Annotated in this window: 67 protein-coding genes and 2 pseudogenes (2 of these 69 cut by a window edge); 57 read left to right on the top strand and 12 right to left on the bottom strand. The window is 65.1% G+C overall.

Annotated features, from left to right (window positions below):
• The 15 genes in view from nifB to X268_RS26645 are tightly spaced (at most 33 nt apart) and all read left to right on the top strand, a layout consistent with a single transcriptional unit that may run on beyond the window.
• Positions 1-674 carry the 3' end of a nitrogenase cofactor biosynthesis protein NifB gene (gene nifB / locus X268_RS26710; RefSeq protein ID WP_164937951.1) on the top strand. The gene continues 889 nt to the left of window position 1, outside the view, so the window shows 674 of its 1563 coding nt (coding positions 890-1563); the start codon falls outside the window, past its left edge; the stop codon is at positions 672-674.
• A 10-nt stretch (positions 675-684) separates the two neighbouring features.
• Complete coding sequence (locus X268_RS26705; protein WP_128927695.1) at positions 685-909, top strand: 4Fe-4S binding protein; 225 nt, start codon at positions 685-687, stop codon at positions 907-909.
• Between the two features lie 11 nt (positions 910-920).
• Positions 921-1229: a HesB/IscA family protein gene (locus X268_RS26700; RefSeq protein WP_025037806.1), complete on the top strand. Its 309-nt coding sequence runs from the start codon at positions 921-923 to the stop codon at positions 1227-1229.
• Positions 1230-1239: 10 nt separating this feature from the next.
• Positions 1240-1773 (top strand): tetratricopeptide repeat protein, encoded by a 534-nt coding sequence (locus tag X268_RS26695; RefSeq protein WP_430648239.1) that lies wholly within the window; start codon positions 1240-1242, stop codon positions 1771-1773.
• On the top strand, positions 1766-2539 hold the full coding sequence (locus tag X268_RS26690; protein ID WP_128927693.1) for a 4Fe4S-binding leucine-rich repeat protein: 774 nt from the start codon (positions 1766-1768) through the stop codon (positions 2537-2539). The genes X268_RS26695 and X268_RS26690 overlap by 8 nt, the downstream gene beginning before the upstream one ends.
• Positions 2536-2853 carry a nitrogen fixation protein NifZ gene (locus X268_RS26685; RefSeq protein ID WP_128927692.1) on the top strand — a complete coding sequence of 106 codons (318 nt, stop codon included), beginning with the start codon at positions 2536-2538 and terminating at the stop codon, positions 2851-2853. Before X268_RS26690 ends, X268_RS26685 begins: the two co-directional genes overlap by 4 nt.
• On the top strand, positions 2853-3092 hold the full coding sequence (locus X268_RS26680; protein ID WP_128929396.1) for a nitrogen fixation protein NifZ: 240 nt from the start codon (positions 2853-2855) through the stop codon (positions 3090-3092). The genes X268_RS26685 and X268_RS26680 overlap by 1 nt, the downstream gene beginning before the upstream one ends.
• 10 nt (positions 3093-3102) lie before the next feature.
• Positions 3103-3462 carry a DUF3024 domain-containing protein gene (locus tag X268_RS26675; RefSeq protein WP_128927691.1) on the top strand — a complete coding sequence of 120 codons (360 nt, stop codon included), beginning with the start codon at positions 3103-3105 and terminating at the stop codon, positions 3460-3462.
• A 14-nt stretch (positions 3463-3476) separates the two neighbouring features.
• A complete protein-coding gene (locus X268_RS26670; protein ID WP_128927690.1) occupies positions 3477-3737 on the top strand; it encodes a DUF6129 family protein in 261 nt (86 codons plus the stop codon).
• The gene (locus X268_RS26665) at positions 3734-4942 is read left to right on the top strand and encodes a DegT/DnrJ/EryC1/StrS family aminotransferase (RefSeq protein ID WP_128927689.1); all 1209 of its coding nucleotides are present in this window, start codon (positions 3734-3736) and stop codon (positions 4940-4942) included. The genes X268_RS26670 and X268_RS26665 overlap by 4 nt, the downstream gene beginning before the upstream one ends.
• A 33-nt stretch (positions 4943-4975) precedes the next feature.
• Positions 4976-5284, top strand: a complete 309-nt coding sequence (locus tag X268_RS26660) for a 2Fe-2S iron-sulfur cluster-binding protein (RefSeq protein WP_128927688.1) — start codon at positions 4976-4978, stop codon at positions 5282-5284.
• Between the two features lie 17 nt (positions 5285-5301).
• Positions 5302-5526 carry a hypothetical protein gene (locus X268_RS26655; protein WP_128927687.1) on the top strand — a complete coding sequence of 75 codons (225 nt, stop codon included), beginning with the start codon at positions 5302-5304 and terminating at the stop codon, positions 5524-5526.
• Between the two features lie 17 nt (positions 5527-5543).
• On the top strand, positions 5544-5993 hold the full coding sequence (locus X268_RS26650) for a Rieske (2Fe-2S) protein (RefSeq protein WP_128929395.1): 450 nt from the start codon (positions 5544-5546) through the stop codon (positions 5991-5993).
• 13 nt (positions 5994-6006) lie between these two features.
• The gene (locus tag X268_RS39660; RefSeq protein WP_164937950.1) at positions 6007-6174 is read left to right on the top strand and encodes a hypothetical protein; all 168 of its coding nucleotides are present in this window, start codon (positions 6007-6009) and stop codon (positions 6172-6174) included.
• Between the two features lie 24 nt (positions 6175-6198).
• On the top strand, positions 6199-6627 hold the full coding sequence (locus X268_RS26645; protein ID WP_128927686.1) for a group II truncated hemoglobin: 429 nt from the start codon (positions 6199-6201) through the stop codon (positions 6625-6627).
• Between the two features lie 11 nt (positions 6628-6638).
• Here the strand turns inward: X268_RS26645 and X268_RS26640 are convergent, their stop codons facing one another.
• Genes X268_RS26640 through X268_RS26625 form a run of 4 tightly spaced genes read right to left on the bottom strand, consistent with a single transcriptional unit; the run spans position 6639 to position 8516 of the window.
• Positions 6639-6884 (bottom strand): hypothetical protein, encoded by a 246-nt coding sequence (locus X268_RS26640; RefSeq protein WP_128927685.1) that lies wholly within the window; start codon positions 6882-6884, stop codon positions 6639-6641.
• 14 nt (positions 6885-6898) lie between these two features.
• Positions 6899-7666 (bottom strand): dienelactone hydrolase family protein, encoded by a 768-nt coding sequence (locus tag X268_RS26635; protein WP_128927684.1) that lies wholly within the window; start codon positions 7664-7666, stop codon positions 6899-6901.
• Between the two features lie 39 nt (positions 7667-7705).
• Positions 7706-8029 carry an iron-sulfur cluster assembly protein gene (locus X268_RS26630; protein WP_128927683.1) on the bottom strand — a complete coding sequence of 108 codons (324 nt, stop codon included), beginning with the start codon at positions 8027-8029 and terminating at the stop codon, positions 7706-7708.
• Positions 8030-8036: 7 nt separating this feature from the next.
• Positions 8037-8516 (bottom strand): hypothetical protein, encoded by a 480-nt coding sequence (locus tag X268_RS26625; protein WP_128927682.1) that lies wholly within the window; start codon positions 8514-8516, stop codon positions 8037-8039.
• Positions 8517-8861: 345 nt separating this feature from the next.
• Here X268_RS26625 and X268_RS26620 point away from each other — a divergent pair, with 345 nt between their 5' ends.
• Genes X268_RS26620 through X268_RS26610 form a run of 3 tightly spaced genes read left to right on the top strand, consistent with a single transcriptional unit; the run spans position 8862 to position 9798 of the window.
• Positions 8862-9095, top strand: coding sequence for a BolA family protein (locus tag X268_RS26620; protein ID WP_128927681.1), 234 nt, complete (start codon positions 8862-8864; stop codon positions 9093-9095).
• Positions 9096-9112: 17 nt separating this feature from the next.
• Positions 9113-9448, top strand: a complete 336-nt coding sequence (grxD, locus tag X268_RS26615; RefSeq protein ID WP_128927680.1) for a Grx4 family monothiol glutaredoxin — start codon at positions 9113-9115, stop codon at positions 9446-9448.
• Positions 9445-9798 (top strand): (2Fe-2S) ferredoxin domain-containing protein, encoded by a 354-nt coding sequence (locus X268_RS26610; RefSeq protein ID WP_164937949.1) that lies wholly within the window; start codon positions 9445-9447, stop codon positions 9796-9798. Before grxD ends, X268_RS26610 begins: the two co-directional genes overlap by 4 nt.
• Before the next feature lie 4 nt (positions 9799-9802).
• Here the strand turns inward: X268_RS26610 and X268_RS26605 are convergent, their stop codons facing one another.
• A complete protein-coding gene (locus X268_RS26605) occupies positions 9803-10213 on the bottom strand; it encodes an ArsC/Spx/MgsR family protein (RefSeq protein ID WP_128927679.1) in 411 nt (136 codons plus the stop codon).
• Positions 10214-10223: 10 nt separating this feature from the next.
• A complete protein-coding gene (locus X268_RS26600; RefSeq protein WP_128927678.1) occupies positions 10224-10658 on the bottom strand; it encodes a response regulator in 435 nt (144 codons plus the stop codon).
• Positions 10659-11050: 392 nt separating this feature from the next.
• Between X268_RS26600 and nifH the strand changes: the two genes are divergently transcribed.
• From nifH to X268_RS26545, 11 genes are all read left to right on the top strand, one after another.
• Positions 11051-11935 (top strand): nitrogenase iron protein, encoded by an 885-nt coding sequence (nifH, locus tag X268_RS26595; protein WP_128927677.1) that lies wholly within the window; start codon positions 11051-11053, stop codon positions 11933-11935.
• A gap of 76 nt (positions 11936-12011) precedes the next feature.
• On the top strand, positions 12012-12737 hold the full coding sequence (locus X268_RS26590) for a nitrogen fixation protein NifQ (protein ID WP_430648238.1): 726 nt from the start codon (positions 12012-12014) through the stop codon (positions 12735-12737).
• A 7-nt stretch (positions 12738-12744) separates the two neighbouring features.
• Positions 12745-13230 (top strand): Fur family transcriptional regulator Irr, encoded by a 486-nt coding sequence (gene irr / locus X268_RS26585; protein WP_128927676.1) that lies wholly within the window; start codon positions 12745-12747, stop codon positions 13228-13230.
• A 141-nt stretch (positions 13231-13371) separates the two neighbouring features.
• A complete protein-coding gene (gene nifV, locus X268_RS26580; protein ID WP_245477667.1) occupies positions 13372-14553 on the top strand; it encodes a homocitrate synthase in 1182 nt (393 codons plus the stop codon).
• Between the two features lie 7 nt (positions 14554-14560).
• Positions 14561-15352: a serine O-acetyltransferase gene (cysE, locus tag X268_RS26575; RefSeq protein ID WP_128927674.1), complete on the top strand. Its 792-nt coding sequence runs from the start codon at positions 14561-14563 to the stop codon at positions 15350-15352.
• Positions 15345-15674: a nitrogenase stabilizing/protective protein NifW gene (gene nifW, locus X268_RS26570; RefSeq protein ID WP_128927673.1), complete on the top strand. Its 330-nt coding sequence runs from the start codon at positions 15345-15347 to the stop codon at positions 15672-15674. Before cysE ends, nifW begins: the two co-directional genes overlap by 8 nt.
• A 193-nt stretch (positions 15675-15867) precedes the next feature.
• Positions 15868-16710 (top strand): electron transfer flavoprotein subunit beta/FixA family protein, encoded by an 843-nt coding sequence (locus tag X268_RS26565; RefSeq protein WP_128927672.1) that lies wholly within the window; start codon positions 15868-15870, stop codon positions 16708-16710.
• Between the two features lie 19 nt (positions 16711-16729).
• Positions 16730-17836 carry an electron transfer flavoprotein subunit alpha/FixB family protein gene (locus X268_RS26560; RefSeq protein ID WP_128927671.1) on the top strand — a complete coding sequence of 369 codons (1107 nt, stop codon included), beginning with the start codon at positions 16730-16732 and terminating at the stop codon, positions 17834-17836.
• Between the two features lie 16 nt (positions 17837-17852).
• Positions 17853-19160: an FAD-dependent oxidoreductase gene (locus X268_RS26555; RefSeq protein WP_128927670.1), complete on the top strand. Its 1308-nt coding sequence runs from the start codon at positions 17853-17855 to the stop codon at positions 19158-19160.
• Between the two features lie 39 nt (positions 19161-19199).
• Positions 19200-19496, top strand: coding sequence for a ferredoxin family protein (locus X268_RS26550; protein ID WP_025037776.1), 297 nt, complete (start codon positions 19200-19202; stop codon positions 19494-19496).
• A 124-nt stretch (positions 19497-19620) separates the two neighbouring features.
• Positions 19621-19827, top strand: coding sequence for a TOBE domain-containing protein (locus tag X268_RS26545; RefSeq protein WP_100178705.1), 207 nt, complete (start codon positions 19621-19623; stop codon positions 19825-19827).
• Here the strand turns inward: X268_RS26545 and X268_RS39810 are convergent.
• The 4 genes and pseudogenes from X268_RS39810 to modA form a co-directional block, all read right to left on the bottom strand.
• Entirely contained in the window at positions 19801-20409 is a 609-nt protein-coding gene (locus tag X268_RS39810; protein ID WP_167506419.1) for a DUF2478 domain-containing protein, read from the bottom strand. The genes X268_RS26545 and X268_RS39810 overlap by 27 nt on opposite strands.
• A 66-nt stretch (positions 20410-20475) precedes the next feature.
• A pseudogene (gene modC / locus X268_RS39805) lies at positions 20476-21168 on the bottom strand (molybdenum ABC transporter ATP-binding protein); the annotation flags it as partial.
• Positions 21165-21851: a molybdate ABC transporter permease subunit gene (gene modB, locus X268_RS26535; RefSeq protein WP_128927668.1), complete on the bottom strand. Its 687-nt coding sequence runs from the start codon at positions 21849-21851 to the stop codon at positions 21165-21167. The pseudogene modC and the gene modB, both read right to left, overlap by 4 nt.
• A gap of 5 nt (positions 21852-21856) precedes the next feature.
• Positions 21857-22609, bottom strand: coding sequence for a molybdate ABC transporter substrate-binding protein (modA, locus tag X268_RS26530; protein WP_128927667.1), 753 nt, complete (start codon positions 22607-22609; stop codon positions 21857-21859).
• A 237-nt stretch (positions 22610-22846) separates the two neighbouring features.
• Here modA and modD point away from each other — a divergent pair, with 237 nt between their 5' ends.
• From modD to X268_RS26485, 9 genes are all read left to right on the top strand, one after another.
• Positions 22847-23755: a ModD protein gene (gene modD / locus X268_RS26525; protein WP_164937948.1), complete on the top strand. Its 909-nt coding sequence runs from the start codon at positions 22847-22849 to the stop codon at positions 23753-23755.
• Positions 23756-23932: 177 nt separating this feature from the next.
• Positions 23933-25282 carry an ABC transporter substrate-binding protein gene (locus tag X268_RS26520; protein WP_128927665.1) on the top strand — a complete coding sequence of 450 codons (1350 nt, stop codon included), beginning with the start codon at positions 23933-23935 and terminating at the stop codon, positions 25280-25282.
• 78 nt (positions 25283-25360) lie between these two features.
• The gene (locus X268_RS26515; protein ID WP_128927664.1) at positions 25361-26251 is read left to right on the top strand and encodes an ABC transporter permease; all 891 of its coding nucleotides are present in this window, start codon (positions 25361-25363) and stop codon (positions 26249-26251) included.
• Positions 26248-27153 (top strand): ABC transporter permease, encoded by a 906-nt coding sequence (locus X268_RS26510; protein WP_128927663.1) that lies wholly within the window; start codon positions 26248-26250, stop codon positions 27151-27153. The genes X268_RS26515 and X268_RS26510 overlap by 4 nt, the downstream gene beginning before the upstream one ends.
• A 19-nt stretch (positions 27154-27172) precedes the next feature.
• On the top strand, positions 27173-28279 hold the full coding sequence (locus X268_RS26505) for an ABC transporter ATP-binding protein (RefSeq protein ID WP_128927662.1): 1107 nt from the start codon (positions 27173-27175) through the stop codon (positions 28277-28279).
• A gap of 20 nt (positions 28280-28299) precedes the next feature.
• Positions 28300-28791, top strand: coding sequence for a (2Fe-2S)-binding protein (locus tag X268_RS26500; protein ID WP_208764394.1), 492 nt, complete (start codon positions 28300-28302; stop codon positions 28789-28791).
• Positions 28792-28793: 2 nt separating this feature from the next.
• The gene (locus tag X268_RS26495) at positions 28794-31181 is read left to right on the top strand and encodes a xanthine dehydrogenase family protein molybdopterin-binding subunit (protein ID WP_128927660.1); all 2388 of its coding nucleotides are present in this window, start codon (positions 28794-28796) and stop codon (positions 31179-31181) included.
• Positions 31182-31192: 11 nt separating this feature from the next.
• Positions 31193-31990, top strand: coding sequence for an FAD binding domain-containing protein (locus X268_RS26490; protein WP_128927659.1), 798 nt, complete (start codon positions 31193-31195; stop codon positions 31988-31990).
• 15 nt (positions 31991-32005) lie between these two features.
• The gene (locus X268_RS26485; RefSeq protein WP_128927658.1) at positions 32006-33478 is read left to right on the top strand and encodes an amidase; all 1473 of its coding nucleotides are present in this window, start codon (positions 32006-32008) and stop codon (positions 33476-33478) included.
• 103 nt (positions 33479-33581) lie between these two features.
• On the opposite strand, the gene X268_RS26480 is transcribed toward X268_RS26485, so the two are convergent.
• On the bottom strand, positions 33582-34481 hold the full coding sequence (locus X268_RS26480) for a LysR substrate-binding domain-containing protein (protein ID WP_018641158.1): 900 nt from the start codon (positions 34479-34481) through the stop codon (positions 33582-33584).
• Between the two features lie 426 nt (positions 34482-34907).
• On the opposite strand from X268_RS26480, the pseudogene X268_RS26475 reads away from it, so the two are divergent.
• The 19 genes and pseudogenes from X268_RS26475 (at position 34908) to X268_RS39655 (ending at position 52898) form a co-directional block, all read left to right on the top strand.
• Positions 34908-36068 (top strand): annotated as a pseudogene (locus tag X268_RS26475) (transporter substrate-binding domain-containing protein).
• The gene (locus X268_RS26470) at positions 36065-36730 is read left to right on the top strand and encodes an ANTAR domain-containing response regulator (protein ID WP_128927657.1); all 666 of its coding nucleotides are present in this window, start codon (positions 36065-36067) and stop codon (positions 36728-36730) included. The pseudogene X268_RS26475 and the gene X268_RS26470 overlap by 4 nt, the downstream one beginning before the upstream one ends.
• 10 nt (positions 36731-36740) lie before the next feature.
• Positions 36741-37982: an urea ABC transporter substrate-binding protein gene (locus X268_RS26465; protein WP_128927656.1), complete on the top strand. Its 1242-nt coding sequence runs from the start codon at positions 36741-36743 to the stop codon at positions 37980-37982.
• Positions 37983-38097: 115 nt separating this feature from the next.
• A complete protein-coding gene (locus X268_RS26460; protein WP_128927655.1) occupies positions 38098-38970 on the top strand; it encodes an ABC transporter permease subunit in 873 nt (290 codons plus the stop codon).
• 15 nt (positions 38971-38985) lie between these two features.
• Positions 38986-40050 carry a branched-chain amino acid ABC transporter permease gene (locus tag X268_RS26455; RefSeq protein WP_128927654.1) on the top strand — a complete coding sequence of 355 codons (1065 nt, stop codon included), beginning with the start codon at positions 38986-38988 and terminating at the stop codon, positions 40048-40050.
• Complete coding sequence (locus X268_RS26450) at positions 40050-40766, top strand: ABC transporter ATP-binding protein (protein WP_128927653.1); 717 nt, start codon at positions 40050-40052, stop codon at positions 40764-40766. The genes X268_RS26455 and X268_RS26450 overlap by 1 nt, the downstream gene beginning before the upstream one ends.
• 1 nt (position 40767) lies before the next feature.
• Positions 40768-41487: an ABC transporter ATP-binding protein gene (locus X268_RS26445; protein ID WP_128929392.1), complete on the top strand. Its 720-nt coding sequence runs from the start codon at positions 40768-40770 to the stop codon at positions 41485-41487.
• Between the two features lie 31 nt (positions 41488-41518).
• Positions 41519-42508: an acetamidase/formamidase family protein gene (locus X268_RS26440; RefSeq protein WP_128927652.1), complete on the top strand. Its 990-nt coding sequence runs from the start codon at positions 41519-41521 to the stop codon at positions 42506-42508.
• 13 nt (positions 42509-42521) lie between these two features.
• Positions 42522-44261, top strand: coding sequence for a nitrilase-related carbon-nitrogen hydrolase (locus tag X268_RS26435; RefSeq protein WP_128927651.1), 1740 nt, complete (start codon positions 42522-42524; stop codon positions 44259-44261).
• A 22-nt stretch (positions 44262-44283) separates the two neighbouring features.
• Positions 44284-45045, top strand: coding sequence for an SDR family NAD(P)-dependent oxidoreductase (locus X268_RS26430; protein WP_128927650.1), 762 nt, complete (start codon positions 44284-44286; stop codon positions 45043-45045).
• 289 nt (positions 45046-45334) lie between these two features.
• A complete protein-coding gene (gene dusA / locus X268_RS26425) occupies positions 45335-46309 on the top strand; it encodes a tRNA dihydrouridine(20/20a) synthase DusA (protein ID WP_128927649.1) in 975 nt (324 codons plus the stop codon).
• A gap of 117 nt (positions 46310-46426) precedes the next feature.
• A complete protein-coding gene (locus tag X268_RS26420; protein WP_128927648.1) occupies positions 46427-47593 on the top strand; it encodes a cytochrome P450 in 1167 nt (388 codons plus the stop codon).
• Positions 47594-48091: 498 nt separating this feature from the next.
• Positions 48092-49042 carry a sulfonate ABC transporter substrate-binding protein gene (locus tag X268_RS26415; protein ID WP_128927647.1) on the top strand — a complete coding sequence of 317 codons (951 nt, stop codon included), beginning with the start codon at positions 48092-48094 and terminating at the stop codon, positions 49040-49042.
• A 2-nt stretch (positions 49043-49044) separates the two neighbouring features.
• Complete coding sequence (locus X268_RS40585; protein ID WP_283818277.1) at positions 49045-49167, top strand: hypothetical protein; 123 nt, start codon at positions 49045-49047, stop codon at positions 49165-49167.
• Between the two features lie 10 nt (positions 49168-49177).
• A complete protein-coding gene (gene ssuD, locus X268_RS26410) occupies positions 49178-50341 on the top strand; it encodes an FMNH2-dependent alkanesulfonate monooxygenase (RefSeq protein WP_128927646.1) in 1164 nt (387 codons plus the stop codon).
• A complete protein-coding gene (gene ssuC, locus X268_RS26405; protein WP_128927645.1) occupies positions 50338-51144 on the top strand; it encodes an aliphatic sulfonate ABC transporter permease SsuC in 807 nt (268 codons plus the stop codon). Before ssuD ends, ssuC begins: the two co-directional genes overlap by 4 nt.
• A 20-nt stretch (positions 51145-51164) precedes the next feature.
• Positions 51165-52028: an ATP-binding cassette domain-containing protein gene (locus tag X268_RS26400; protein ID WP_128927644.1), complete on the top strand. Its 864-nt coding sequence runs from the start codon at positions 51165-51167 to the stop codon at positions 52026-52028.
• Positions 52029-52061: 33 nt separating this feature from the next.
• Complete coding sequence (locus tag X268_RS26395; RefSeq protein ID WP_128927643.1) at positions 52062-52643, top strand: flavin reductase family protein; 582 nt, start codon at positions 52062-52064, stop codon at positions 52641-52643.
• A gap of 96 nt (positions 52644-52739) precedes the next feature.
• On the top strand, positions 52740-52898 hold the full coding sequence (locus X268_RS39655) for a hypothetical protein (protein ID WP_164718287.1): 159 nt from the start codon (positions 52740-52742) through the stop codon (positions 52896-52898).
• A gap of 113 nt (positions 52899-53011) precedes the next feature.
• Here the strand turns inward: X268_RS39655 and X268_RS26390 are convergent, their stop codons facing one another.
• A protein-coding gene (locus tag X268_RS26390) for a M20 family metallopeptidase (RefSeq protein ID WP_128927642.1) crosses the window boundary here: on the bottom strand, positions 53012-53448 show its 3' end. The gene runs 712 nt beyond the window's last position; only the last 437 of its 1149 coding nucleotides appear in the window; the start codon falls outside the window, past its right edge; its stop codon occupies positions 53012-53014.

The following is a 53448-nucleotide window of genomic DNA, read 5'->3' as shown; positions in this document are numbered from 1 at the left end:
AGCTGAAAGCGCTGCAGGATTCCTGCGAAGGCGAGATGAACATGATGCGGCATTGCCGCCAGTGCCGCGCCGACGCGGTCGGCCTGCTCGGCGAGGATCGCAGCGCCGAGTTCACCACCGAGAAGATCATGGCCATGGAGGTGAAGTACGACGCCGAGACCCGCAAGGCCTATCAGGAGAAAGTCGAGGAGGAGCGCGTCGCCAAGGTTGCGGCCAAGCAGGAAGAGCTTGCCGAACTCGCGGGTGCCTCCAGTGACATCAAGGTGCTGGCGGCGGTTGCGACCAAGGGCTCGGGCCTGATCAACGAGCACTTCGGTCATGCCAAGGAATTCCAGGTCTACGAGCTTTCCACCGCGGGTGCGAAATTCGTCGGCCATCGCCGTGTCGATCTCTACTGTCAGGGCGGCTATGGCGAGGAGGACAGTCTCGAGACCATCATCCGTGCCATCAACGACTGCCATGCGGTGTTCGTGGCCAAGATCGGCGGCTGCCCGAAGGGCGACCTGATCAAGGCCGGGATCGAGCCGGTCGATCAATACGCCCACGAGTTCATCGAGAAGTCGGCGATCGCCTGGTTCAAGGCCTATCTGGACAAGGTCAACCGCGGCGAGATCGAGCACGTGGAGCGCGGCGATGCCGTCATCCGCCAAGGCGCGCTGATTTCGGCGGCGTGAGGAGAAACCGATGCCGTTCAAGATCATCGCCTCGCAGTGCACGAGCTGTTCGGCTTGCGAGCCGGAATGTCCGAACGTCGCCATCTCCGAGAAGGGTGGCACGTTCGTGATCGATCCGAAGAAGTGCACCGAGTGCCTGGGCTATTTCGACGAGCCGCAATGCGTGGCGGTTTGCCCGGTCGACAACACCTGCGTCGTCGATACGTCACTGCCGCGCTACCAGGCGCCGGTCTGAGGGAGAAAGAGATGAACTTCACGATTACACCAGCGGCGCAGAAGTTCATGCGCATGATGCTCCGCGTCGACGGCGGCGCAGGCAGCGGCTTTCGTCTTGCGGTCAGTCCGGGTGGCTGCTCGGGCCTTGCCGCGGACATCAGCGTCCGCGCGGAGCCGCAGGCCGGCGATGCCGTGGTCGAGCGCGACGGCGTCAAGCTGTTTCTGCCCGCCGAAAGCCGGCTGCTGCTCGACGGCGTGACCATCGATTTCGCGGATACGGCGACCCAGACCGGGCTCGTGTTCCACGACCCCAAGCAGGTCTCCTGCGGACATCATTGAACAGGCGACAATGATGCCGGACACGTTCGTCAGCCCGCAGGTCGAGATCAACGAGGCGCTCGTCACCAGCGCCTTGCTCGGAGGCGGGCTGCCGACCGAGGCAGAAGATCATCTGTGGGAGGCGGGGCTCTCCTATCATCTGGATGAGATCGCGGAACGTCATCTGCGCGAAGCCGAGGCGCTCGCCCCCGGTCATGCTGCCGTGCTGATCGGCCTCTATCGCTTCTACTTCTACAAGGGTCGTGTCACGGAGGCGCTCGAGGTCGCCCGGCGCTGCCTCCTGAAGGCCGCGCAGGAGAACAATCTGCCCGCCGACTGGCGCTATGTGCGGGCCGGCGATGCCGAGTTCGGCCGCTACGAGAGCATCCTGCCGCGGTTCTTCCTGTTCTCGCTGAAGGGCTACGCCTATTTGCAGATGCGCCTTGGCGAGACCGAGGAGGGGCGGCTCGCGGTCCAGAAGCTGCTGGAGCTCGATCCCAGCGACAAGATCGGTGCCAGGGTGCTGCTGGGCGTGCTCGAGCGGATGGGGCAGGACGATGACTGACGACATCGACGAAGCCCTCGACTGGCAGGGACAAGAGGTCGATTGCGCGACCTGCGCTCATCTCGAGCTCAACGGCACGGGCGGCTGTCGGCTCCGGCACGCCTGCGTCAATGATCGCTATGCACGCCGCATCGACCGCTTCTTCAACTGGAACCCCGGCCTTGCCGACGGTTATCTCGCCCACCCGCATTTCGAGGTGCGCGCGATCGCCGCCAAATTCGCCAATCTGTTTCTGCTTCCGCTGCTGCTCGACGATGCCGACGAGACCGTACGCTGGAATGTCGTTCGCCGTCTGCCAAGGCGCTATGCGCTCCAGTTGCGCAAGGATCCGCATCGCGAGGTCAGGATGCGGGTTGCCACCCTCGTCGACGGCGACGAGTTGCTGCCGATGGCGTCCGACGAGGATTATTACGTCCGCCTCGTTGTCGCGCGCAGGTTGGCGCCGCTGTTGCTCGGCCGGATGATCAATGACGATGAAGCGGAGGTACGCCGCGTCGTGGCCCGGCGGATTCCCGATGAATGGCTGCTCGGCATGATCAACGACCGCGACGCTGCCGTGCGGCTCGAGGTCGCCCAACGCCTGTCGCCTCAGCTTCTGGCGCTGATGCGCTGCGATCCGGATTGGCGCATCCGCTACGAGGTCGCGAGCCGCGCGGCGGCCAGCGACCTCATGGGGCTCGCCGAGGACCAGGACGGCCTGGTGCGCGAGGTCGCGCGGTCGCGGGTTGCCGTGCGATTGGAACGGGAAACCGGAGCTTCCCTATGAGCAACATCGTCCGCGACAGCGACGTCGTCGAGCTGACCGCTGCGCCGTTCTTCACCTTCGGCGAGAAGGTGCGGGCCAAGCGCACTATCCGCAACGACGGCACCTATGCCGGCAAGGAGATCGGCGACATCCTCGCCAAGAAGGGCGAGATCGGCTACGTGGTCTCGATCGGCACCTTCCTCCAGCAATTCTACATCTACGGCGTCGAATTCCTCGAAAGCGGCAACCGCGTCGGGATGAAGCGCAAGGAGCTCGACCCCGTCACCCCGCGCGATGTGGTCGAGGACATTCCGCTGCCGGAGGCTGCATCATGATGATCGAACCGAAATTGCCGAAATATCAATGGGGCCAGCGCGTCAAAGCGGCGGTGGATCTGCTCAATGACGGCTCGTTTCCGGACGCGCCGGCCGACGGTCTGCTCGTCGGCGCCGGCCACACCGGCGAGATCGTCCAGGTTGGCCGGCATACCGACGCCAATCTGCCGATCTACCTCGTCGAGTTCGGCGAGCGGCTGGTGGTCGGGTGCCTCGAAGAAGAAATCAGTCCGATGTAGGCAACGCACGATGAATGCCGCGGTTCTCAGACAGCCAGACTTGCACTTGCCGGCGCATCCCAACGAGCTCGATCGCAGGCGGATCGAGCGCGCCCTGGAATCCCGCAAGCGCTATCGCTACGTCTCACCGGTCGTGAGGGGCGTGACCGGCGGCTATCTGGTCGAGAGCCCCTGCTGCTCGCGCAATATCGACGCGGAGGGGGGCGTCATCGACGTCGCCTTGCTGCATCACGATGCGGCGAGCGCGAGTTGGAAGCTGTTTCGCAAGGATCATGCGACGGGCGCCTGGGAGTTGCACGGCGTGCATCAGCGGCTGGCGTCCGCGACGGAGATCCTGAACGTCGATCCCGAGCGCGTGTTCTGGCAATAGCGGGAGTTGGGAAAATGGCATTGGCAGCAATCGAACTGGCTGAAATCGAGCAGGTGCTGGCGTCGTCGCCGCAAGCCTATCTCGAGCTGCGGCAGAAGTTCCCGCATCTTGCCTGGATCCGCTGCGACGCCTCCGACGTGACGGAGACGCCGTACCGCAGCTTTGGGGCGTTCGACCTGTATTTGCTCGACAGCGCTGATCATTGCGCCGCAATCACCGACGATCCGGCACGCGCGACCGGCATCGTGCTGGCCAAGCGGGCGACCGTGTCATGACGGAGCCAGCTCTCGCCTACGACGACATTGCGGAAACCGGCGATCTCACAGTCGAGAACCATCACGATTTCATCCCGCTCTCCGATCCCGACATCACGCTGGCTGAGATCGGCGCGGTGGATGCCGTGCTGCGCTCGCCGCGGATTTCCAGCGGGCTGCTCGCGGAGGAATTCGAGGCGGCGTTTGCCGCCTATGTCGGCCGGGCCTATGCGATTGCGGTGCCGAGCGGCACCATCGGTCTCCTGCTCGCCCTGAAGGCGTACGGCATCGGTGCGGGCGACGAGGTCATCGCCTCGTCCTATTCGTTCCGCGAGACCGCGCATGCAATCAGCCTCGCCGGTGCGAGGCCCGTCTTCGCCGACATCGACTATTGGTCAGGAACGTTGGCGCCGCAAAAAGTCGAGGAGCGCATCACGCACGCGACGCGGGCCATCCTTGCAGCCAACACCAACGGCCACCCGGCGCCCTGGTCGGAGCTGCGCGACATCGCGGACCGGCACGGTATCCTCCTGCTGGAGGATTCCACCGAGGCGATCGGCTCGCGCTACAAGGACAGGCTGGTTGGCAGCTTCGGCGACGTCGCCGTGTTCGATTTCGCGCAGCCGTCGCTGCTGACCTGTGGCGAGGGCGGCATGGTCGTCACGGACGACATCGACCTTGCGGTGACGCTGCGTCGTCACCGGTCGCACCGGCTGAACGAGCGTTCCTCGGTCGTGGTCGGCTCGGCGGCGTCCTATCAAGCCGGGCTCAGCGATCTCGCGGCGGCGCTCGGGCTGGCCCAGCTGAAGCGCATCGACGAGATCATCGAACGGCGCCGCCTGGTCGAGCAGCTCTATGCGACGCATGTGCAGTCCTTCGAGGGGATCAAGCCGCCGTATCTCGGGCCCGATGTGACCGAGGTGAACTGGTTCCTGTATCTCGTGCATCTCGGCACCCGCTTCACCCGCTCCAGCCGCGACGCCATCGCCGAGGATCTCCGGGTCGAGCAGGTCGAAGCCGCGGCCTACAGCCATCCGCTGCATTTGCAGCGGCACTATTTCGATCTCGGCTATCGCCGCGGCGACCTGCTGGTGACCGAGAAGATCGCCGATCGCGCCGTCGCTTTGCCGTTCCACACCCATCTGACGGACAGTCAGATCGAATTCATCGTCGAGACCATGAAGGACGCCTCGATCAATGTGGGCGCCGGCGCGGCGATCTACTGAACCACGACACGCATAACAGAGAGGACGACGATCATGACCACGCTGACAGTCCTGCCCGAAGGCAAGACCATCGATGTTGCCGAAGGCACCACGCTGCTCGCCGCGCTGCTTGGCGCCGAGATCGCCATCCCGCACAAGTGCGAGGGGCAGGCCAAGTGCGGTCCCTGCCATATCTTCGTGCACGAGGGACGAAAGGGCCTGTCGAAGATCGCGCGGCTCGAGAACGAGAAGCTCGACACCATCGTCGGCGTCGGCTCGAAGTCGCGGCTTTCCTGCCAAGCGACCGTGCTGGGCACCGAGGACGTCAAGATCGAGCTGCTCGGCTTCTCATCAGGCCTGTGAGTGCGAGGAGGACCGCAATGGACACGCAGAATGTCATCCTTCACGCCCGCTTTGCGCCGAATGGCACCGTGGTCGAGATCAGCGAACGACCGGAAGCTCTCACGCCGCAGGCCTGGTTCAACTTCCTCAGCGACAAGGCCGGCGATGTCTACCAGACGCTCGCCGGCGGACGAGGCGTGTTCCGCCTGACGCGCGACGAAGTGACCGCGCTGAAGCAGGCCGCCGTGCCGGCGGCGGCTTGACCCGCGGTAGCAGCGCCATGGGCTCGGATGAGATCGACGTCTTCGTCATCTGCGCGAGCGACGAAATCGAGCGCGGCAGCGCGAGAGCCTTCAGCCTGTCGCGCTTTGATGCGTCCGGCGAGAGCCGGCCGTTCCCGATCGTCGTGGTCCGGACCCACGACAACGCCTATGTCGGGTACGTCAATGCCTGCCCGCATGACGGGGTTTGGCTCAACATTGGCAGCGGTGACTTCTTCACGCAGGATCGCGCGTTCCTGAAATGCGGCCGTCACGGCGCCACTTTCGAAATTGACAGCGGCCTCTGCATCGACGGTCCCTGCAGCGGCAAGAGCCTGGAGCCGATCGCGCTGGCGGTGGTCGACGGTGAGGTCTGCCTGTGCGGCGAGCGGCTGGTCGAGGACGACCGTCCGTTCGGTGCCTTCGACGATCACGACGAGACCATGGAAATCATGATTCATCCGGAATAGCGGGGAACCGGTGGTGACCGTTGCGCAATTGCTCGATCGGCTGAAGGGACTTCCTGAGGATGCCGTGGTGCTGATGGACAGCGGCGAAGGACTTTCGCGCGTGTCCACGCTGGAATTTGTCGCCGATCAAGGCCCCGGCGCGCCCGCGGAGGTTATCCTGTCGCCCAGCATGGACGAATAGGTGGGCGCGGCAGAAGGGATCAGCATGAGCGATACGGCGGTCACGGTGTCAATGTTCGAGCGGATCGGCGGTCCTGTTGCCATCGACCGGCTGGTCGAAAGCTTCTATCGCCGGATGGACGAGCTGCCCGAAGCAGTCGGCATTCGGACCATGCATGCGGACGACCTGACATCGACCAAGCAGGTGTTGAAGCGCTACCTGACCGAATGGACCGGCGGTCCCAAGCTCTATTCGCCGGAGAAGGGCCATCCGCGGCTGCGTCAGCGTCACATGGGCTTCCCGATCGGCAGCGTCGAGCGCGATGCGTGGCTGCTCTGCATGCGTGGTGCGCTGGCGGAGACGGTCGCCGACGAAGCGGCACGGGGCGAGCTCGATGCGGCGCTCACCAAACTTGCGGACTGGATGCGCAACCAGGCCGGCAATCCGCACGATGCGCGCGGCGGCTACGCCTGAGGGGCACAGCGTCAATCCGACAGAGGAAGGCCGAAGAACTCTTCCTCGGCGCCGCCCCACGCCTTGTGCAGAGCAAGGCCGCTCTGCCACTTGCCCATCTCGATTTCGGTCGCCGCGCGGTGGGTGATCTTGCCCTCGGGCCGCTCGGCAAGCAGAAATCCCTTGCCGTTGCGGAGGAACCGGTTGAGGTCCTTGGTGTCGGTCGGCCGCACCACGCAGCGCGGTGCATCGTCGATGAGAATGGTGGTCGGGAGCATCTCGCGGGCCTCCCTCAATCCATCGGCGGTCCAAGATCGTCGCCGTCCTTTTTCTTTTTCTTCTTTTCGGTCTTGGCCTGGGCATAGGCGCCGGCATTCTTCAACAGGATCGGCTGCTGTCCTTCGACATATTGGGAGATCCAGAACAGCGTTCGTTCCAGTGCCTTCTCCGCCGCCTCCGCGCGGAAATTGCCGCGCTCGTCGCAGCCGAAGCCCCGGGCGGCGTCGGGATAGGTGAAGGCGCTGACGTCGGGACGCCAGGCGCGGAATTGCGTGATCGCTTCCAGCGGCAGCTCCGGATCGCTCTCGCCGAAATGCAGTAGCGTCGGCACCTTGCGCTTCTCGCGATAGTCGGTGACCGTCTCGCGGCCGTCATAGCCGATCACGCAGGCAATGCTGTCGACCTTGTTCGCCGCGGTGTAGGCGAGGTCGCCGCCCCAGCAATAGCCGACGACGGCGACCTTTCCGGCCCCCTTCACCGCGTCGACGCTGGTCTGGATGTCCGAGATCGCCTGCTCCTTGCCGATCTTCGCGCTGATGGACGTGCCCTCGGCCTTGCCGCTTTCGTCGTGGTCGAGACTGGCCCCCGGCTTCACCCGGTCGAACAGGGATGGCGCGATCGCGACATAGCCCCTGGCGGCGAAGGCATCGGCGACTTTCCGGATCTCGGCTGTGACGCCGAAGACATCCTGAAGGACCACGACGGCGCCCTTGGGCGTATCCGCGGGCTCGGCCCGATAGGCGGAGAAACTTGCTCCGTCGCTTGCGGTCAATTCGATCATCTGCGTGCTCTCCTCTCCGGTGGGTCGTTGCTTGTTTCGCTAGAGCAGGCCGAGCTCGAGCTTGACGTCGTCGGTCATTCGCGATGAGTCCCAGGGCGGATCGAACCCCAGCCGCACCGCGACGTTTTCGACGCCATCGACCTCGATCACCGCCTTCTCCACCCAGGACAGCATCTCGCCGGCGACCGGACAGCCCGGCGCGGTCAGCGTCATGTCGATCTCGACCAGACCGTCGTCCTTCGGCTCGATTCGGTAGATCAGGCCGAGGTCGTAGATGTTCACGGGGATTTCGGGATCGTGAACAGTCCGCAGCGCGGCGACGATGCCGGCGATCAGCGTCTCGTTGTCGGCAAGCGCCGTCATCGCTACCTCACTGCAGCCCCTCGGCGAGCGCCGCGACGACCGGCCAGCCGACCGCGCCGGTGGGATCGAGCCGGCGTAGTGCGGCGAGCAACTCGTGGGCCTGTTTCTGTTCGTTCTTGCGCAGATGGATGAAGGCGAGCGCCTTCAGCGTGTAGAGCGCGAAGCGGCCGGCGCCGTCAGGCAATTCGGCCCGCGTTGGCCAAGTCCGCCAATCGGAGCTCCAGCCGGCTTGGCGGGCAGCCTCGCGCAACCCGCGCTTGGCGATGCGCTGGGCCTCATTGAGGCGGCCGCGATAGGTGTGGGTCTTGTACAGGCAGAAATAGACCGCGAGCTCCGTGGGCGCCGCATCCAGGGCCTGGCGGAAGATGCGATCGGCTTCGAGCGGGTCGCGGCGATAGCTGACCACGCCCTGCTGCAACAGCGAGTCAATTTCGGGGGCGAGATCGCCGAAATTGATGCCGTCGGAATCGACGAGAACCGCCCTCATGGGCGGCTCCCCTTCGTCGCCGTTCGGCATCGATCGTAGTCTGTGTGGGACAAATTCGAGTTCCTCGTCTGGCGTATCGAAATACGGGTTCGATCCTCGCTAAGCAAAAGCCGGGCCGGACGAGAAATGGCGGGAAAGCATGGCGATTCGGGACGATGCGAGCCGTCGTCACCGTCCCCGGCGTGCGGTCATCCGCGTTCGTCATGTCATCGACACGCACATGCGCGGCGTTGTCGGAAGTCGGACATCAGGCCGGCGCCGGGGAGGGCAAGTGCCTCAGGATGCTCATGTTCCGAAACTGGTTTGGCGCTTGCATGGGGCGTGCGCAGAGCAGGAGCGCGTGACATGGCGATGGCAGGACCGGACATCGAGCAGTTGATCAGGGAAGCGTTTCCGGACGCCCATGTGATCGTGACTGACCTTGCCGGCGACGGCGATCACTACGGCGCGCGCGTCGTGTCGCAGGCATTTGCCGGCAAGAGCCGGATCCAGCAGCACCAGATGGTCTACGCCGCTCTGAAGGGACGAATGGGCGAGGCGCTGCATGCGCTCGCGCTCGAGACGGCGGTGCCGAAATGACCATGGAGGGAGAAAGCATGAGTGAACCGACCGAACAACGCATCAAGGAGATCATCGCGGGCAGCGACGTCGTGTTGTTCATGAAGGGCGTTCCGGCCGCGCCGCAATGCGGCTTTTCCGGCACGGTCGTGCAGATCCTGAACGGTCTCGGCGTGCCCTTCACCGGCATCAATGTCCTCGCCGACCCCGATATCCGCGAGGGCATCAAATCGTTCTCGAACTGGCCGACCATTCCCCAGCTCTACGTCAAGGGCGAGTTCCTCGGCGGCTGCGACATCGTGCGCGAGATGTTCAAGCTGGGCGAGCTGGCCGCAGTGCTGAACGACAAGGGCGTTGCGGTGGCGGCGTCATGAGCGATGGAATGACCGAGGAGTTCGAGCTGCCACAGCTCTATCGCCATCACGTCTTCGCCTGCCACACCCAGCGCCCGCCGGGCCATCCGCGCGGCAGCTGCGGTGCGGCCGGCGGCGGGCCGCTGTGGGAGCGGCTCGGCAAGGCGATCGAGGCAAACGGGCTCACCGACATTGGTTTCACCGCATCCGGCTGTCTCGGTTTCTGCGGAGCGGGCCCGTTGATGGTGGTCTACCCCGATGGAGTCTGGTACAGGCCGACCACCCCGGAGGACATCGACGAGATCGTCGAGGAGCACCTCAAGCAGGGCCGCCGCGTCGATCGCCTCGTCATGGTGCTGGCGCGGGGCTGAGCTTTCACGGCTCCGTGCAACGCGGCATCGCCCCCGGCCGCGTGCAGCCCTGGAGGTCGCTTTGTTCGCCGCCGAGGAGCGACGGCACCGGCTCGCGGTCGAAGCCGGCGCATTTTGCGCCATCGGCTTCGACCAACGGACGCCGGATCAGCAGGGGATCGTCGAGCATCAATGCGATCGCGCTCGCGGCGTCGATCTCTGCCGGCTTCACGTCGCCGGACTTGATCCGAGGTGCAGCCGGATTGAACCAGGACGCGATGGGCGTGGCACCAAAGAAGGCGAGCAGGCGCTCTGCGGTCCAGGGCTCCGCCATCAGGTTCTTCGCGATCACCTGATGGCCCGCGGTCTCCAGTGCGCGGATTTGCCGAGCGTTGGTTCCGCAGCCCGGCTTCTGGTAGAACAGCACAGTCGCCACGACCGTGCTCCTATCTCATCATGCTGAGCTGGACCAGCGGCGCGGCGCCGCCGCGGCCGAGGATGGTATCGACCTTCTTGCGGACGCCTTCCAGCGTCAACGGCTTCACCACCGCGCCGTGGGCGCCCGCCTTCATGGCTTCGACCGCGGTGGCCTCGTCGGACTTGTCGGTGACGACGAGAATGCGCACGCCGGGAAATCTTGCGCCGAGCTCGCCGATCAGGGCTGGGCCGCGGGCCTTCACGAAGGATGCGCCGAGCAGCACGACATCGGGTTTCAGCCAGTCAACGCCCTTGGCATAGGCCTCTTCAGGCGTTGCGAGCTCGTGCGTTTCGATCTCGTCGTGCAGCATGAACTGAAGGGCTGCGCGGGTGATCTCGTCCTCGTCGACCACGAACACGCGCCGCTGGTCGACGGCCTTGGCTGTCTCGACACCGATCTGCATCTGTCGTTCTCCTCACATCGCCGTTCGAGGAGGATTAGCAATTTCCGTTCCGCGCTCGCTCAGCTGATATCGCGGTGCATTTGCACCGGCATCGCTGCGATCCTTGTCCGGTTTCGGACAGAAGCCCTACCTCTGTAGGGTTCGACACAGCTTCTGTCGGCCGCTCGCGCCGAAATATTTCGCGAGTGCGATCAGCCTGTTAGCGCGCGCGGAGCGAATGGCACGCCAGTTGCTAATTGGATGCAGCAACAACGAGTGAGGGCTGAGATCACGCCGACGCCGATGGCGAGCGATGTTCTCCTTCCCGAACCCCGCGGGCCCACGCTTCTGAGAGAGAAGCAATCTCGCGCGAGCAGCGCGATGTCATTGGCAATCGGTTGATGGAGAGCAACATGTCTTCACTGAGACAAATCGCGTTTTACGGCAAGGGTGGTATCGGCAAATCGACGACGTCGCAGAACACGCTCGCGGCGCTTGCCGAGATGGGTCACAAGATCCTGATCGTCGGCTGCGACCCCAAGGCGGACTCGACCCGCCTGATCCTGCACGCCAAGGCGCAGGACACCATTCTGAGCCTCGCGGCCAACGCCGGCAGCGTCGAGGACCTCGAGATCGAGGACGTCATGAAGGTCGGCTACCAGAACATCCGCTGCGTCGAGTCCGGCGGTCCGGAGCCGGGCGTCGGCTGCGCCGGCCGCGGCGTCATCACCTCGATCAACTTCCTGGAAGAGAACGGCGCCTATGAGGACATCGACTACGTCTCCTACGATGTGCTCGGCGACGTCGTCTGCGGCGGTTTCGCCATGCCGATCCGCGAGAACAAGGCGCAGGAGATCTACATCGTGATGTCCGGTGAGATGATGGCGATGTACGCCGCCAACAACATCTCCAAGGGCATTCTGAAATACGCCAATTCCGGCGGCGTGCGTCTCGGGGGCCTGGTCTGCAACGAGCGTCAGACCGACAAGGAGCTGGAGCTGGCGGAAGCGCTGGCCAAGAAGCTCGGGACCCAGCTCATCTACTTCGTGCCGCGCGACAACATCGTGCAGCACGCCGAGCTGCGCCGCATGACCGTGCTGGAATATGCGCCGGAATCCAAGCAGGCGGATCACTATCGCAATCTCGCGACCAAGATCCACAACAACGGCGGCAAGGGCATTATCCCGACCCCGATCAGCATGGACGAGCTCGAGGACATGCTGATGGAGCACGGCATCATGAAGGCGGTCGACGAGAGCCAGATCGGCAAGACCGCCGCCCAGCTCGCACTGGCCTGACGACCCTGCCGGCCTTCCCATCCGGGAAGGCCGGCCTCTATCGGCGCCCCCTGCGGCAGAACCGGCGGAGCTTTCCGTGATTGCGGCGCAAGCGACTACCAGCGAAGCGATGGCGCATCGACCGGAGAGGCCCGCGCTCGATGGGCCGCATGCCGGAATAGAGTTCTACCGCCTGCTGACCGGCTGCGAGCCAGCGGAAGCCGACATCAGGGCCGACGCCGATTTCGACCGTCATGTGCTGGCCTCGATCCTGGCTGCAGCAGTGATGGACGGCGGTCCAGTCGCGGAGCGCGCCGGTCTTTCGGAACAGGAATTCAATGATCTGCTGGCCGGCTGTTTCCCATCGGCCACGCTCCGCGCCTTCGCGTGGATGCCGAAACCCGCCTCCGGGATCGACGACGAAGCGATCATGGTGCGCGATCTCCTGCTCGCGCAGCGCTCGACCGAAGGCGACGTCGGCTACTGGCTGGCGGCGATGGTGGCACGGCGCGCGATGGAGCCGAACCATCTCTGGGAAGATCTCGGCCTGCGCGAGCGGCCGGAGCTGTCGCGCCTGCTGATGCGCCATTTCGCGCCGCTGGCGACCCGCAACACAGGGAACATGCGCTGGAAACGTTTCTTCTACCGCATGCTGTGCGAGGACGACGGCTTCGTGATGTGCACGACACCGGTCTGCACGCAATGCAACGAGTTCGACCTCTGCTTCGGCGAGGAAAGCGGCGAGAGCCGCATGGCTGAACGCCGTCGGGAATTTTTGCGGGGCGGCGGTGATCATGCCGAGATTGATGGCCGGTCAGTGTGAGATGATCATGGACGCGTATCCGGAAATGCCCTTCGTCGATGCGTTGGACGCGGAGCCGTCCGCGTCACGCGAAGTCCGGGACGGGGAATGCTCGGCATTCCGCCGGCTGCGTGATGCCGGGCTGCGGCCGACGCGCCAGCGTGTGCTGCTGGCGGACCTGTTGTTTGGTCAGGGGCACCGCCACGTCACCGCGGAAATGCTCTTTGCCGAGTCGGTCGAGGCCAACATCCAGCTCTCGCTGGCGACCGTCTACAACACGCTGAACCAGTTCACCCAGGCCGGGTTGTTGCGCCGGATCGGGCCGGATGGCTCGCGATCGTTCTTCGACACCAACACGACGGTGCATCCGCACTTCTACCTGCATGGCGAGGACAGGCTGATCGATGTCCCCGAGGCGCTTGTCCTCGCCCAGATGCCGGAGCCTCTCCCGGGCCATGAGATCTCGCGGCTCGACATCATCATCCACGTCCGCCGCAAGGCCGCCGACATCTGACACGCCTGTCAGGCCCTGTCGCATTTGCGACAACGCGGGCGGCGTCCAGAAATCCATCAATTTCAGATGCTTGACGGTCGTCCTGACAATGGCACGGGGGTTGCTGAACTGCTGATCGGAATGAATGATTGGAGGACGCGGATGGCGTTTCCCGGCCCAACGACCCGATCGGACGGAGTTCAGCCCCGGCCCGTCGTTCTCAACGACACCACTTTGCGCGACGGCGAACAGGCGCCCGGCGTTGCCTTCACCACCGCGGAAAAACTCTCGATCGCCCGCGCGCTGGCCTCGGCCGGCGTTACCGAGATCGAAGCCGGCACGCCTGCAATGGGCGATGACGAGGTGAGCGCGATCCGCGCCATCGTCGACGCCGACCTGCCGGCGACCGCGATCGGCTGGTGCCGGATGCGGACGGCGGATGTCGATGCGGCCATCGAGTCCGGTGTCTCGATGGTGAATGTCTCGATCCCTGCCTCCGACGTGCAGATTGCCGCCAAGCTGGGTGGCGGCCGGCCGGCGGCGCTGGAGCAGGTGAGGCGGGTGGTCGGCTATGCCCGCGACAGGGGGCTCGACGTCGCGGTCGGCGGCGAGGACTCCTCCCGCGCCGATGTCGAATTCCTGATCGAGCTGATCGCAACGGCAAAGGCCGCGGGTGCGCGACGCTTCCGCGTCGCCGACACCTTGAGTGTGCTCGATCCCGACGCCTCCTTCGCATTGCTGGCAGCCCTTCGCGCCACCACGGACCTCGAGCTCGAGTTCCACGGTCACGACGATCTCGGCCTTGCGACCGCCAATACGCTGGCCGCAATCAAGGCCGGCGCGACCCATGCATCCGTCACCGTGATCGGTCTCGGCGAGCGGGCCGGCAATGCACCGCTGGAGGAGGTCGCGGTCGCGCTCAAGCAGCTCTATGGCTGCGATACTGGCGTGGTGCTGTCGGAGCTGGAGAAGGTGGCCTCCGTGGTAGCCGCCGCGGCCGCGCGCGCCATCCCGCTGAACAAGGCGATCGTGGGCGAGCATGTCTTCACCCATGAATCGGGCATTCACGTCGACGGCCTGTTGAAGGATCAGCGCACCTATCAGGCGCTGGATCCGCGGCTGCTCGGCCGCTCCAACCGCATCGTGATCGGCAAGCATTCCGGGCTCGCGGCGATTACCTCGCTGCTTGCCGAGCTGAAGCTGTCCGTCAGCGCGGAAGAAGCAAAGAACGTCCTCGCCCGCGTCCGCCAGCATGCCGTCGAGCACAAGGGCGCCGTCGCGCGCGAGACGGTGACGGCGATCTGGCGCGAGGTGCGCGAGCGCTCTCTCCTGAATTGCGCGTGAGGGTATCATGGCCTGTGTCGTCGACATTCCGCTCGCTGAACCGTCCCCTCCCGGACCGGTCAAGCCATCCTTGCTGAAGCTGATCCGCGAGGACGTCGGCTGCGTGCGCCAGCGCGATCCCGCCGCGCGCGGGCAACTCGAAACGCTCCTGACCTATCCTGGCATCCATGCCGTGATCTGGTACCGGATCGCCAACCGGCTGTGGACAGGCGGCTGGCGCTTTCCCGCGCGGCTTCTGTCCTGGTTCGGTCGCTTCGCGAGCAATGTCGACATCCACCCCGGCGCACGCATCGGCCGGCGTTTCTTCATCGATCACGGCGCTTGCGTCGTCATCGGCGAAACTGCCGAGATCGGCGACGACGTCACGCTGTATCACGGCGTCACGCTCGGCGGCACCTCGTGGTTTCCCGGCAAGCGCCATCCGACGCTGGAAGATCGGGTCGTGGTCGGGGCGGGCGCCAAGATCCTCGGGCCGATCACGGTCGGCGCCGGCTCGCGCGTCGGAGCCAATTCGGTGGTGATCGACAGCACCCCGCCCGACGTCACAGTGGTCGGCATTCCCGCGCGCGTCGTGCGCCCCCAGCTCGGTCATCGCCGCGTCGTCGGCCGGATCGATCTCGATCATCATCTGATGCCTGATCCCGTTGGCGATGCCATTGCCGTGCTGCTCGACCGTGTCGAGTTCCTGGAAGCGCGGCTCACTCACATGCAGAGGCGCGCCAGGGATGCCGGCACGCCCGCGACGCAGAGCAATCCGTGCATGGCGCCGCAGAGCCCGATGGAGACCGACCATGGCTGATGGAATTCTGGCACAACTCAACAAGGCTTCTGCCGCCGAGGAATTCTTCACGCTGCTCGGCGTCGACTACGACCCGAAGGTCGTCAACGTGGCGCGGCTGCATATCCTGCGCCGCATGGGCCAGTACCTCGCCGGGGAGGACTTTGCGGGGGTTGCGGACGAGACCGTGGCGGAACGGTGCAAGACCGTGCTCGAGCGTGCCTATGCCGACTTCGTCGCCTCGACGCCGATCGACCAGCGCGTCTTCAAGGTCCTAAAGGACGCCGTCGCGCCGCAACCGAAGCAGACGCCGACATTGGTGCAGATCGGCACGCTGAAGTGAAGCCGCGTTCTGTCGCATTTGCGACGTGTGTCGCAGCAGCGTTGTCGGCTCCACTGCCTGAGGCGGATGCAAGCGATACCGTCGCATTTCTAAGTCGCTGTACCGGCATCTGATTTTTGCGATCCGCGCAGTTGGTACGACACTTGCTGTTCTTGCTCTGAACGAAGTTTTGAGACGAGTCCTGGAGAAGCACATGCACATCGTCGTCTGCATCAAGCAGGTTCCGGACTCCGCGCAGATTCGCGTGCATCCCGTGACCAACACCATCATGCGTCAGGGCGTGCCGACCATCATCAACCCCTACGATCTGTTCGCGCTGGAAGCGGCGCTCGAGCTGCGCGACCAGTTCGGCGGCGAGGTCACCGTGCTCACCATGGGACCGCCTTCGGCCGAGGACAGTCTTCGCAAGGCGCTGACCTTCGGTGCCGACCGCGCCGTGCTGCTGACCGACCGCTTCTTCGCCGGCGCCGATACGCTGGCCACCACCTATGCGCTGGCCACCGCGATCCGCAAGATCTCGACAGAGTACGGTGCGCCGGATCTCGTCTTCACCGGCAAGCAGACGATCGATGGCGATACCGCGCAGGTTGGCCCGGGCATCGCCAAGCGGCTCGGCCTGTTGCAGCTCACCTATGTTGCCAAGATCAGCGCACTCGACCTGACGGCTCGCACCATTGACGCCGAGCGGCGCTCCGAAGGCGGCGTACAGCTGCTGCGCACCAGGCTGCCGTGCCTCGTGACCATGCTGGAGGCGACCAATCAGATCCGTCGTGGCGCCATGGCCGATGCCCTGCGCGCCGCACGTGCAGGAATCGTGAAATGGAGTGCGCAGGATGCCGGCGTCGAGGACATCTCGAAATGCGGTCTGCGCGGCTCGCCCACCATCGTCAAGCGGGTGTTCGCGCCCGCCGCGCGCAGCGAGAAGGCGGCGCTGATCGAGAGCGGCGAGCAACCGGCGGAGGCGCTGATCGATGCCATCTTCAAGCGCCAGCCGACACTCGAAACCGAGCTCGCGGCGTTGGCGCGCGGCTATTGAGGCGAGAGGAAGCAATATCATGGGCACCGCACCGAAAACCGCCGCTCCAGCCTCCGGCCGCGCAGCGACCAAGAAGGAGCTGCCCGAGCATTTCAAGGCCTACAAGCACGTCTGGGTCTTCATCGAGCAGGAGCGTGGCCAGGTCCATCCCGTGTCCTGGGAGCTGATGGGCGCCGGCCGCAAGCTCGCCGACAAGCTCAAGGTCGATCTCGCCGCGGTCGTGATCGGCCCCGAAGGCGAGGCGACGCAGAGTGCCGCCGCGGAGTCTTTTTGCTACGGCGCGGACCTCGTCTACATGGTCGCCGACAATCTGCTCGCCGACTACCGCAACGAGTCCTACACCAAGGCGCTGACCGACGTCGTCAACACCTACAAGCCGGAAATACTGCTGCTTGGCGCCACCACGCTCGGCCGTGACCTCGCCGGCTCGGTGGCGACGACGCTGCTCACCGGTCTCACCGCCGACTGCACCGAACTCGACGTCGATACCGACGGCTCGCTCGCCGCGACGCGCCCGACCTTCGGCGGTTCGCTGCTCTGCACGATCTACACGCTAAACTATCGGCCGCAAATGGCCACGGTGCGGCCCCGGGTGATGCCGATGCCGGAGCGCCTCGCGCGTCCGGTCGGTCGCGTCATCAGCCATCCGCTCGGCCTCGTCGAGGACGACATCGTGACGAAGGTGCTGTCGTTTCTGCCCGACCGCGATTCAGCGAAATCCAATCTCGCCTATGCGGACGTCGTCGTCGCCGGCGGCCTGGGGCTCGGATCGCCGGAGAATTTCCAGTTGGTGCGCCAGCTCGCCGCCGTGCTCGGCGCCGAATATGGCTGCTCGCGTCCGCTGGTGCAGAAAGGCTGGGGCACCTCCGACCGGCAGATTGGCCAGACCGGCAAGACTATTCGTCCAAAGCTCTACATCGCTGCGGGCATTTCCGGCGCAATCCAGCATCGCGTCGGCGTCGAGGGCGCCGATCTCATCGTCGCCATCAACACCGACAGGAACGCACCGATCTTCGACTTCGCCCATATCGGCCTCGTCACCGACGCGATCCGGCTGCTTCCGGCGTTGACGGCGGCATTCCGGGCCCGGCTGTCACCGCATTCGCGCGACCGGATCGCGAGTTAGCACAAGGAGAAGCGCCATGATCGAGGAGAAATTCGATGCCATCGTCGTCGGCGCCGGCATGGCCGGCAACGCGGCGGCGCTCACGCTGGCCCAGCGCGGCTTGAAGGTGCTCCAGCTCGAGCGCGGCGAATATTCCGGCTCGAAGAACGTGCAGGGCGCGATCCTTTACGCCGAGATGCTGGAGAAGCTGATCCCGGATTTCCGCGAGGACGCGCCGCTGGAGCGGCATCTGGTCGAGCAGCGCTTCTGGATGATGGACGACCGTTCGCACACCGGCCTGCATTATCGCTCCGACGACTTCAACGAGGAGAAGCCCAACCGCTACACCATCATCCGCGCCCAGTTCGACAAATGGTTCTCGCAAAAGGTCCGCGAGGCCGGCGCCACCGTGCTGTGCGAGACGACGGTGACGGAGCTGGCGCAGGATGCCTATGGCAAGGTGATCGGCGTGCGAACCGACCGCGCCGACGGTGAGATCCACGCCGACGTCGTGGTGCTGGCGGAGGGCGTCAACGGCCTGCTCGGCACGCGCGCGGGCCTGCGCGAGCGGCCCAAGCCCGACAAGGTCGCGCTTGCCGTGAAAGAGATGCATTTCCTGCCGCGTGAGACCATCGAGGCCCGCTTCAATCTCAGGGGCGACGAGGGCATGGTGATCGAGGCCGCCGGCACCATCTCCCGCGGCATGACCGGCATGGGCTTCATCTACGCCAACAAGGAGTGCATCTCGCTCGGTATCGGCTGTCTCGTCGCCGACTTCCAGCGCACCGGCGAAACTCCCTATGGCTTTCTCGATCGCTTCAAGCGGCATCCCTCCGTGGCACCGCTGATCGAGGGATCCGAGGTGAAGGAATATGCCGCACACCTCATTCCGGAGGGCGGCTTCAAGGCGATCCCGCAGCTCTACGGCGAAGGCTGGGTCGTGGTCGGGGACGCCGCGCAGCTCAACAACGCCATCCACCGCGAAGGCTCGAACCTGGCGATGACGTCAGGCCGCATCGCGGCGGAGGCGATCTTCCAGGTCAAGTCGCGCAAGGATCCAATGACGGCGGAGAACCTGTCGCTCTACAAGACCATGCTGGACCAGTCCTTCGTCATCAAGGATTTGAAGAAGTACAAGGACATGCCGGCGCTGATGCACACCCAGTCGCAGAACTTCTTCCTGACCTATCCGGAGCTCGTCTCCAAGGCGATGCAGAACTTCCTGCGCGTCGACGGCACGCCGAAGGTCGAGAAGGAGAAGACGACGTTCAAATCGTTCATCAAGGCGCGGTCGTGGAGCGGATTGTTCGGCGATGCCTTCCGCCTCGCGCGCGCCTGGCGGTAATCTCAAGGAAACGCAATACTGGCGATGGAGACTTAGGCCATGTCGATCGAGCCATCCGTACGTGTCGAGGACAAGCTGTTCTACAACCGCTATCTGGTCGACGCCGGACGCGCTCACATCAAGGTGCGTCCACACACGACCCCGTCGCCCGAGCTGCTCAGCATGCTCAAGGCCTGCCCGGCGCGCTGCTACGAGCTCAACGACAAGGGGCAGGTCGAGATCACCGTCGACGGCTGCATCGAATGCGGGACATGCCGCGTGATCTGCGAGGGGAGCGGCGATATCGAGTGGAGCTATCCGCGCGGCGGCTACGGCGTGCTGTTCAAGTTCGGCTGATCCCTGCAGCGTCGACCATGCGCGAAGCGGCGCCGGTCGGAAGTGCATGAATTCGCGAGACGGTGAGTTGAGCGCAACGCGCCTTGCGGCTAGCATCGCCCTGCCGGAACGCAAGGAATAGAAAATGAAACTGAGTGCACGCAATATTCTTCCCGGAAAAGTCATCGCCGTCACCAAGGGCACGACGACGGCCCATGTGAAGATCGAGCTCGCTCCGGGCCTGGTCGTATTTTCCGCGATCACCAACGAGGCCGTGGACGACCTCGCCCTGAAAGTAGGTGATGCCGTCTCGGCCGTGATCAAGTCATCGGACGTGATGATCGGCAAGTAGCGCCGCGGGCGCGTCGGCAGGCGGACGCGCCGCGCGAGCCCGCCTCATGCGCGACGACAGGTCCTGCCACCAGCCGTCGATCGCTGCTCGCTCGCACAGCAGACTGGTGCCGATCCCGCCGGTAAAATCGTTCCAGGCGTCCAGGCATTTCTCCGGCACGGCCGTGAGCACGGGGATACCGGCGGCGATGGCGTCGGCCAGCTCGTCGCGCAGGCCTTCGCCGGCCGCTTCCTGCTTGGAGAATTTGTTGATAACGACGAGATCGACGTCCGCCGCGATTGCGCGGGTGACGGCAACTGCTGCCTCGGCCAGTCCCGCAGCGTCGAGCTTGCAGGCCGTCGCGCCCGAACCGAGCGGCTGGCAGATCGAAACCTCGCGGCCGGTCATGAGATCGACGGCCTGCATGCCGACCTGACAGCCGCCGCCGTCCTTGATGTTGCGCTGGACGACGCCGCCGATCCGTTCGCCCGATCGCACCAGCGTCTCGGCGAAATCGGCGAGCAAGGTATCGACGTCGTCTTGCGGGCGGTAGAGGATTGCGGCGACGCGGTTCGGGTCGATGTCGTGGAAGTCGATCGGCATGCGGCTTATCCTCTTCGGTTGTTCTACGCGCTTCCGTCGATCCGAGCAATCTGCGTGCCGATCCCGCGTCGCGGCCGGCAGCCTCGGACGGAGGTTCTGTAGCGGTCCGGCATCGATGACGCGGCCTTGTTCCATCAGCACCAGGTGATCGGCAAAGCGCTCGATCTCCGTCATGTCATGGCTGATATAAAGGACCGGCAGCGACAGCCGCTCGTGCACCCGCTCGAGGAACGGCAAGATCTCGTTCCTGGTGGCGTGGTCGAGGGCAGCCAGCGGCTCGTCCCTGAGAAGCAGCTTCGGCTGCGACAGCAGCGCGCGGCCGATCGCAACGCGCTGCCGCTCGCCGCCGGAGAGACGGTACGGCGAGCGGGCGAGCAGGGCGGCGAGGCCGAGCAGCTCCACGACCTCGTCGAACACGATGTCCGCGCCCGCCGCCCTCGGCGCGCCGAATAGCAGATTTCGACGTACCGACAGATGCGGAAACAGACTCGCTTCCTGAAACACGTAGCCGATCGGCCGGCGGTGCACGGGCCGGAACGAACGATGGTCCTGCCAGATTTCACCGTCCACCGCGCAAAAGCCGTCGGCCATTTGCTGCAGGCCGGCGATGCAGCGTGCGACCGTGGTCTTGCCGCAGCCGGACGGGCCGAAGATCGCGGTGACGCCGGTAGCCGGCAGGCTGAGTTCGGCATCGAGCGTGAAATTGCCGAGCCGGCCGCGGAATCCTGCGTTGAGCCGGCCGGGTTCTGCGGTTCTCATGCCGCAGCCCTCGCAGCGCGCTTGTCGACCAGCGTCATGGTCAGGATCACGGCGAAGGCGAAGATCACCATGAGGCCCGCGAGCATGCTCGCCTCGCGCCAGCGCGAGGTCTCGACATAGTCGAAGATCGCGACCGACAACACCTTGGTACGGCCGGGAATGTTGCCGCCGATCATCAGGACGAGGCCGAACTCGCCGACGGTGTGCGCGAAGCCGAGCACCGCACCGGTCAGGAAGCCCGGCCGTGCCAGCGGCACCGCGACGGTCCAGAACGTGCGCGACGGTGAGGCGCGCAGGGTTGCGGCAACTTCGAGCGGCCGCTCGCCCATTGCGGCAAAGGCGTTCCGGATCGGTTGCACCACGAACGGCATCGAATACACCACCGAGCCGATGACCAGGCCCTCGAAGGTGAAGGCAAGCGTGCGCCCGCCCCACAGCTGTGCGATCCAGCCGCCCGGCCCGTCCGGGCCGAGCAGCACCAGCAGATAGAAGCCGAGCACGGTCGGCGGCAGCACCAGCGGCAATGCGACCACGCTCGCGACGATCTCGGTCCACCAGCCCCGCGCGCGAGCCAGCCACCAGGCAAGTGGGGTGGCCAGCACCAGCAGGATCACCGTCGAGATGGCGGCGAGCTCGATCGTCAGCAGCACCGACTGGCGGATCTCCGCCGACCAGATCTCCATGCGCGTCAGCTCTGCCCATCCAGCACGTAGCCGTATTTCTCGATGATGGCGCGGGCCTCGGGCCCCCTCAGGAACGAGATGAATGCACTGGCGGCCTGGTTTCCGGCGCCGGTCTTGAGCAGCACCGCGTCCTGGCGGATCGGATTATAGAGCGCCTGCGGAACGACCCAGCGCGAACCGGCCTCGCTGCCGCTCAGTTGCGACAGCGCAACGAAGCCGATCTCGGCATTGCCGGTCTCGACGAACTGATACGCCTGGGTGATGGTCGCGCCCTCCACCAGCTTCGGCTTCAGGGCATCGTACAGATTCAGCGACTTCATGGTTTCCACGGCGGCGAGACCGTAAGGCGCGGCGGCCGGATTGCAGATCGAGAGCTTTGCGAAGGACGCGGCCTTTAACGTCTCTTCGCCGGTCACCAGTCCCGGAGACTTGCTCCACAGCACGAGCTTGCCGATCGCGTATGTGAAGCGGCTGTCTGCGGTCGCAAGTCCATCCTCGACAAGCTTCTTCGGCCGTGCATCGTCGGCCGACAGGAACACCTGGAACGGCGCGCCCTGCGTGATCTGGGCGTAGAACTGGCCGCTTGCTCCGAAGCTGAGCACCGCTTCGTGTCCGGTCTTCTGCTTGAAGACCGCAGCGATCTCCTTGGCGGCATCGGTAAAGTTGGCGGCCACGGCGACGTTGGTCTGTGCGGCCTGCGCCTCGGGGAATGCGAGCAGCAGCCCTGCGGCGACGGCGATCGTACGAAACAGTTTCATGAATGAACTCCAGCGGACGGTAACCGCCTCCGCGCGAGCCTGATTGCTGCGAGGCGCCGGCCAGGGAAGGCTCAGCAATCGGCGTGCCGGATGCGCGGGTGAAATCTGGTGTGTGGCTTGCAGCAATGAGCGTCGAAACACGGCTATTGCCGCCCCTTGGGGCGGCGAGACCACGGATCCGTGTCGGGTTCACGACAAATTCGTCGACAAGCCGACACCGGCGAAAGGAACGAGGCCATGGCAACCGTTGCATCGCGCGCCGAGCTCGAGCGTCTGCTGGAAGACGATGTGCCCTACGGCGACCTCACCACCGAGGCGCTCGGGATCGGCAGGACCGACGGCGTCATGCAGTTTACCGCGCGCGCGCCGATGGTGCTGGCGCTCGCCGAGGACGCCGCCGCGATCATCGCGCTCGCGGGCTGCAAGGTCGAGCTGTTCGCCGCATCCGGTGCGATGCTGGAGCAGGGCGCGCCGATCCTCGAGGCGCGCGGCCCGGCCGCCGGCCTGCTTAGGAGTTGGAAGGTCGCGCAGACGCTGATCGAGATCTGGTCGGGGGTCGCCAGCGAGACCCGCGCCATCGTCGACGCGGCGAGGGCGGTGGCCCCGCAAATTCCGGTTGCCTGCACGCGCAAGAACGTGCCGGGCACCAAGCGCTTTGCGGTCGCGGCGGTGAAAGCCGGCGGCGCCGTGATGCATCGGCTCGGCCTGTCGGAGACGGTGTTGGTGTTTCCAGAGCATCGCGCCTTTCTCGGCGAGCTGCCGCTGTTTCTGGCGGTCGAACGGTTGCGCCAGGCGGCGCCGGAGAAGAAGCTCGTGATGGAGGTCAAGTCCGCCGATGCCGCCCTTGCCGCGGCGGTCGCCGGCTTCGACGTCATTCAGGCCGAGAAATTCTCACCAGCCGACATCGCCGCGCTGGTGAGGCGCATCGCGTCCATGGCTTATGTGCGGGCCCGCCCGATCATTGCTGCCGCCGGCGGAGTCAATGCGGCGAATGCTGCGGATTATGCAGAGGCGGGCGCCGATGTCCTGGTCACCTCGTCGCCGTATCTGGCCAAACCGAGGGATGTGCAGGTGCGGATCGCGGCGGCCGATGAAAGAGAATCGCCTCTTCATCGCGACCGTGCACATGCCCTGCTGCGTTCCTGAGCCGCCTGCCGCGATGAAGTGCAGAGCGCCGGTTCATTAGTCGCGCTTATGCGGCGAATTGTTACTTCCAATTTTACTTCGTAAATTCCTGCCCCTAGCCTCACGCGCAACTGATCACAGCAGCTGCCGGTCAATGGCGATCGGCGTGAGCGTTCATCGTAACCAATGAGGGTTGCCATGTCTGACGGGGCTAAGAGAACGTCCGCTTTCGGTCCGGCGGGAACGGATGGGAAGACAACGAAAAAACTGAGCCGGCGCACGCTGTTGAAGGGTGCAGCGGCCGTTGCGGGCGCAGCCGCAGGCGCCGATGCGATCCGGGGTTTCCCGACCATCTGGGCGCAGGAGATCAAGGACATCGAGCTGCGCCATGTCGGGGTGTCCTACTCGGTGGTCAAGGCGATCGGCGACCAGGCCGCCAAGGACCTCGGCTTCAAGGTGACGATGCAGAACCTCGACACCTCCGCCGCCATCAACCGCTTCATAAGCCAGCCTAATACGGTCGATATCGCCGATCTCGAGGGCTGGCAGGCCAAGCTCGCCGCCAAGCGTGGCGTGATCCAGGGCATCGAGGTCAAGAAGATCAAGGAGTTCGACAACATCCTGCCGATCTTCACCAAGGGTGAAATCGACGGCCACAAGATCCCGCGCCAGGGCATCTCGCCCTATGAGGCCATGTACATCGCCAAGCCCGACGCCACCGATCTCAACGACGGCGCTACCGAATGGGCGACCTTCCTGCCGCAGGTCTACAACGCCGATTCCATCGGCTATCGCCCCGATCTCGTCGGCCATGAGGTGACCGAGTGGAAGGACCTGATCGATCCCAAGTTCAAGGGCAAGGCTGCCATCCTCGACGTGCCCGCGATCGGCATCATGGACGCCGCACTCTGCTTCGAGAGCGCCGGGCTGATCAAGTACGGCAACAAGGGCAACATGACCAAGGAGGAGATCGACTTCACCTGCAACAAGCTGATCGAGCTGAAGAAGCAAGGCCAGTTCCGCGCGACCTGGACCACCTTCGACCAGTCGGTGCAGCTGATGGCGGCGGGCGAGGTCATCATTCAGTCGATGTGGTCGCCGGCGGTCGCGGCGGTCCGCGTCAAGGAAATTCCCTGCGTCTACGCGCCCGTCAACGTCAAGAACGGCAAGGAAGGCTACCGAGGCTGGTGCAACGGCATGGGCCTGATGAAGCATCTCTCCGGCAAGAAGCTCGATGCAGCCTATGAATATCTCAACTGGTACCTCTCGGGTTGGCAGGGCGGCTTCGTCGCGCGCTACGGCTATTACAGCCCGGTGCCCTCGACCGCGAAGAAATTCCTCACGCCGGCCGAATGGGCGTTCTGGTACGAGGGCCAGCCCGCGCCGGAAGTGGTCAATGATCCCTACGGCGTTGCGATGGAGAAGGCTGGCACCAAGCGTGACGGCGGCTCGTTCCTCGACCGCGTCAAGAACATCTCCTGCTGGAACACGCTGATGGACGAGGCGGCCTACATGAACAAGCGCTGGAATGACTTCAAGGTGGCTTGAAACCTGCTTTTCCCTGACGCAAGGCACCGGCGTGGCGACGCGCCGGCGGGGGAGATCGACGTCGAGGCGTTCGCTGACATGCAGCCAATTCTAGCTCAAAGTCCAGCTCCATCGCGATCCAATCTGGCAGGCTGGCTCTACGTCTCGCCGCTGGTCCTGGTGCTGGTGCCGTTCTTCGTGGCGCCGATCCTGGTCGTGCTCGGTGCGAGCTTCTTCGCCACCGACGGCTTTGGCGGGCTCACTCCCGGCTTCACGCTCGCAAGCTATGTCGAAGTGCTGCACTCGGCGCTGACGCTGAAGCTCTATCTGGCGACGATCAAGTTCACGGCCCTGACCTGGATCTTCACGCTGATCATCGGCTTCTTTGTTGCGTATTTCCTGGTGTTCCACGTTCGCAACCAGTTGCTGGCGATCGGCCTGTTCCTGCTCTGCACCGTGCCGTTCTGGACCTCGAACATCATCCGGATGATTTCCTGGATCCCGCTGCTCGGCAAGGAAGGCCTGATCAACCAGGCGCTGCTTGGAATGGGCGTGATCCGCCAGCCGCTTGAGGTGTTGCTGTTCTCCGACCTTGCGGTGGTCATCGCCTATGTCCACCAGCTCACGATCTTCATGATCGTGCCGATCTTCAACTCCATGGCGCGGATCGACAAGAAGCTGATCGAGGCCGCGATCGACGCCGGCGCCAGCCGCTTCGACATCATGCGCCTGATCGTGGTGCCGATGTCCAAGAGCGGCATCGCGCTCGGCACCATCTTCGTGGTCTCGATCGTGATGGGCGACTTCTTCGTGGTCAAGGTGATGTCCGGCGGCGGCTCCGCCTCGGTGGTCAGCGCGTTCTACGAGGATGTGGGCGTGCTGCAATATCCGACCGCGGCCGCGAGCGCCGTGCTGCTGACGCTGGTGCTGGTCGCCATCGTCTCGCTGATCCTGCGCACCGTCGATATCAGGCAGGAGATCACGCGATGAGCGCCGTTCTCGCCGACATGCCCAAAACCGACATGTCCAAGTCGGTCGCGCCCGCGACCACCAAGGCGATCGCCCCGAGCAAGGGCGGGCGGCCATGGACGTTCTACGTGCTGGCGGCGCTATTCGCGTGTTACGTCATCGCGCTCTACGGCCCGATGTTCTGCATCTACATCCTGTCGTTCCAGGATATCCGTGGCGGCCTCGTGTTCCCGATGAAGGGGCAGTCGCTGCATTGGTTCGTCGATCTCTTCACCCAGGTCCGCACCGGAGACGTCAAGGGCTCGTTCGACCGTTCGATCAAGCTCGCGGTCATCGTTACCATCATCACGGTAGTCGTTTCGTTCCTCGCCGGCCTCGGCTTCCGCAAGCGCTTTCGCGGTGACACCATCGTCTTCTACATGATGATCGGCAGCCTGGTCGCGCCCGGCCTCGTGCTCGGCCTCGGCACGGGGCTTCTGTTCCAGGCACTCGGGCTGAACGCGAGCTGGTACACCTCGGCGCTTGGTGCCCAGCTGTCCTGGACGCTGCCGTTCGGCGTGCTGGTGATGTTCGCGGTGATGTCGCGCTTCAACCACGTCTGGGAGGAGGCGGCCTACGATCTCGGCGCCAACCGCTGGCAGTCGATCCGGCTGGTGATGATCCCGGTGCTGGCGCCCGGCCTGGTGGCGGTCGCGTTGTTCGGCTTCACGCTGTCCTATGACGAGTTTGCGCGCAGTCTGCAGACCGCTGGCTCGCTCAATACGCTGCCGCTGGAGATCTGGAGCATGACTCTGAACGTCACCTCGCCCTCGCTCTACGCGCTCGGCACGGTGACCACCATTGTCTCCTTCATCGTCATCGGTGCCAGCCTCGGCACCATCGTGCTGATCCAGAAGAAGCGCGGCAGCCGGGCCAAAGGCTGAGCAAGGGTTGAGCTGGGAAATGAAGAACGATCGCGGCGATATCGAACTGGCGGGGGTCTGCAAGAGCTTCGACGGCGTCACCAATGTGGTCGACGGAGTCAATTTGAAGATCGCGGACGGCGCCTATTGCTGCTTCATCGGCCCCTCCGGCTGCGGCAAGACCACGATCCTGCGCATGATCGCGGGCCATGAGGACCCCACCGCAGGCGAGATCGTGATCGGCGGCCAGAACGTCGTCGGGCTCGCGCCGGTGCAGCGGCGCACGGCCATGATGTTCCAGTCCTATGCGCTGTTTCCGCATCTCACCGTGCGCGAGAACATCGCCTTTGCCCTGCGCGTGCGCGGCATGTCCAAGGCGGATCGGCTGCGGTCCGCGGACGCCATGATCGAGAAAGTGCGGTTGACGCAATTCGCCGACCGCCTCCCGGCCCAACTCTCCGGCGGCCAGCAACAGCGGGTGGCGCTGGCGCGCGCGGCCATCACCGAGCCGCGCGTGCTGCTGCTCGACGAGCCGCTGTCGGCGCTCGACGAGCAGCTCCGGGTCCAGATGCGGCAGGAGCTCAGGCGGATGCAGCAGGAGCTCGGCATCACCTTCATCCACGTCACCCATACCCAGCTCGAGGCGATTGCGCTCGCGGACCTCGTCGTGGTGATGGAGCAGGGCAAGATCAAGCAGGCCGGACCGGCGCGCGATGTCTACGCTCATCCGCACGACCGCTATGTCGCCGAGTTCATGGGCGGGCAGAACGTGCTGTCCGGGCGGGTCGAAAAGGTCAACGGAGCGAGCTTTACGCTGGCGCAGGCGGCGCCTTCAGGCATCGAGGTGCCGCTTCGGGCTCGCCCGAACGTCAATGTCGGCGACAAGGTCGACATCGCCGTGCGCCGCGACGATGTCGCGCTGGTCAGGCCGGGCAGGGACTTGCCGCCGGGGTGCGCCACGTCGCTGCCGAGCCGGGTGCTCGCGATCGAATACCAGGGCTATTTCGTCAAGGTCATGCTCGACACCGTGCCGGACGACGAGTTCGTGGCTTATGTGCCCGAGAAGACCTTCTTCGCAGATCCGTTCACCGTCGGCGACGTCGTGATGGCCACATGGGCCACCGGCAGCGCGCTTCCACTCGCCTAAGTCCCGCCGCGCACAGGAGCATGACCGTGCAGATATCCTTCACACTCAACGGACGGCCAACCACTGTCGAGGTCGAGCCGGCAACGCTCGTCGCCGAGCTCTTGCGCGAGCAGCTCAATCTCACCGGCACGCATATCGGCTGCGACACCAGCCAGTGCGGCGCCTGCGTGGTGCACCTGAACGGCTTGCCGGTGAAGAGCTGCACGCTGCTGGCGCCCGCGCTCGATGGCGCGAGCCTGCTCACCATCGAAGGCCTGCAAGGCGCGCCCGGCTCGAATCAGATGCATCCGATGCAGGAGGCGTTTCGCGAGCATCACGGCCTGCAATGCGGCTTCTGCACGCCGGGGATGCTGATGACGGCCGTGGCGCTCGCGACCGAGAAGCCGGACCTGACGGAGGCCGATGTCCGTCAAGGCCTCGAAGGCAACATCTGCCGCTGCACCGGCTACCAGAACATCGTCGTCTCGGTCATGGCCGGCGCCGCCGCCATGAACGCCGCCAAGGGAGAGTGACCATGGGGACTGTGATCGGTATCGGCGCCGCACCGAAGCGGAAAGAGGACCAGCGCTTTCTCACCGGCCGCGGCAACTACGTCTCCGACATCAAGCGGCCGGGCATGACGGCGGGCGTGTTCGTGCGCTCGCCGCATGGCCACGCGCTGCTGCGCGGCATCGACAAGAGCGCAGCGCTGGCCTCGCCCGGCGTCATCGCGGTGCTGACCGGCGACGATGTCGCCGACGACGGACTGGGTTCACTGCCCTGCGGTTGGGGCATCACCGACGCCAAGGGCGTGCCGATGAAGGAGCCGCCGTTCCCGATGCTGGCGCAGGACAAGGTGCGCTTCGTCGGCGACATGGTCGCTTTCGTCGTCGCGGAGACGCCGGAGCAGGCCGATGCGGCGGCTGAACTTCTGAAGGTCGACTACGAGGTGCTGCCCTCCGTGGTCGGCGTGCTCGAAGCCATCAGGCCGGACGCGCCGCAATTGTTCGGCGACGTGCCGAACAACATCTGTTGCGACTGGGAGCTCGGCGACAAGGCCGCGGTCGTAACTGCCTTCAAGAAAGCGGCGCATGTCGCCAAGCTCAGCCTCGTCAACAATCGCCTGATCGGCAATCCCATGGAGCCGCGGGCGGCGATCGCCGAGTATGAGCCGGGCACCGATCGCTACACGCTGTGGACCACCAGCCAGTTCCCGCATGTCGTGCGCTTCCTGATGGGGGCGCTGGTGCTGAACATTCCCCAGCACAAGCTGCGCGTGGTCGCTCCCGATGTTGGCGGCGGATTCGGCGTCAAGCAGTTCCATTACGGCGAGGAAGCCGTGATCACCTGGGCCGCCAAGCGCGTGAGGCGGCCGGTGAAATGGGTCGCGAGCCGCTCGGAGGGCTACGTTTCCGATCGCCACGGCCGCGATCACGTCACCGAGGCCGAGCTTGCGCTCGACGAGACCGGTAAATTCCTCGCCTTCCGCGTCAACACGCTCGCCAATATGGGCGGCTATCTCTCGACCTTCGGACCGAACATCCCGACCAATCTCTACGGGCCGCTGCTCGGTGGCGTCTACACCACGCCGGCGATCTACTGCAACGTGAAGGTGGTCTTCACCAACACGGTGCCGGTCGATGCCTATCGCGGTGCGGGGCGGCCCGAGGCAACCTTCGTGCTGGAGCGCATCGTCGATGTCGCAGCCAGCGAGATGGGCATGGACCGCGTCGAGATCCGCCGCCGCAACATGATCCCGAAGGAGGCCTACCCCTACCAGACGCCGGTGCTGGTGCAGTACGATTCCGGCGATCCCATGGGCTGTCTCGACGGAGCGCTGGTCGCGGCCGACGTCAAGAACTTTGGTGTGCGCAAGGCGGCCTCCGCCAGCAAAGGCAAATTCCGCGGGCTCGGTTACTCCACCTATGTCGAGGCGTGCGGGCTTGCACCGTCGCGCTTCGCCGGACGGTTAGGGGCGCGGGGCGGCCTTTATGAAAGCGCCACGGTGCGCGTGCATCCGACCGGGCAGGTGACGGTCATGATCGGCACCCACAATCACGGCCAGGGCCACGAGACCACCTTCGCGCAGATTGTCTCGGACAAGCTCGGCGTCGCCTTCGAGAACGTCGACATCGTGTTCGGCGATACCGATCGCGTCCAGTTCGGCATGGGCACCTATGGCTCGCGCTCGCTGGTCGTCGGCGGCGCCGCGCTGTCGAAGGCGACCGACAAGGTGATTGTCAAAGGCAAGAAGATCGCCGCGCATCTGCTCGAAGCGTCGGAAGCTGACATCCAGTTCGAGGCCGGCAGGTTCTCGGTTGCCGGCACCGACCGCATCAAGACGTTCGAGGAGATCGCCGGCGCCGCCTATGTTCCGCACGATTATCCGCTCGAAGTGCTGGAGCCGGGGCTGGAGGAGCAGGCCTATTACGATCCCGTCAACTTCACCTATCCCGGCGGCTGCCACATTGCAGAGGTCGAGGTCGATCCGGAGACCGGCACGGTGACGCTGGTCAATTACACTGCTGTCGACGACGTCGGCACGGTCATCAATCCGATGATCGTAGAGGGCCAATTGCACGGCGGCATCGTGCAGGGCGTCGGCCAGGCCCTGTTCGAGAATGCGGTCTATGACGAAGGCTCCGGCCTATTGCTGTCGGGCTCGCTGATGGACTACTGCATGCCGCGCGCCGACCATCTGCCGATGATGAAGGTCGCGACCCACTCCACGCTCTGCACGCACACGCCGATGGGCGTGAAGGGCTGCGGCGAGGTCGGCACCATCGGCTCGCCGGCCGCCGTCATCAATGCGGTGGTGGACGCGCTCTCGCATCTCGGCGTCACCCATGTCGACATGCCGGCGACGCCAAACCGGATCTGGCGCCTGCTGCAAAACGCGTCGCTGCCGGTCGCAGCGGAATAGGGAGGAGAACAATGAAGCCATTTGCCTACCACCAGCCGGACCAGATTCCGGATGCGGCCAAGCTCCTGACCTCGATCGAGGACAGCAAGCTGGTCGCAGGCGGCATGACGCTGATCCCGACGCTGAAGCAGCGGCTGGCCAATCCGCCGGCACTGGTCGATCTGTCGAAGCTCGGAAACCTCAAGGGTATCGCCGACGATGGCGCCACCATCACCATCGGCGCGATGACGCCGCACGCGGTGGTGGCTGCCTCGAAGCTGGTGCAGACCAGGATCCCCGGGCTCGCGGCGCTAGCCTCGATGATCGGCGATCCCGCCGTGCGCAGTCGCGGCACCATCGGCGGCTCGGTCGCCAACAACGATCCGGCCGCGGATTATCCCGCCGGCGTGCTTGGTCTCGGCGCCACCATCATCACCAGCAAGCGCGAAATCGCGGCCGACAAGTTCTTCCTCGGCCTGTTCGAAACCGCGCTTGAGCCGGGCGAGATCATCACGGCGATCCGCTTTCCCGTGCCGCTGAGGGCAGGCTATGCCAAGTTCAAGGCTCCGGCCTCGCGCTACGCGCTGGTCGGCGTGTTCATCGCGCAGTTCGCCGCGGGCGTTCGCGTCGCCGTCACTGGCGCCGGGCCCGGCGTGTTCCGCGTGCCGCCGATGGAGGCGGCGCTGTCGGGCCATTTCGATCCGTCCGCGATCGCGGCGATCAGGATCGACACCGACCGCCTCACCTCCGACATCCATGCCGAAGCCGATTACCGGGCGCATCTCGTCACGGTCATGGCCAAGCGCGCCGTCGACGCGGCGCTCAGCTAGCCCCTGGGTTTGATGATGACTGATGGTTCCGGCCGAACGGCCTTTCCGCCGGCGCCGACTGGCCTTGGCGCGCTTTCTGCAACCGAGATCATGGCCGGCTACCGGCGCAAGGCGTTCACGCCGCGCGATGTCGTCGACGACACCATCGCCGCGCTTCAGGCAGCGAACGAGGCCTGCAACGCGGTGGTGACGCCGATGTACGAGCAGGCGAGGGCGGAGGCCGACCGTCTCACGAAGGAGATGCGCGCCGGTGAGGCCAAGGGGGTGCTCGCCGGGGTGCCGGTCACGATCAAGGACCTCGTCTTCGTCGCTGGCGTTCCGGCCTATGCCGGCTCGCCGATGAACAAGGGCTTTGTGCCCGATGACGACGCCGCCGTGGTGTCGGCGCTGAAGGCGTCCGGGGCGATCATCACCTGCAAGACCACGACCTGCGAGTCTGGCTACAAGCTGACGGCGGACAGTCCCGTCACGGGCACGACGCGAAATCCCTGGAATCCCGGCCGCACCAGTGGCGGCTCGAGTGGCGGGGCGGCCGCCGGCGTTGCCGCCGGCTGCGGGCCGATCGCGATCGGCACCGACGGCGTCGGCTCGATCCGCGTGCCGTCGTCGTTCTGCGGCGTGTTCGGCTTGAAGCCTACGTTCGGTCTCGTGCCGCGCTCACCCGGTTTCTCCCCGCCGTCCTGGGCCTCGCTCGCCCATACCGGCCCGATCACGCGGACGGTCGCCGATGCCGCGCTGACACTGGAGGTCATCGCCGGCTACGACATGCGCGATGCCGCAAGTCTGCCCGTGCCGCCCCGCCGCTTCGACACCAACGCCGCGCCGTTGAACGGAATCCGTATCGGCGCCAGCGCCGATCTCGGCTATGCCGCGGTCAGCCCTGAGGTGACGGCCGCCTTCGGCAAGGCGCTCGCCATTCTCGACTCCTGCGGCGCCCAGGTCACCATGGATGGTCCCGCGCTCGATCCCGGCATCCTGGAGCATACGCTGAGGCCGATCGCCTTCACCGAGCAGGCGGCCGCCGTCGCGGGCAAGACGACGGCCGATCTCGCCGGCTCCGAGGCGGCCTATCGCGACGTCATCAGCGGCGGCCGCCGCTACAGCGGCACCGACTATATCGAAGCGAGCTATCGCCGGGGGCAGGCGCGCAACGCCTTCGTAAAGCTGTTCGAGCGCGTCGATGCGCTGGTGACGCCGACCGTCGCGGTGACCGCGTTCGAGGCTGGGCAGATCGGTGTCGGATCGATCGACGGCCGTGAGGTGGATCCGCATCTTGGTTGGTCGCCCTTCACCTGGCCGATCAACCTTGCCGGGCTTCCGGCGGCGACGCTGCCTTGCGGCTTCGACCGCGACGCCCTGCCGATCGGGCTTCAGATCGTCGCGCCCTGGCTCGACGAGCCCACCATCTTCCGCATCGCCGCTGCATTCGAGGCGGCGCAGCCCTGGGCCAAGTTCTGGCCGCAACTGGCACTGCGCCGGACCGCGTGAGCTAAAGCATGATCCGGAAACGCGCGAAGCGGCTTTCCGGAAAGATCATGCACAAACAGCAACCTGAAGCGCGATGACGATTCATCTAAAATCTCGTCGCGCTTCAGGACAGCTCGATCGGCGCGCCGCGGCCGCTGAGCTCTTCGTCGAGGCGCAGATAATGCGCGAGATAGTCGTGCAACGCCGTCGCGGCCTTGGACGTTGCGCCGCTCGACTTGTAGAGCAGGAGCTCGATCTTCGGCAGCGGCGGTAATCCCTCGTTCGGCCCGATTTCGCGCATAGCCGGCACCAGGGCGCTGCGGCCGAGCACGGTGACGGCCATGCCGGCGAAGGCCGCGGCCTGGAGGCCGCCGACGCTTTCGCTGACGCAGGCGATGCGCCAGCGCAAATTCGCGCGCTCCAGCGTGTCGATGGCGTAGTCGCGATAGATGTTGCCCGGCGGCAATAGCGCAAGCGGGATCGGACGTTCCTGATGCGCGGCGGATTGCTCACCGGTCATCCAGACCAGTTGCTCGCGCCGCACCACCTGGCCGCCGGTGAAATCGTTCATGCGCGTGACCAGCGCGATATCGACATCGCCGCGCTTGACGAGGCCGACCAGCGGTGTCGAGAGCGCACAGTTGAGCTCGACCTGCACCCGCGGAAAGGATTTCCGGAACACGCTGAGGATCTGCGGCAGCATGAAAGCGGCATAGAGGTCGGGCGTGCCGAGCACGACCTGGCCCTCGATCTCCTGTGACGCCAGTTGCGAAATCAGCTCGTCATGCAGCCGCAGGATGGACTTGGCGTAGGTGAGGACCGTGGTGCCGTCGTCGGTCAGCGTCAGCCTGCGGCCGCCATGCTCGAACAATTGCTTGCCGGTCAGCTCCTCCAGCCGCTGCAATTGCAGCGTGATCGCAGGCTGGGTGCGGCCGAGCCGTCGCGCGGTCTCGGTGATGCTGCCGGTCTCGACCACCGAGATCAGCGACCGGAGCATGCGGATATCGAGACTGATGAGGTTCATGCGGCGTCCATATCGCCCACAATTTATGCAAAATTCGTGCTAACGCACGGAGCCTCGGCGGTCATGGTGACGCAGTGGGACCCGCTTCGATCAGTAGAATCTAGCCCGTTCGCGACGACGCCATCAATCGCGTCATCGAAGCCAGGACGGCGAAGGAGCGAGCGAAGCCTGATCCAATCAAGGCTCGACAACGCTGCACAGATTTGCTGCATGGCGATATGAATTGGAGCAGTCTGCGCTGCAACAACGCGCTTGACTTCGCTTTCGATCTCAACGACCGTATCGTCCAAGCGTTGGGCAACTCAGCCCGTCAACGCGACGAGTTCAAACCATTTCCAACACCACGCGCATGTCGTGTGTTCGGTTGGCGGCGAGGGCGCCCTCGGCTTAACGGCCGGCGGGCGCTTTTTTGTTTTGGATCGAGTGATGACGCGGACGCGATATCGTATCGGTGTGATGTTCTCGACGACAGGCTCGTACGGCGTCGTCGCGCGTTCGATGCTCAACGGCGCGCTGCTCGCCTTCAACGAGACCAACGCCGGCTCCGACACGATCGCGCTGGAGCCGGTCGTGGTCAATCCCAGCGGCGACCTTGCCCGCTACCGCTCGCTCAGCCTGGAGCTGCTCAATTCCGGGATCCGTCACGTCGTCGGCTGCTACCCCTCCTCGAGCCGCAAGGAGGTCATTCCCTGCTTCGAGAAGTTCGACGGCATGCTCTGGTACCCGTCCCATTACGAAGGGTTCGAGAGCTCCGACAACGTCGTCTATACCGGCGCCGCGCCGAACCAGCACGTTCTTCCGCTAGTGGATTATCTCGCCACGCGCGTCGGCAAGCGCGCCTTCTGCGTCGGCTCCAACTACATCTGGGCGTGGGAGAACAACCGCATCTTCCGCGAGGCGCTCGCCGCGCGCGGCGGCGTCGTGCTCGCCGAGCGCTATCTCTCGGTCGGCGACACCGAGGTCGACCAGGTGATCGCGGCGATCATCGACCAGCGGCCCGACTTCGTCTTCAACAATCTGATCGGCACCAGCGCCTACGCCTTCTTTCGCGCGTTCCGTGCCGCCTGCCGCGCGCGCGGCATCGACCAGGCTGCGAACATCCCGGTTGCCAGCTGCACGCTTTCGGAGCCGGAGCTGCCGGAGATCGGACCGGATGCGGTCGATGGACATTTGTAGTCGAGCGTCTATTTCTCGTCGCTGAACTCCCCTGAAAATGCCGCCTTCATCACCGCCTATACCCGGTCCTTTCCGGAAGGGCCGGTGTCGTCGGCCGATGCCGAAGCGTCCTACATCGCCGTCAAGCTGCTCGCAGCGGCGTTGTCGCAGGCCGGCACCGACGACGCGCGCACGGTGCGGGCCGCAGTCGCCGACCAGCGGCTGCGAGCGCCGCAAGGGGAGGTCCGTATCGACCGGCAGACGTTGCACGCCTGGCTCACGCCGCGGATCGGTCGCTCCTCCGCCGACGGGCAGTTCGAAGTGCTGCTGGAATCGCGCGAGCCGATCGCGCCCGATCCCTATCTCGTCCAGTCGTCGCCGCGCTTTGCCAGCGCGATGCGCTCTCCGCTGTTGAAGGTGGTGCAATCATGAGCTCTCGACTGTTACAGAACTTCAAGGGCGGCCGTGCCATCGTCGTCACACGGCGAGGGGGATGGGAAAGCACGCTCGAAACCACGCTGGCCAAGCTCGGCGTCTCCACCGAATCCCCCGAGATCATCGACGGCCGCGCCCGAATCGACGTCGCAAGCCTGCAGGCCGATCGCGACATCCTGTTCGTCGACGGCGACCTCGAAGGCGCGGTCGCAATCGAGGTCAACCCGGCCTCGCGGTTGCCGCCGGTGCCGGTGATCGGCCTCGTCGGCGTCGAGGCGCCGAGCCGGCTGAAGGCTCTGGTCAATCTCGGTGCCACCTCGTTCCTGCGCAAGCCGGTGCATGGCGGCGCGGTCTACACGTCCCTGTTCATGGGCATCAACCAGTTCCTGCTGCGTGCCGAAATGTATGAGCGCCTGCAGGGCCTGGAGGAGCGCCGCCGCGGCCGCCGTGCGGTGATCCGGGCGATGATCCTGCTGGTGCAGCAGGACGGCCTCGACGAGGAGGGGGCCTATTCCCAGCTCCGTCGCGACAGCATGCGCGCGCGGCAGAGCATGGAACTCTATTGCGAGGAGTTTCTGAGCAAGCGGGCGAAGCCGCCCGATACGACCGGCCGCACGACCGGCATTACGCTGCAAGGCGGCAATAAGCAGGCCATCTAGGAGAAGCAAAATGAGCAAGTCTGTATTGCGGGGGCTGCGCGCCGCAGCCCTCACGGGGACGCTTGTCCTCGGATCAAACTTGGCGCTCGCGGCGGAAAACCCGATCAAGCTCGGCGTGCTGGAGGATCAGTCCGGCGACTTCGCCGCGGCCACGATCGGCAAGGTTCACGCCATCCAGCTCGCCGCCGACGAGATCAACAAGGCCGGCGGCATCATGGGCCGGCCGCTGGAGCTCGTTGCCTACGACACCCAGTCCGACAACACCCGCTACCAGGAGTTCATGCGGCGCGTGCTCCAGCGCGACAAGGTCGACGTCGTGTTCGCGGGCTTCTCTTCGGCCTCGCGCGAGGCGTACCGCCCGATCGTCGACCAGTTCAACGGCTTCGCCTTCTACAACAACCAGTACGAAGGCGGCGTCTGCGACGGCCACATGATCGTCACCGGCGCCGTGCCCGAGCAGCAGTTCTCGACGCTCATTCCGTACATGATGGAGAAGTACGGCAAGAACGTCTACACGCTCGCAGCCGACTACAATTTCGGCCAGATCTCGGCCGAATGGGTGCGCAAGATCGTCAAGGAGAACGGCGGCAAGATGGCCGGCGAGGAGTTCATCCCGCTCGGCGTTTCGCAGTTCTCGCAGAGCATCCAGAACATCCAGAAGGCCAAGCCCGACTTCGTGGTCACGCTCCTGGTCGGCACCGCGCAGGCCTCCTACTACGAGCAGGCGGCTTCCGCCAACGTCACCCTGCCGATGGCGTCCTCGGTCAACGTCGGCCAGGGCTACGAGCACAAGCGCTTCAAGCCGCCGAGCTTGAAGGACATGTACGTCACCACCAACTATATCGAGGAGATCGACTCGCCCAAGAGCAAGGAATTTTACGCCAAGTTCAAGGCCAAGTTCCCGAGCGAGCCCTATGTGAACCAGGAGGCGGAGAACTCCTATCTCGCGGTCTATCTCTACAAGCAGATGGTGGAGCGCGCGAAGTCGACCAAGCGCGAGGAGATCCGCAAGGTGATCGCGCTGGGTGACGTCTGCATGGACGCGCCGGAGGGCAAGGTCTGCATCGACCCGAAGAGCCAACACATGTCGCACACGATCTATCTCGCCAAGGTCGGCGCCGATCACGCGATTTCCTTCCCGAAGACCTGGGAAGACATCAAGCCGTACTGGCTGGGTGAAGCCGGCTGCGACCTCACCAAGAAGGATCCGATGGCTCAGTACACGCCGTCGAACCCGCCGCCGAAACCCTGACCCGGCGGCCGATCGCTCCGGCCCTCCCGGCACACCCTTGGCGTTGCCGGCGGGCCGGGGCGATCACGGACATCTGCGACGACAATTCTGCGTCTTCCCTCAGACTGGTTGATTCATGGACATCGCGACCCACGTCTTCTCGGCGCTCTATCAATTCGGCGGCGCCTTCGCATTTCTGGTGCTCTCGGCCTGCGGCCTCGCGGTGATCTTCGGCATGATGGGCGTGATCAATCTCGCCCATGGCGAGTTCATCATGTGCGGTGCCTACGTCACCGCCGCAACCGTGCATGCGGGCCTGCCGTTGCCGCTGGGAATACTGGCCGGCACCCTGGTGTCGGCGCTGGTCGGCGTCGTGGTCGAGCTCGCTGTGATCCGCCATCTCTACGACCGGCCGCTCGACACCATCGTCGCCACCTGGGGCCTCAGCCTGATCGCAACGCAGGGCACCCTGATCATGGTCGGCTCGACCATGGCCGGCGTCGGCACGCCGTTCGGCAGCTTTCAGGTCGGTGACTACTCCTATTCGATCTATCGCATCGTGCTGTTCTGCGCCGCCCTCGGCGTGCTCGCCGCGCTCTACGCGCTGTTCAACTGGACGCGCTTCGGCGTGCTGGCGCGCGCCACCATCCAGGTGCCGCATATGGCGGCGGCGCTCGGCGTCGACACCCGCCTGATCTACAGCCTCACCTTCGCCTGCGGGGCAGGGCTCGCCGGTCTTGCCGGCGGACTGTACGCGCCGACCATGACGCTGGTGCCGACGATGGGGGCGACCTTCATCATGGAGGCTTTCGTCACCGTCGTGATCGGCGGCGCCGACGTCTTCCTCGGCACGGCACCGGCCGGCGGTGTGCTGGCGGTGGTGAAGTCGGTCATGACCTCCTGGCAGGGGCAGCTGTTTGGGCAGATCGGCCTGCTGGTCGCCGTCATCATCGTGGTCCGGGTGCTGCCGAAAGGCATTTCCGGCTTCGTGCTGCGCGAGCGCACCTGACGGAGTGATGGCGTCGTGACCGGTTTCCTCTCGCTGTTTCGCCGTCTCGAGGGTCCGCAGACTGCAGGTCGCGGTCCGGCCTTCTGGGGCCTGTTCGCACTCGTGCTCGCTGCCGCATTCGCCTATCCGCTGTTCAGCGACGGCTACACCGTCGGCAACACGGTGTACTTCTTCGTCTGGGTCTTCATCGCGCTCAGCCTCTGCCTGATCTGGGGTTATGGCGGCTCGCTCTCCTTCGGCCAGACCGCCTTTTTCGGGATTGCGGGCTATGGCTACGGCATCCTCACCATCAATTTCGGCGCGGCCTACGGCTTCACGCTGCTGGCTCTGGTCGCGGCGGTGGCGATCGCCGCGCTGTTCGCCGTGCTGCTCGGCTACTTCATGTTTTTCGGCCGCATCGCCGGCGTCTTCCTCGGCATCGTCACGCTCGCCGTCACCTTGATGCTGGAACGCTTCATGGCGCAGACCGCGGGGCCGGAATGGCACATCGGAGCCGCGCGCCTCAACGGCTTCAACGGCATGAGCGCGATGCCGCCGCTGACCATCCCCTGGCCGGGCGAGCCCATCGTGCTGTTCGCCGATGTCGGGCTCTACTATTTCGTGCTCGGCCTTCTGGTCCTCGTTTACCTCGCCTTGCGCATCCTGATGAACTCCTCGTTCGGCAACGTCATCGTCGCCATCCGCGAGAACCCTGAACGCGCCGAGATGCTCGGCTACGACATTCGCAAATACCAGCTCATCACCTTCGTGATCGGAGCCGCGCTCGCAGGGCTCTCTGGCGTCCTTTACACGGTGTGGGGCCAGTACATCACGCCCTCGAGCATGGGCATGACCGCCGCTGCGCTGCCGTTGATCTGGGTCGCGGTCGGCGGCCGCAGCGATCTGACCTCGACCGTGATCGGCACGCTGGTGGTTCTTGCCGCGTTCCAGGCGCTGACGATCTACGGCAGCCAGTACGCGCTGGTCTTCATGGGCGTGCTGCTCGTGCTCACGGTGCTGATCGCGCCCAACGGCCTCGTGCTCAGGGCGATGAACTGGCTGGGCCGCATCGCCTCCCGCCTCACGCAGAGGGCCGGCTGATGTCGCTGCTCGAGCTGCGCAAGCTGAACAAGCATTTCGGTGGCCTGCACGTGACCAATTCCGTGGACCTCACGCTGCGAACCGGCGAGATCCACTGCCTGATCGGCCCCAACGGCGCCGGCAAGAGCACGCTGTTCCGCCTGATCCTCGGCGAGCACCATCCCGGCAGCGGTGACATCCTCTTTGCCGGAGAGAACATCACTGCGCTGAAATCCTTTGCGCGGATTCACCGCGGCCTGTCGGTCAAGTTCCAGGTGCCCGGGGTCTTCAGGGGCCTATCGGTGCGTCAGAACCTCGAGATCGCCTTGCAGAGCCGGCACCGCGGCGCCGAGCTCGAAGTCGAGATCGCGCGGCTGCTCGCCTTCCTCGGCCTCGAATCCGAGCAGGCGCAGACCGCCGGAAATCTCAGCCACGGCCAGAAGCAATGGCTGGAGATCGGCATGGCGATCAGCCTGAAGCCGCGCCTGTTGCTGCTGGACGAGCCCACCGCCGGGATGTCGCCGGAGGAAACCCACATGACCGGCGAGATGGTGCAGCGGCTCAATGCCGACGGCATGACAGTGCTTGCGATCGAGCACGACATGGCCTTTGTTCGGCAGGTCGCGCATCGCGTCACCGTGCTGCATCTCGGCCAGGTCTTCGCGCAGGGCTCGATCGACGAGATCGTGGCCGATGAGCGCGTGGCGGCGATCTATCTGGGGCAGGCCCATGCTTGATATGCCGCGCAAGGAAGTGATCCTCTCGACCCTGGGATTGCGCGCCGGCTATGGCGGCAAGCCGGTGCTCCAGGGCCTCGAGATCGAGGTGCGCGAAGGCGAGATCGTCGCCGTGATCGGCCGCAACGGCGTCGGCAAGTCGACGCTGATGAAAAGCCTGATCGGGCTCGTACCGGCGATGAGCGGCTCGATCGTCTATCGTGGTGAAGCCGTGGAATCCCTGGCCGCGCACAAGCGGGCGCGTCTCGGCATGGGCTATGTACCGCAAGGGCGCGACGTGTTTCCGCGCCTGACCGTCGGCGAGAACGTCGCCGTTGGCGCCGCGATCAAGGGCGGCGGCATTCCCGAAGCGGGCCGGCGCAAGATCGTCGAGGCCTTTCCAATCCTCGAAGAGCGCTGGCATCAGCGCGCCGGCACCATGTCCGGGGGCCAGCAGCAGCAGCTTGCGATCGGCCGGGTGCTGATTGCCGATCCCAGTCTGATCCTGCTCGACGAGCCCTCGGAGGGCATCCAGCCCAACATCGTCCAGGACATCGCGCGCAACATGGTCGAGCTCAACCGCAGGACCGGCGTGACCATCATCCTGGTCGAGCAGAATCTCGACATGATCCGCGCCATGGCGCAGCGCTGCTACGTCATGGACAAGGGCCGCATCGTCGCGAACCTCGATCGCGCGGCGCTCGACGATGCGGCCGAGATGCGTCGCCATCTCGCGGTTTGAAGACGAGCCAACGACAGAAGGAGAAAAGCAAATGTCCTGGCAGAAAGACTCCATCATGGCCCGCAAGGGCGTCGCCAAAGGCGAGGGCGGCACGGCGTACACCATCACCGAGGGCGAGCAGGGCAAGTACCATTATGTCTATGGCCCCTATGTAAAGCCGGTGCTGACCGTCGATCCCGGTGCGGTCGTCTCCGCGGAGACCCATGATGCGTTCGAGGGCGGCATCAAGAAGGAGACCGACAGCCCGTCGAAGATCCTCAACTTCCCGTTCCTCAATCCGCAGAACGGCCCGATCCACGTCAACGGCGCCGAGAAGGGCGACACGCTCGCGGTCTACATCGAGAGCATCGTGCCGCGCGGCCCGCAGCCGCGTGGCACCACGGTGATCATGCCGGAGTTCGGTGGCCTGGTCAGCACGGGCAACACGGCGCTGCTCAACCCGGCGCTGCCGGAGCGGGTCAAGAAGCTCGAGATCGACGCCAAGACCGGCACAAAATGGAACGACAAGATCACGCTGCCTTATGAGCCGTTCATCGGCACCATCGGCACCTCGCCGGAGATCGAGGCAATCTCTTCGCTGGTCCCCGATTACTACGGCGGCAACATGGACCTGCCGGATGTCGGCGTCGGCGCCATCATCTACCTGCCGGTCAACACCAAGGGCGCGCTGCTCTATCTCGGCGATTGCCACGCCGCGCAGGGCGATGGCGAGCTCTGCGGCGTCGCCATCGAGCATCCGACCGTGACCACGGTGCAGGTCGATCTCATCAAGAACTGGACCATCGCCTGGCCGCGGCTGGAAACGAAGGACTTCATCATGACCATCGGCTCGGCCCGGCCGATGGAGGATGCGGCCCGCATCGCCTATCGCGAGCTCTGCCGCTGGATGGCGGCGGACTACGGTTTCGACGAGATCGACGCCTACATGCTGCTGACCCAGGCCGGTCGGGTCAGGCTCGGCAACATGGTCGATCCCAAATACACGTTGGGTGCTTCGATCAAGAAGTCCTATCTCGGTTGAGGCAGGCCTGCTCATGTCCACCATTCACAAGGTCGCCGCCATCCAGTTCGAGCCGACCATGTTCGAGAAGGCGGGCAACATCGCCCGCCTGCTCGAGCTCTGCGAGCAGGCGGCGGCCGCCGGTGCAAAGCTGATCGTCACGCCGGAGATGGGAACGACGGGTTATTGCTGGTTCGACCGGGCCGAGGTTGCGCCGTTCGTCGAGACCATCCCGGGCCCGACCACGAGCCGCTTTGCAGCGCTGGCGCGCAAGCATGACTGCTACATCGTGGTCGGTATGCCCGAGGTCGACGAGGACAACATCTATTTCAACACCGCCGTCCTGATCGGGCCGGACGGCATCGTCGGCCGTCACCGCAAGACGCATCCTTACATCTCCGAGCCGAAATGGGCCGCGGCCGGCGACCTGCACAACCAGGTGTTCGAGACCCCGATCGGCCGCATCGCACTGCTGATCTGCATGGACATCCACTTCGTGGAGACCGCGCGGCTGATGGCGCTCGGCGGCGCCGACGTCATCTGCCACATTTCGAACTGGCTGGCGGAACGCACGCCGGCGCCTTACTGGATCAGCCGCGCCTTCGAGAACGGCTGCTACGTCATCGAGAGCAACCGCTGGGGGCTCGAGCGCACCGTGCAGTTCAGCGGAGGCAGCTGCGTGATCGCGCCGGACGGGCAGGTGATCGCCGTGCTCGACAAGGGCGACGGCGTGCTGCTGTCGGAGATCGATCTCGACGCCGCGCGGTCGCGCCGCGTGCTCGGCGAAGCCGTCTTCGCGCAGCGCCGGCCGGAACTCTATCCGGAGCTGCTGACCGATACGTTCAGCTGGAATCCGCGCGACTTCTTCGGCCTCTATGGCCACGAGCCGTGGCCGCCCGGCAAGACATCGCGGGTCAGCGTCGCGCAATTTGCGCCTGGCGACGACATCGACCAGAATCTCGCGGAGATCGCGGCACTCGCACGCAAGGCCGGCGCCGAAGGCGCCGACCTCGTCGTGTTCCCGGAGCTCGCGGTCACCGGTCTCGGCGATCCCGCGGCGTCGGCGCAGCCGATACCCGGTCTGGTGACCGATCGCCTGGAGGAGCTCGCCGCGGAGCTGGGTCTCTATCTCGTCTGCGGCCTCGCGGAGCGCGCCGGCGACACGCTCTACAACAGCGCCTGCCTTGTCGCTCCGGACGGGGACATCTCGCTCTATCGCAAGACGCATCTCACCACCGACGAGCGAAGCTGGGCGACCGCGGGAGAAGGCTGGACCATCGTGGACACGCCGATCGGCCGCATCGGCCTGTTGATCGGCCACGACGCCTCGTTTCCGGAGGCGGGCCGGGTGCTGGCGCTGCGCGGCTGCGATCTCATCGCCTGTCCTGCCGCGATCAAGGGCCGCTTCAGTTCGTCGCATGCCGGCACGGAAATCGAGCAGCCGAGACCGATTCCGACTGGTCCGGATCCGCATCACTGGCATCATCTGCGCGTTCGCGCCGGCGAGAACAATCTGTTCTTCGCCTTCGCCAATGTCGCCGATCCCGAACGCTTCTATCCCGGGCTGAGCGGCGTGTTCGGGCCCGACACGTTCGCGTTTCCGCGGCGTGAGGCGATCGCGGCCGGCGGCACGGGCCTTGCAACCGCATTGGTCGACACCACCAATCTCGACAGCGTCTATCCGACCAATGTCGTGCGCCGAAAGGACCTGGTCTCGATGCGCATGCCGCACAGCTATCGTGGATTGGTCAAAATGGCGGCGAGCAACTACTGAACCAAGAAGAAGGAAGCGGACCATGGATCTGGGACTCAAGGGCGCAAAAGTTCTCGTCACGGGAAGCACCAAGGGAATCGGCCGGGCGATCGCCGAAACATTTGCCGCCGAGGGCGCCGATGTCGGGGTGTGCTCCCGTAATCTGGCTGAGGTCGAAAGCACCGTCGCTTCGCTCAAGGCCAAGGGCGTTGCGGCCTATGGCGGCGCGGTCGACGTTGCCGATGCGGCGGTCCTGAAGGCCTGGGTCGGCGATATGGCGTCAAAGCTCGGCGGCATCGACGTCGTCGTCGCCAATGTCAGCGCGCTCGCGATCGGACAGGACGACGAGAGCTGGCAGAAGGAATTCTCGACCGACATGATGGGCACGGTGCGGCTGGGGAACGCGGCCATGCCGTATCTGGAGAAGAGCAAGGCCGGCGCGATCGTCACCATCTCCAGCGTCTCCGGCCGCGAGGTCGATTTTGCCGCCGGTCCCTACGGCACCTTCAAGGCGGCGATCATCCATTACACGCAAGGCCTGGCCAATCAGCTCGCGGCGAAGGGCATCCGCGCCAATTCGGTCTCGCCCGGCAACACCTATTTCGAGGGTGGGGTCTGGAACATGATCAAGGACAACAACCCCGAGCTCTACAAGACCGCGCTGGCGCTCAATCCGACGGGACGGATGGGTACGCCGCAGGAAATGGCCAATGCGGTGGTGTTCCTGGCGAGCCGCGCGGCGAGCTTCATCACCGGGACGAACCTCGTCGTCGACGGTGCGCTGACGCGTGGCGTCCAGTTCTAGCAAGGGCGCAATCACGGCATGCGGGACCTTGGCAGGACGCAGTCGACGCCCTTGTTGGCGTCGACCACCGCGTGCCCCGGAGCTCGACCGCAATCGTGCGGCGCCAATAGACAGCCTGCGCGCCGAGGCCGCTTGTCCAGCCCATCCGTCCGGTGATATCGCCTGGCACGCCTTCGGCGCGCAGAACGCGCTCCGGAATCCGAACCATCAGATATGCGCTTGAATATGCTGAGGAAAAATTCAGTCGCGCGCCGTTGCATTGGGACGGCAATTCGTTTAAGTCATTGATATGAAATACAAATTCAGTGTTGCCCCGATGATGGATTGGACCGACCGGCACTGTCGGGTATTCCATCGCCATCTGACGCGGCGGGCGCTGCTGTACACGGAGATGCTGACGACCGGAGCCATCATTCACGGCGACCGCGAGCGGCTGCTTGGGTTCGACGCGGTCGAGCATCCGGTCGCGCTTCAGCTTGGCGGGTCGGATCCCCGCGAGCTGGCGCAGGCTGCGCAGATCGGCGAGGCGTTCGGCTATGACGAGATCAATCTCAATGTCGGCTGTCCGTCGGATCGCGTGAAGGACGGCCGCTTCGGCGCCTGCCTGATGGCGGAGCCCGAGCTGGTGGCGAGGTGCGTTGAGGCGATGAAGCGCGCGGTCGCGGTTCCCGTCACGGTGAAATGCCGCATTGGCATTGACCATCAGGATCCTGAAGTGGCGCTCGACGCGCTTGCGCGCGCGGTGGTCGCCTCCGGCTGCGATGCGCTGATCGTGCATGCCCGCAAGGCCTGGCTCAACGGTCTGTCGCCGAAGGAGACCCGCGACATCCCGCCGCTCGACTACGACCGCGTCTATCGGCTCAAGCGCGCGATGCCCGACGTGCCCGTCATCATCAACGGCGGGATTTCCGGAATCGAGGAAGCGAAGGCGCATCTCGAACATGTCGACGGCGTGATGCTCGGCCGCGCTGCCTATCAGGAACCGTGGCGGCTGCTCTCCGTCGACTCCGAGATTTTTGGCGAAGCGGCCCCGCATGGGTCCATGCAGGCCGCGCTCGAGGCGATGAAGCCCTATATCGAGCAGCAGCTCGCGCGCGGCACTCGGCTGCATGCGATCACGCGGCACTTCGTCGGCGCATTTCATGCCGTGCCCGGCGCGCGGGCCTTCCGTCGCCATCTCGCCGAGCAGGGCACGCGTCCGGGTGCAGGCGGCGATGTCCTGAGCGATGCGATCGCCAAAGTCGCATTTCGGCAGGCTGCCTAGTAGACGCGCCCAGTGACGCCCTGTCCCAATCGCTGGGGACAGACGGCGGCGCCTGAACGCGCTAGGTTTTATCCCAGTCACGTTTTGGTCGACGGGGATATAGCAAGGGAGCGAAGCTTGAGCACCGCGCCACGCATCGACATCGATCCCGTCGCGTTCTGGGCCGATCCCTATCCGATGCTCGCAAAAATGCGCAAGGAGGCGCCGATCGCCTTCGTGCCGCAGCTCGGCTCGACGCTGCTGACCAGCCGCGACGACATCTCGATCTCCGAGAAGCAGATCGACGTGTTCTCCTCGCACCAGCCCGCCGGCCTGATGAACCGGCTGATGGGGCACAACATGATGCGCAAGGACGGCGAGGCGCATCAGGTCGAGCGGCGTGCGATGTTCCCGACGGTGTCGCCGAAGACGGTGAAGGCGCATTGGACCGCAGTGTTCCAGGCCCATGCCGATCGCATCATCGATGCGATCGAGCCGGGGCGGGGCGACTTCATGCGCGACTTCGCGCTGCCATTCTCCGGCGAATGCCTGAAGTCGATCACCGGCCTCACCAATATCGGCTTTGGCGACATGGACGCCTGGTCGCAGGGCATGATCGAGGGCATCGCCAATTACGCCGGCGATCCCGATGTCGAGGCGCGCTGCCATGCCGCGACGTCGGGCATCGATGCTGCGATCGACGACATCCTGCCGGTGATGCGCAAGCATCCCGACCAGAGCATCCTCGGGGTTCTACTCGCCTCGGGCATGCCGATGGAGAGCGTGCGCGCCAACGTCAAGCTCGCGATCTCAGGCGGACAGAACGAACCGCGCAAGGCCATCGCCGGCACGGTGTGGGCGCTTTTGACCCATCCCGACCAGCTCGACTTGGTCCTTCGCGGTGAAGTGACCTGGCTGCAGGCGTTCGAGGAATACGCCCGCTGGATCTCGCCGATCGGGATGTCGCCGCGCCGCATCGCAAAGCCCTGGACCATCCGTGACGTCGCCTTCGAGCTTGATGAGCGCGTGTTCCTGATGTTCGGCTCCGCCAATCGCGACGAGAAGCATTTCGACCGCGCCGACGAGTTCGACCTGCGCCGCGACGTGACCAAGAGCGTCGCCTTCGGCGCCGGTCCCCATTTCTGCGCCGGCGCCTTCGCATCCCGCGCCATGATCGCCGACGTCGCGCTGCCGACCGTGTTTACGCGGGCGAAGAAGCTCGAGATCGCCGACGACGAGCCGGTGCGGATTGGCGGTTGGGCGTTTCGGGGCCTGCAGAATTTGCCGGTGCGATGGCTGCATTAGGACGAGCTTGCGTCTTGCCCGAACGCTCTTAGAGCGTTTTCGAGCGAAGTGGACACCGGTTCGCGCGAAGAAAACGCGTCAAAACAAGAAGCTAGAGCTTCGGTTCTGATTCAATCAGAACCGAAAATGCTCTTAGGCCGCGATCATGCCATCATGCTCCTGTTTTGTCCGACGACGCAAATTGTCTTGCCTGCGGCGCAAATTACCTGCCGCCTAAGTCATTGATCGCGCTATCGCCGTCTACTGTGCATGGGGTTGTTTTCGACATTTTCGGTTCCAGCGCTCCGCCGCGCCTCGGCAGACTCGCGCGGCGCTCACATTCGCGTGCGATAAAAATCCCTCTGCGACGTCGCGGCCGCTTGAAAGATTAATCATGCGCACTGCCGCGCGCGCAGTGCTCGCATCGCTATTTTTCTGGACGTCTCGACACATTCGACAACCCGCACCATCATTCTCGCATGCGAACGAGCAACGGCCGCGCGCGGCCGGGAGTGTGGAATGCAACGTCGTGACTTTCTCAAGCTGTCGATCGGAGCTGCGGCCACTGCAGCGATTGCCTCGCCTGCAATCGCCCAGGGCGCGGTGAAGGAAATTCGTATCGGCTACCAGAAGACCGGCGTGCTGGTGATCGCGCGCCAGCAGGCGTCCCTGGAAAAACATTTCACGCCGCAAGGCATCGAGGTGAAATGGATCGAGTTCTCCTCGGGCCCGCCGATGATGGAGGCGATGAACGTCGGCAGCGTGGACTTTGGCGCGGTCGGCGATCCCCCGCCGGTGTTCGCGCAGGCCGCGGGAGCCGCGATCGTCTATGCCGCCGGTCAGCCCATCACCAACGGGCAGGGCATCCTGGTGCCCAGGGATTCGTCAATCCGCGACATTGCCGGCCTCAAGGGCAAGCGCGTCGGCTTCACCAAGGGCTCCAGCGCCCACAACGTCGTGGTGCAGACGCTGGAGAAGGCCGGCCTCACCTATGCCGACATCACCTCGGTCTATCTGACGCCGCCGGATGCGGGCCCGGCCTTTGCCAATGGCAGCATCGAGGCCTGGGCGATCTGGGATCCGTATTTTGCGATCGGCGAGACCAGGCAGAACGGCCGCATTCTGATCAATGCGCGCGAGGTCACCAAGACCAACTCCTTCTACATCGCCAACCGCGAGTTCGCGAAGAACCACGGGACGATCTTGCAGCAGATCGTCGACGTGACGACCGCGGCGGGCAGATGGGCCGAGCAGCACCGCGACGAGGTCGCCAGATCGCTAGCCGCGATCACCGGCGTTCCCCTGGATATCCAGACCGTCGCGGCCAACCGCGCGAACTTCGTGATCGGGCCCGTCACCGACGACATCGTGGTGACCCAGCAGGGCGTCGCCGATCGCTTCTACAAGCTCGGCCTGATCCCGAAGCCGGTTCAGATCCGCGACATCGTCTGGCGCAACCCGGCAGCCTGACCGTGCCGACCAGCCTTCCCGTCCAAAAAGGTCTAGAGATGAAGCATATTCTTCAACGTCTGATCGCAGCCATCATGCTGTCGATCGGCATCGTCGCCGCTGCGGTCGGCACGTCGTACGGCTAGGGGCACATCGATGAGTCAACCGAACGCCAACATCCTCTGGTTCCTGCCGACCCACGGCGACGGCCGCTATCTCGGCACCGGCATCGGCGGCCGCGAGGTCAACTTCAATTACCTGCGCCAGATCGCGCAGGCCGCCGATCAACTCGGCTATTTCGGTGTGCTGCTGCCGACCGGGCGGTCCTGCGAGGATTCGTGGATCGTCGCCTCGTCGGTCGCGCCGTTCACCGAGCGGCTGCGCTATCTCGTCGCCGTGCGCCCCGGCTTGCAATCGCCGAGCGTGGCGGCGCGCATGACCGCAACGCTCGACCGCATCTCGAACGGCCGGCTGCTCGTCAACGTCGTCACCGGCGGCGATCCCGTCGAGAACAAGGGCGACGGCGTCTTCCTCGGCCATGACGAACGCTACGAGGTCACCCGCGAGTTCCTGAATGTCTACAGCGATCTGCTCGCCGGCAAGACCGTGAATGCCGAGGGCAAGCACATCCGCATCGACGGCGGCAAGCTGCTGTTTCCCCCCGTGCAGTCGCCGCGGCCGCCGCTCTATTTCGGCGGCTCCTCGGATGCCGGCATCGACGTCGCCGTCGATACCGTCGACAAATATCTCACCTGGGGCGAGCCGCCGGCGCTCGTCGCCGAGAAGATCGCGAAGGTGAGGGAGGTCGCTGCCGCCCGCGGCCGGAAGCTCTCCTTCGGCATCCGCCTTCATGTCATCGTCCGCGAGACCAACGAAGAAGCCTGGCGTGCCGCCAACGAGCTGATCAGGCATGTCAGCGACGACACCATTGCGCTGGCGCAGAAGAACTTTGCTCGCATGGATTCCGTCGGTCAGCAGCGCATGGCGCAGCTCCATGGCGGCAAGCGCGACAAGCTTGAGATCGCCCCGAACCTGTGGGCTGGCGTCGGCCTCGTCCGCGGCGGCGCCGGCACGGCGCTGGTCGGCGACGCCGCGACGGTGGCCGCCCGCATCAGGGAGTATCATGATCTCGGCATCGATACCTTCATCATGTCGGGCTACCCGCATCTTGAGGAAGCCTATCGCTTTGCCGAGCTGGTCTTCCCGCTGCTCTCGCTGGAGCAGCCGAGCAACGTCACCAAGCTCCACTTCAACGGCGGTCCTTTCGGCGAGACGGTCGGCAGCGATTTCCGTCCGCAGCACCGGGTGTCGCAATCATGAGCCTGATCGATAGCATCCCACTCCCGCGCAGCGTCCGGCTGCCGCGGGTCGATGGCCTGGTCCAGTGGATCGTGCCGCTTGCCATCATCGCGATCTGGCAGGTCGCGAGCGTCACCGGCTTCGTGCCGACGCGCGTGCTGCCGGCCCCGAGCGACGTCGTGCTCTCGGGGTGGAAGCTGCTGCTGTCCGGCGAGCTCGTCCGCAACATCTGGGTCTCGTTCTGGCGCGCCTCGATCGGCTTTCTGATCGGCGGCAGCATCGGCTTTGCCTTCGGCCTCGCCAACGGCCTGTCGCAGCTCTCGGCCAAGCTCACCGACACTACGCTTCAGATGGTACGCAACGTGCCGCATCTTGCGCTGATCCCGCTGGTCATCCTGTGGTTCGGCATCGACGAGAGCGCCAAGCTGTTCCTGGTGGCGCTGGGGGTGTTCTTCCCGATCTATCTCAACACGCTGCACGGTATCCGCACGGTCGATCCGCAGCTGATCGAGATGGGCCGCATCTACGGCATGACCGACGGCGAACTGTTCCGCCGCGTGATCTTCCCGGGCGCGCTGCCTTCGATCTTCGTCGGCATCCGCTTTGCGCTCGGCATCATGTGGCTGACCCTGATCGTCGCCGAGACCATCGCGGCGTCCTCGGGGCTCGGCTACATGGCGATGCAGGCGCGCGAGTTCATGCTGATCGATGTCGTCGTGCTCTCGATCCTGATCTACGCTTTGCTCGGCAAGCTCGCCGACAGCGCCTCCCGCGTGCTGGAGCGTCTGACGCTCGCCTGGCACCCCGCCTTCCAGAAACATTGAGCGAAAGTACCGGGAATCACATGCAGACAGCGCTTCGTACCTCCCTTCCCGAGACCGAGCTCGCCAGCCGCGCCAATTCCGCGCCTCACGCCCGCATCGTGCGCGAGGAGCGGCAAGAAGAACAGCGAGCGCAGGCCGGCGGCCTGCCGCTCAGCATCCGGGGCTTGCGCAAATCCTTCGGCAGCAACGAGGTGCTGCGCGGTATCGATCTGCACATCCCCGCCGGCCAGTTCGTCGCCATCGTGGGCAAGAGCGGCTGCGGCAAGAGCACCTTGCTGCGCTTGATCGCCGGCCTCGACAAGATCGACGCCGGCAGCATCAGCTTCGGCCAGGACATTCAGCCAAAAGACATTCAGCCTGAGGACATCCGCGTGATGTTTCAGGAGCCGCGGCTGCTGCCCTGGGCCCGCGTGCTCGCCAATGTCGAGGTCGGGCTCGGCCGCGATCGCGCCTCTCAAGACGCGCATGCGCGCGCCGAAAAGGCGTTGACGGAGGTCGGGCTCGCCGACAAGCGCGACCAGTGGCCCTCGGTGCTGTCGGGCGGCCAGAAGCAGCGCGTCGCGCTTGCCCGCGCGCTGGTGTCCCGTCCGCGCGTGCTTGCCTTCGACGAGCCGCTCGGCGCGCTGGACGCGCTGACCCGCATCTCCATGCAGCGCCTGCTGGAGCGCGTCTGGCGCGACCAGGGCTTTACCGCGATCCTGGTCACCCATGACGTCACCGAGGCGGTTGCGATGGCAGATCGCGTGCTCGTGATCGAGGACGGCCGCATCGCCCATGACGTCACGGTTAACGCCGCCCGGCCGCGCCAGCGCGGTTCGGCCGAGCTCGCAGGCCTCGAAGGCTCGATCCTGAGCCACCTGTTATCGGCGGACGATCGTACCTAGATACAGGGAACCCCGCTTTCGGGGAGCAATGCCATGAATGTAGTGCCCCGCGATCTCATGACTGACATCCCCGTCTCGTCCGCCGATTTTCGCGGCGCCATGCGCCACCTCACCGGCGGCGTCAGCGTCATCACCGCCGGGCGGGGCAAGGACGTCACCGGCATGACCGTGACCTCGGTGACCTCGCTGTCGGTCGAGCCGCCGACGCTGCTGGTCAGCATCAACCGCGATGCCTCGTCGTTCCCCTTGATCCGGCGCCACGGCGCCTTCGGCGTGAACATCCTGAACGCCGACCAGCTCGACGTCGCCGAACGTTTTGCCGGCAAGGGTGGGTTGAAGGGTCCCGATCGGTTCGCGGGTGCCAAATGGGTGACGGCGGTCTCCGGCGTTCCGCTGCTGGTCGGCGCGCTGTCGGCCTTCGATTGCGAGGTCGAGGAGATCGTGGAGCGGCACTCGCACGGCATCGTCATCGGCCGTGTCAGGGACATCAGGAGTTCGACCCGCACGGCGGCGCTGGCCTATTGGCACGGCCGGTACGTGGCGGTCGACCAGGACGAGGACGCGGCGACGCTTGCGGATGTCAGCGTTCCCGCGCGCAGCCGGCGCGGCGTTTGATCGCCACCGGTAGGGGTGCGCACGCTGGCGTTTTTCGTCTTATCGCTCTAGAAGCGCCCGGAACCTCCCGTTTCGGGACGGCAATGGAGCGGATCGATGAAGCGTATCGCGACCTTCGCTTTCTACGCCGTCGGTGCGCTCGCGATCGCCTATCTCGCGCTCTACGCCTATGCGATGTTCTCGGGCCAGCCGGTGATCATCCCCGGCGATCCCATCCACATCTTCCGCAAGCCGGACGCGCCGAGTTATTCGTGATCCCGGTCATTCCGGGGCGCGCGGTAGCGCGAACCCGGAATCTCGAGATTCTCAGGTGCGCAACTGCGCACCATAGTTCGATGCTTTGGATCGCCCCGGAATGACGACGGCACTCATCCCCGCAAAATCGCCAGCGCAAGCGCCTGCGCGCGCGGCACGATGCTGTCGATCTCGAGATATTCCTCCGGGGTGTGCGCCAGCCCTCCGACCGGTCCGAGCCCGCAGATGGTCGGCGTGCCGACCGCAGCGGTGAAGCCGGAATCGGCGCAGCCGCCCGAGAACTCGCCCTGCAGCGTGGTGAGGCCGACCTGCCGTGCCGCCGCCTGATAGCCCTCGAACAGCGCCTTGGAATCGGCGCTCTGCACCACCGGCACGAACTCGCCCTTGATGGTCAGCGTTGCGCTCGTGCCCGGCACATAGGACGTCGCGACGATCTTTTCGATCGCTGCCATCACGGTCGCCCGATCTCTGGGCTCGACGTAGCGCAGGTCGATCTGGCCCTCGGCGTAAGGCGCCGTCGTGTTGACGGACTGCCCGCCCGCGACGAGGC

Origin of the sequence: Bradyrhizobium guangxiense (genome assembly GCF_004114915.1) — a bacterium.
Classification (GTDB): Bacteria; Pseudomonadota; Alphaproteobacteria; order Rhizobiales; family Xanthobacteraceae; genus Bradyrhizobium; species Bradyrhizobium guangxiense.
Note: the sequence above shows the minus strand (reverse complement) of the source record. Positions and strands in the feature narration are given on the sequence as shown.

Coding starts and splice junctions, on each gene's coding strand:
- X268_RS26705 (WP_128927695.1), top strand. CDS start 685: ATGCCGTTCAAGATCATCGCCTCGCAGTGCACGAGCTGTTCGGCTTGC.
- X268_RS26700 (WP_025037806.1), top strand. CDS start 921: ATGAACTTCACGATTACACCAGCGGCGCAGAAGTTCATGCGCATGATG.
- X268_RS26695 (WP_430648239.1), top strand. CDS start 1,240: ATGATGCCGGACACGTTCGTCAGCCCGCAGGTCGAGATCAACGAGGCG.
- X268_RS26690 (WP_128927693.1), top strand. CDS start 1,766: ATGACTGACGACATCGACGAAGCCCTCGACTGGCAGGGACAAGAGGTC.
- X268_RS26685 (WP_128927692.1), top strand. CDS start 2,536: ATGAGCAACATCGTCCGCGACAGCGACGTCGTCGAGCTGACCGCTGCG.
- X268_RS26680 (WP_128929396.1), top strand. CDS start 2,853: ATGATCGAACCGAAATTGCCGAAATATCAATGGGGCCAGCGCGTCAAA.
- X268_RS26675 (WP_128927691.1), top strand. CDS start 3,103: ATGAATGCCGCGGTTCTCAGACAGCCAGACTTGCACTTGCCGGCGCAT.
- X268_RS26670 (WP_128927690.1), top strand. CDS start 3,477: ATGGCATTGGCAGCAATCGAACTGGCTGAAATCGAGCAGGTGCTGGCG.
- X268_RS26665 (WP_128927689.1), top strand. CDS start 3,734: ATGACGGAGCCAGCTCTCGCCTACGACGACATTGCGGAAACCGGCGAT.
- X268_RS26660 (WP_128927688.1), top strand. CDS start 4,976: ATGACCACGCTGACAGTCCTGCCCGAAGGCAAGACCATCGATGTTGCC.
- X268_RS26655 (WP_128927687.1), top strand. CDS start 5,302: ATGGACACGCAGAATGTCATCCTTCACGCCCGCTTTGCGCCGAATGGC.
- X268_RS26650 (WP_128929395.1), top strand. CDS start 5,544: ATGGGCTCGGATGAGATCGACGTCTTCGTCATCTGCGCGAGCGACGAA.
- X268_RS26645 (WP_128927686.1), top strand. CDS start 6,199: ATGAGCGATACGGCGGTCACGGTGTCAATGTTCGAGCGGATCGGCGGT.
- X268_RS26640 (WP_128927685.1), bottom strand. CDS start 6,884: ATGCTCCCGACCACCATTCTCATCGACGATGCACCGCGCTGCGTGGTG.
- X268_RS26635 (WP_128927684.1), bottom strand. CDS start 7,666: ATGATCGAATTGACCGCAAGCGACGGAGCAAGTTTCTCCGCCTATCGG.
- X268_RS26630 (WP_128927683.1), bottom strand. CDS start 8,029: ATGACGGCGCTTGCCGACAACGAGACGCTGATCGCCGGCATCGTCGCC.
- X268_RS26625 (WP_128927682.1), bottom strand. CDS start 8,516: ATGAGGGCGGTTCTCGTCGATTCCGACGGCATCAATTTCGGCGATCTC.
- X268_RS26620 (WP_128927681.1), top strand. CDS start 8,862: ATGGCGATGGCAGGACCGGACATCGAGCAGTTGATCAGGGAAGCGTTT.
- grxD (WP_128927680.1), top strand. CDS start 9,113: ATGAGTGAACCGACCGAACAACGCATCAAGGAGATCATCGCGGGCAGC.
- X268_RS26610 (WP_164937949.1), top strand. CDS start 9,445: ATGAGCGATGGAATGACCGAGGAGTTCGAGCTGCCACAGCTCTATCGC.
- X268_RS26600 (WP_128927678.1), bottom strand. CDS start 10,658: ATGCAGATCGGTGTCGAGACAGCCAAGGCCGTCGACCAGCGGCGCGTG.
- nifH (WP_128927677.1), top strand. CDS start 11,051: ATGTCTTCACTGAGACAAATCGCGTTTTACGGCAAGGGTGGTATCGGC.
- irr (WP_128927676.1), top strand. CDS start 12,745: ATGGACGCGTATCCGGAAATGCCCTTCGTCGATGCGTTGGACGCGGAG.
- nifV (WP_245477667.1), top strand. CDS start 13,372: ATGGCGTTTCCCGGCCCAACGACCCGATCGGACGGAGTTCAGCCCCGG.
- cysE (WP_128927674.1), top strand. CDS start 14,561: ATGGCCTGTGTCGTCGACATTCCGCTCGCTGAACCGTCCCCTCCCGGA.
- nifW (WP_128927673.1), top strand. CDS start 15,345: ATGGCTGATGGAATTCTGGCACAACTCAACAAGGCTTCTGCCGCCGAG.
- X268_RS26565 (WP_128927672.1), top strand. CDS start 15,868: ATGCACATCGTCGTCTGCATCAAGCAGGTTCCGGACTCCGCGCAGATT.
- X268_RS26560 (WP_128927671.1), top strand. CDS start 16,730: ATGGGCACCGCACCGAAAACCGCCGCTCCAGCCTCCGGCCGCGCAGCG.
- X268_RS26555 (WP_128927670.1), top strand. CDS start 17,853: ATGATCGAGGAGAAATTCGATGCCATCGTCGTCGGCGCCGGCATGGCC.
- X268_RS26550 (WP_025037776.1), top strand. CDS start 19,200: ATGTCGATCGAGCCATCCGTACGTGTCGAGGACAAGCTGTTCTACAAC.
- X268_RS26545 (WP_100178705.1), top strand. CDS start 19,621: ATGAAACTGAGTGCACGCAATATTCTTCCCGGAAAAGTCATCGCCGTC.
- X268_RS39810 (WP_167506419.1), bottom strand. CDS start 20,409: ATGCCGATCGACTTCCACGACATCGACCCGAACCGCGTCGCCGCAATC.
- modB (WP_128927668.1), bottom strand. CDS start 21,851: ATGGAGATCTGGTCGGCGGAGATCCGCCAGTCGGTGCTGCTGACGATC.
- modA (WP_128927667.1), bottom strand. CDS start 22,609: ATGAAACTGTTTCGTACGATCGCCGTCGCCGCAGGGCTGCTGCTCGCA.
- modD (WP_164937948.1), top strand. CDS start 22,847: ATGGCAACCGTTGCATCGCGCGCCGAGCTCGAGCGTCTGCTGGAAGAC.
- X268_RS26520 (WP_128927665.1), top strand. CDS start 23,933: ATGTCTGACGGGGCTAAGAGAACGTCCGCTTTCGGTCCGGCGGGAACG.
- X268_RS26515 (WP_128927664.1), top strand. CDS start 25,361: ATGCAGCCAATTCTAGCTCAAAGTCCAGCTCCATCGCGATCCAATCTG.
- X268_RS26510 (WP_128927663.1), top strand. CDS start 26,248: ATGAGCGCCGTTCTCGCCGACATGCCCAAAACCGACATGTCCAAGTCG.
- X268_RS26505 (WP_128927662.1), top strand. CDS start 27,173: ATGAAGAACGATCGCGGCGATATCGAACTGGCGGGGGTCTGCAAGAGC.
- X268_RS26500 (WP_208764394.1), top strand. CDS start 28,300: ATGACCGTGCAGATATCCTTCACACTCAACGGACGGCCAACCACTGTC.
- X268_RS26495 (WP_128927660.1), top strand. CDS start 28,794: ATGGGGACTGTGATCGGTATCGGCGCCGCACCGAAGCGGAAAGAGGAC.
- X268_RS26490 (WP_128927659.1), top strand. CDS start 31,193: ATGAAGCCATTTGCCTACCACCAGCCGGACCAGATTCCGGATGCGGCC.
- X268_RS26485 (WP_128927658.1), top strand. CDS start 32,006: ATGACTGATGGTTCCGGCCGAACGGCCTTTCCGCCGGCGCCGACTGGC.
- X268_RS26480 (WP_018641158.1), bottom strand. CDS start 34,481: ATGAACCTCATCAGTCTCGATATCCGCATGCTCCGGTCGCTGATCTCG.
- X268_RS26470 (WP_128927657.1), top strand. CDS start 36,065: ATGAGCTCTCGACTGTTACAGAACTTCAAGGGCGGCCGTGCCATCGTC.
- X268_RS26465 (WP_128927656.1), top strand. CDS start 36,741: ATGAGCAAGTCTGTATTGCGGGGGCTGCGCGCCGCAGCCCTCACGGGG.
- X268_RS26460 (WP_128927655.1), top strand. CDS start 38,098: ATGGACATCGCGACCCACGTCTTCTCGGCGCTCTATCAATTCGGCGGC.
- X268_RS26450 (WP_128927653.1), top strand. CDS start 40,050: ATGTCGCTGCTCGAGCTGCGCAAGCTGAACAAGCATTTCGGTGGCCTG.
- X268_RS26445 (WP_128929392.1), top strand. CDS start 40,768: ATGCCGCGCAAGGAAGTGATCCTCTCGACCCTGGGATTGCGCGCCGGC.
- X268_RS26440 (WP_128927652.1), top strand. CDS start 41,519: ATGTCCTGGCAGAAAGACTCCATCATGGCCCGCAAGGGCGTCGCCAAA.
- X268_RS26435 (WP_128927651.1), top strand. CDS start 42,522: ATGTCCACCATTCACAAGGTCGCCGCCATCCAGTTCGAGCCGACCATG.
- X268_RS26430 (WP_128927650.1), top strand. CDS start 44,284: ATGGATCTGGGACTCAAGGGCGCAAAAGTTCTCGTCACGGGAAGCACC.
- dusA (WP_128927649.1), top strand. CDS start 45,335: ATGAAATACAAATTCAGTGTTGCCCCGATGATGGATTGGACCGACCGG.
- X268_RS26415 (WP_128927647.1), top strand. CDS start 48,092: ATGCAACGTCGTGACTTTCTCAAGCTGTCGATCGGAGCTGCGGCCACT.
- ssuD (WP_128927646.1), top strand. CDS start 49,178: ATGAGTCAACCGAACGCCAACATCCTCTGGTTCCTGCCGACCCACGGC.
- ssuC (WP_128927645.1), top strand. CDS start 50,338: ATGAGCCTGATCGATAGCATCCCACTCCCGCGCAGCGTCCGGCTGCCG.
- X268_RS26400 (WP_128927644.1), top strand. CDS start 51,165: ATGCAGACAGCGCTTCGTACCTCCCTTCCCGAGACCGAGCTCGCCAGC.
- X268_RS26395 (WP_128927643.1), top strand. CDS start 52,062: ATGAATGTAGTGCCCCGCGATCTCATGACTGACATCCCCGTCTCGTCC.
- X268_RS39655 (WP_164718287.1), top strand. CDS start 52,740: ATGAAGCGTATCGCGACCTTCGCTTTCTACGCCGTCGGTGCGCTCGCG.